The sequence below is a fragment of the Cupriavidus necator N-1 genome (assembly GCF_000219215.1).
Classification (GTDB): domain Bacteria; phylum Pseudomonadota; class Gammaproteobacteria; order Burkholderiales; family Burkholderiaceae; genus Cupriavidus; species Cupriavidus necator.
The window spans coordinates 3,775,404-3,833,074 of sequence record NC_015726.1; the positions used below are offsets into that span (position 1 = coordinate 3,775,404).

The 57,671-nt window shown below is 68.5% G+C and carries 45 protein-coding genes, 1 tRNA gene and 1 pseudogene (2 of these 47 cut by a window edge); 21 read left to right on the forward strand and 26 right to left on the reverse strand.

Annotation, left to right across the window (positions count from 1 at the left end):
* A protein-coding gene (locus CNE_RS17715; protein WP_013958417.1) for a TetR/AcrR family transcriptional regulator crosses the window boundary here: on the forward strand, positions 1-178 show its end. 455 nt of this gene lie to the left of the window's left edge; only the last 178 of its 633 coding nucleotides appear in the window; its start codon lies off the left edge, out of view; its stop codon occupies positions 176-178.
* On the opposite strand, the gene CNE_RS17720 is transcribed toward CNE_RS17715, so the two are convergent.
* Together CNE_RS17720 and CNE_RS17725 are read right to left on the reverse strand one after the other, a co-directional pair.
* Positions 179-1,132, reverse strand: coding sequence for a delta(1)-pyrroline-2-carboxylate reductase family protein (locus tag CNE_RS17720; protein ID WP_013958418.1), 954 nt, complete (start codon positions 1,130-1,132; stop codon positions 179-181). It lies immediately after the preceding gene.
* A 59-nt stretch (positions 1,133-1,191) separates the two neighbouring features.
* Positions 1,192-2,205: an aldo/keto reductase gene (locus CNE_RS17725; RefSeq protein WP_013958420.1), complete on the reverse strand. Its 1,014-nt coding sequence runs from the start codon at positions 2,203-2,205 to the stop codon at positions 1,192-1,194.
* Between the two features lie 100 nt (positions 2,206-2,305).
* Between CNE_RS17725 and CNE_RS17730 the strand changes: the two genes are divergently transcribed.
* Positions 2,306-3,229, forward strand: a complete 924-nt coding sequence (locus CNE_RS17730) for a LysR family transcriptional regulator (RefSeq protein WP_041228246.1) — start codon at positions 2,306-2,308, stop codon at positions 3,227-3,229.
* Here the strand turns inward: CNE_RS17730 and pbpC are convergent.
* The 4 genes from pbpC to CNE_RS17750 form a co-directional block, all read right to left on the reverse strand.
* Positions 3,219-5,444: a penicillin-binding protein 1C gene (gene pbpC, locus CNE_RS17735; protein ID WP_049800581.1), complete on the reverse strand. Its 2,226-nt coding sequence runs from the start codon at positions 5,442-5,444 to the stop codon at positions 3,219-3,221. The genes CNE_RS17730 and pbpC overlap by 11 nt on opposite strands.
* Positions 5,441-6,145: a lysoplasmalogenase gene (locus CNE_RS17740; protein WP_013958422.1), complete on the reverse strand. Its 705-nt coding sequence runs from the start codon at positions 6,143-6,145 to the stop codon at positions 5,441-5,443. Before CNE_RS17740 ends, pbpC begins: the two co-directional genes overlap by 4 nt.
* On the reverse strand, positions 6,142-12,213 hold the full coding sequence (locus CNE_RS17745; protein ID WP_013958423.1) for an alpha-2-macroglobulin family protein: 6,072 nt from the start codon (positions 12,211-12,213) through the stop codon (positions 6,142-6,144). The genes CNE_RS17740 and CNE_RS17745 overlap by 4 nt, the downstream gene beginning before the upstream one ends.
* 109 nt (positions 12,214-12,322) lie before the next feature.
* The gene (locus CNE_RS17750) at positions 12,323-12,808 is read right to left on the reverse strand and encodes an Lrp/AsnC family transcriptional regulator (protein ID WP_013958424.1); all 486 of its coding nucleotides are present in this window, start codon (positions 12,806-12,808) and stop codon (positions 12,323-12,325) included.
* Positions 12,809-12,977: 169 nt separating this feature from the next.
* On the opposite strand from CNE_RS17750, the gene phhA reads away from it, so the two are divergent.
* The 4 genes from phhA to CNE_RS17770 all read left to right on the forward strand — a co-directional run bounded on the left by phhA (position 12,978) and on the right by CNE_RS17770 (position 16,974).
* Positions 12,978-13,907, forward strand: a complete 930-nt coding sequence (phhA, locus tag CNE_RS17755) for a phenylalanine 4-monooxygenase (RefSeq protein ID WP_013958425.1) — start codon at positions 12,978-12,980, stop codon at positions 13,905-13,907.
* 149 nt (positions 13,908-14,056) lie between these two features.
* On the forward strand, positions 14,057-14,356 hold the full coding sequence (locus CNE_RS17760) for a 4a-hydroxytetrahydrobiopterin dehydratase (protein WP_041228247.1): 300 nt from the start codon (positions 14,057-14,059) through the stop codon (positions 14,354-14,356).
* Positions 14,357-14,512: 156 nt separating this feature from the next.
* Positions 14,513-15,217, forward strand: a complete 705-nt coding sequence (locus CNE_RS17765) for a response regulator transcription factor (protein WP_013958427.1) — start codon at positions 14,513-14,515, stop codon at positions 15,215-15,217.
* Positions 15,218-15,345: 128 nt separating this feature from the next.
* Positions 15,346-16,974, forward strand: coding sequence for a sensor histidine kinase N-terminal domain-containing protein (locus CNE_RS17770; protein ID WP_404997186.1), 1,629 nt, complete (start codon positions 15,346-15,348; stop codon positions 16,972-16,974).
* Positions 16,975-17,017: 43 nt separating this feature from the next.
* Here CNE_RS17770 and CNE_RS42890 read toward each other — a convergent pair whose 3' ends face one another.
* On the reverse strand, positions 17,018-17,533 hold the full coding sequence (locus CNE_RS42890) for an SET domain-containing protein (RefSeq protein ID WP_041228248.1): 516 nt from the start codon (positions 17,531-17,533) through the stop codon (positions 17,018-17,020).
* 1,178 nt (positions 17,534-18,711) lie between these two features.
* Between CNE_RS42890 and CNE_RS17780 the strand changes: the two genes are divergently transcribed.
* Positions 18,712-18,990 carry an HU family DNA-binding protein gene (locus CNE_RS17780; protein WP_012354324.1) on the forward strand — a complete coding sequence of 93 codons (279 nt, stop codon included), beginning with the start codon at positions 18,712-18,714 and terminating at the stop codon, positions 18,988-18,990.
* A 239-nt stretch (positions 18,991-19,229) separates the two neighbouring features.
* Complete coding sequence (locus tag CNE_RS17785) at positions 19,230-20,249, forward strand: DUF2272 domain-containing protein (protein ID WP_013958430.1); 1,020 nt, start codon at positions 19,230-19,232, stop codon at positions 20,247-20,249.
* A 74-nt stretch (positions 20,250-20,323) separates the two neighbouring features.
* Here CNE_RS17785 and dinB read toward each other — a convergent pair whose 3' ends face one another.
* From dinB to CNE_RS17800, 3 genes are all read right to left on the reverse strand, one after another.
* The gene (gene dinB / locus CNE_RS17790) at positions 20,324-21,403 is read right to left on the reverse strand and encodes a DNA polymerase IV (RefSeq protein ID WP_013958431.1); all 1,080 of its coding nucleotides are present in this window, start codon (positions 21,401-21,403) and stop codon (positions 20,324-20,326) included.
* Positions 21,404-21,456: 53 nt separating this feature from the next.
* Positions 21,457-22,362 carry an EamA family transporter RarD gene (gene rarD, locus CNE_RS17795; RefSeq protein WP_013958432.1) on the reverse strand — a complete coding sequence of 302 codons (906 nt, stop codon included), beginning with the start codon at positions 22,360-22,362 and terminating at the stop codon, positions 21,457-21,459.
* 151 nt (positions 22,363-22,513) lie between these two features.
* Complete coding sequence (locus tag CNE_RS17800; protein WP_013958433.1) at positions 22,514-23,650, reverse strand: TRAP transporter substrate-binding protein; 1,137 nt, start codon at positions 23,648-23,650, stop codon at positions 22,514-22,516.
* A 528-nt stretch (positions 23,651-24,178) separates the two neighbouring features.
* On the opposite strand from CNE_RS17800, the gene CNE_RS17805 reads away from it, so the two are divergent.
* Entirely contained in the window at positions 24,179-25,804 is a 1,626-nt protein-coding gene (locus CNE_RS17805; protein ID WP_238553022.1) for a carbohydrate porin, read from the forward strand.
* Here the strand turns inward: CNE_RS17805 and CNE_RS17810 are convergent.
* The 11 genes from CNE_RS17810 to def form a co-directional block, all read right to left on the reverse strand.
* Positions 25,788-26,522, reverse strand: coding sequence for an aquaporin (locus CNE_RS17810; RefSeq protein WP_013958435.1), 735 nt, complete (start codon positions 26,520-26,522; stop codon positions 25,788-25,790). The two genes, CNE_RS17805 and CNE_RS17810, sit on opposite strands and share 17 nt — an antisense overlap.
* Positions 26,523-26,809: 287 nt before the next feature.
* On the reverse strand, positions 26,810-27,430 hold the full coding sequence (locus tag CNE_RS17815) for a LysE family translocator (RefSeq protein ID WP_013958436.1): 621 nt from the start codon (positions 27,428-27,430) through the stop codon (positions 26,810-26,812).
* Positions 27,431-27,537: 107 nt separating this feature from the next.
* Positions 27,538-28,029 (reverse strand): hypothetical protein, encoded by a 492-nt coding sequence (locus tag CNE_RS17820; protein WP_013958437.1) that lies wholly within the window; start codon positions 28,027-28,029, stop codon positions 27,538-27,540.
* A 296-nt stretch (positions 28,030-28,325) separates the two neighbouring features.
* Positions 28,326-28,401, reverse strand: a tRNA-Phe gene (locus CNE_RS17825).
* 60 nt (positions 28,402-28,461) lie between these two features.
* Complete coding sequence (locus CNE_RS17830) at positions 28,462-29,172, reverse strand: response regulator (protein WP_013958438.1); 711 nt, start codon at positions 29,170-29,172, stop codon at positions 28,462-28,464.
* A gap of 52 nt (positions 29,173-29,224) precedes the next feature.
* Complete coding sequence (locus CNE_RS17835; protein WP_013958439.1) at positions 29,225-31,657, reverse strand: sensor histidine kinase; 2,433 nt, start codon at positions 31,655-31,657, stop codon at positions 29,225-29,227.
* A complete protein-coding gene (locus CNE_RS17840; RefSeq protein ID WP_013958440.1) occupies positions 31,654-32,556 on the reverse strand; it encodes a DUF4390 domain-containing protein in 903 nt (300 codons plus the stop codon). The genes CNE_RS17835 and CNE_RS17840 overlap by 4 nt, the downstream gene beginning before the upstream one ends.
* A 9-nt stretch (positions 32,557-32,565) precedes the next feature.
* Positions 32,566-33,987, reverse strand: coding sequence for a 16S rRNA (cytosine(967)-C(5))-methyltransferase RsmB (gene rsmB, locus CNE_RS17845; protein WP_013958441.1), 1,422 nt, complete (start codon positions 33,985-33,987; stop codon positions 32,566-32,568).
* Between the two features lie 133 nt (positions 33,988-34,120).
* On the reverse strand, positions 34,121-34,981 hold the full coding sequence (gene htpX / locus CNE_RS17850; RefSeq protein WP_013958442.1) for a zinc metalloprotease HtpX: 861 nt from the start codon (positions 34,979-34,981) through the stop codon (positions 34,121-34,123).
* A 188-nt stretch (positions 34,982-35,169) separates the two neighbouring features.
* A complete protein-coding gene (gene fmt / locus CNE_RS17855) occupies positions 35,170-36,183 on the reverse strand; it encodes a methionyl-tRNA formyltransferase (protein ID WP_013958443.1) in 1,014 nt (337 codons plus the stop codon).
* A gap of 152 nt (positions 36,184-36,335) precedes the next feature.
* Complete coding sequence (gene def, locus CNE_RS17860; RefSeq protein WP_013958444.1) at positions 36,336-36,842, reverse strand: peptide deformylase; 507 nt, start codon at positions 36,840-36,842, stop codon at positions 36,336-36,338.
* A 160-nt stretch (positions 36,843-37,002) separates the two neighbouring features.
* Between def and CNE_RS17865 the strand changes: the two genes are divergently transcribed.
* The 4 genes and pseudogenes from CNE_RS17865 to CNE_RS17880 all read left to right on the forward strand — a co-directional run bounded on the left by CNE_RS17865 (position 37,003) and on the right by CNE_RS17880 (position 42,363).
* The gene (locus CNE_RS17865; protein WP_041228249.1) at positions 37,003-38,184 is read left to right on the forward strand and encodes a LysM peptidoglycan-binding domain-containing protein; all 1,182 of its coding nucleotides are present in this window, start codon (positions 37,003-37,005) and stop codon (positions 38,182-38,184) included.
* 62 nt (positions 38,185-38,246) lie between these two features.
* Positions 38,247-39,070, forward strand: a pseudogene (locus tag CNE_RS43075) (DNA-processing protein DprA); the annotation flags it as partial.
* Between the two features lie 68 nt (positions 39,071-39,138).
* Complete coding sequence (locus CNE_RS17875; RefSeq protein WP_013958447.1) at positions 39,139-39,543, forward strand: thioredoxin domain-containing protein; 405 nt, start codon at positions 39,139-39,141, stop codon at positions 39,541-39,543.
* A 147-nt stretch (positions 39,544-39,690) separates the two neighbouring features.
* On the forward strand, positions 39,691-42,363 hold the full coding sequence (locus CNE_RS17880; RefSeq protein ID WP_041228250.1) for a DNA topoisomerase III: 2,673 nt from the start codon (positions 39,691-39,693) through the stop codon (positions 42,361-42,363).
* A 73-nt stretch (positions 42,364-42,436) separates the two neighbouring features.
* Here the strand turns inward: CNE_RS17880 and CNE_RS17885 are convergent, their stop codons facing one another.
* Positions 42,437-43,384, reverse strand: a complete 948-nt coding sequence (locus CNE_RS17885) for a LysR family transcriptional regulator (RefSeq protein WP_013958449.1) — start codon at positions 43,382-43,384, stop codon at positions 42,437-42,439.
* Between the two features lie 200 nt (positions 43,385-43,584).
* Here CNE_RS17885 and CNE_RS17890 point away from each other — a divergent pair, with 200 nt between their 5' ends.
* Positions 43,585-43,875: a hypothetical protein gene (locus tag CNE_RS17890; protein ID WP_013958450.1), complete on the forward strand. Its 291-nt coding sequence runs from the start codon at positions 43,585-43,587 to the stop codon at positions 43,873-43,875.
* 294 nt (positions 43,876-44,169) lie between these two features.
* Here the strand turns inward: CNE_RS17890 and CNE_RS17895 are convergent, their stop codons facing one another.
* From CNE_RS17895 to CNE_RS17905, 3 genes are all read right to left on the reverse strand, one after another.
* On the reverse strand, positions 44,170-44,619 hold the full coding sequence (locus CNE_RS17895) for a hypothetical protein (RefSeq protein WP_013958451.1): 450 nt from the start codon (positions 44,617-44,619) through the stop codon (positions 44,170-44,172).
* A 222-nt stretch (positions 44,620-44,841) separates the two neighbouring features.
* A complete protein-coding gene (locus CNE_RS17900) occupies positions 44,842-45,036 on the reverse strand; it encodes a YbdD/YjiX family protein (RefSeq protein WP_013958452.1) in 195 nt (64 codons plus the stop codon).
* A 23-nt stretch (positions 45,037-45,059) separates the two neighbouring features.
* The gene (locus CNE_RS17905) at positions 45,060-47,129 is read right to left on the reverse strand and encodes a carbon starvation CstA family protein (protein ID WP_013958453.1); all 2,070 of its coding nucleotides are present in this window, start codon (positions 47,127-47,129) and stop codon (positions 45,060-45,062) included.
* A 408-nt stretch (positions 47,130-47,537) separates the two neighbouring features.
* Here CNE_RS17905 and CNE_RS17910 point away from each other — a divergent pair, with 408 nt between their 5' ends.
* A complete protein-coding gene (locus tag CNE_RS17910) occupies positions 47,538-48,944 on the forward strand; it encodes a cache domain-containing protein (RefSeq protein ID WP_013958454.1) in 1,407 nt (468 codons plus the stop codon).
* On the forward strand, positions 48,941-49,615 hold the full coding sequence (locus CNE_RS17915) for a response regulator (RefSeq protein ID WP_013958455.1): 675 nt from the start codon (positions 48,941-48,943) through the stop codon (positions 49,613-49,615). Before CNE_RS17910 ends, CNE_RS17915 begins: the two co-directional genes overlap by 4 nt.
* Positions 49,616-49,675: 60 nt before the next feature.
* On the opposite strand, the gene CNE_RS17920 is transcribed toward CNE_RS17915, so the two are convergent.
* The gene (locus CNE_RS17920) at positions 49,676-51,532 is read right to left on the reverse strand and encodes a phosphoenolpyruvate carboxykinase (GTP) (RefSeq protein WP_013958457.1); all 1,857 of its coding nucleotides are present in this window, start codon (positions 51,530-51,532) and stop codon (positions 49,676-49,678) included.
* 461 nt (positions 51,533-51,993) lie between these two features.
* Here CNE_RS17920 and CNE_RS17925 point away from each other — a divergent pair, with 461 nt between their 5' ends.
* The 5 genes from CNE_RS17925 to CNE_RS17945 form a co-directional block, all read left to right on the forward strand.
* A complete protein-coding gene (locus CNE_RS17925; protein ID WP_013958458.1) occupies positions 51,994-53,019 on the forward strand; it encodes a D-2-hydroxyacid dehydrogenase family protein in 1,026 nt (341 codons plus the stop codon).
* 226 nt (positions 53,020-53,245) lie between these two features.
* Positions 53,246-54,418 carry an MFS transporter gene (locus CNE_RS17930; protein WP_041228251.1) on the forward strand — a complete coding sequence of 391 codons (1,173 nt, stop codon included), beginning with the start codon at positions 53,246-53,248 and terminating at the stop codon, positions 54,416-54,418.
* A 138-nt stretch (positions 54,419-54,556) separates the two neighbouring features.
* Positions 54,557-55,222: an MOSC domain-containing protein gene (locus tag CNE_RS17935; RefSeq protein ID WP_013958460.1), complete on the forward strand. Its 666-nt coding sequence runs from the start codon at positions 54,557-54,559 to the stop codon at positions 55,220-55,222.
* A 259-nt stretch (positions 55,223-55,481) separates the two neighbouring features.
* Positions 55,482-56,720: an efflux RND transporter periplasmic adaptor subunit gene (locus CNE_RS17940; protein ID WP_013958461.1), complete on the forward strand. Its 1,239-nt coding sequence runs from the start codon at positions 55,482-55,484 to the stop codon at positions 56,718-56,720.
* A 3-nt stretch (positions 56,721-56,723) separates the two neighbouring features.
* Positions 56,724-57,671, forward strand: the 5' portion of a protein-coding gene (locus tag CNE_RS17945) for an efflux RND transporter permease subunit (RefSeq protein ID WP_013958462.1). 2,250 nt of this gene lie beyond the right edge of the window; the window shows 948 of its 3,198 coding nt (coding positions 1-948); it begins with the start codon at positions 56,724-56,726; its stop codon lies beyond the right edge, outside the window.

Genomic DNA, 57,671 nt, shown 5'->3' on the forward strand with positions numbered 1-57,671 from the left:
GCTGTCCTCACCCGGGCGCCCGCTGCCCGCGCCGATGGCGCGCCTGATGGTGGCGACCATCCACGGCTGCTACTGCCACTGGTATGCCAGCGACCGCAGCGAACCGATCGCCGGCTTCCTGGCACCGGCGCGCGAGCTGTTCAGCGCCTGGCTGCGCGCCAGGGACGGCGGCGAGTAATCATCCGCGGCTGGCCAGCACGCAAGCGGCCAGGTCCCACAGCGCGTAGCCCACGCTCTTGAACACCAGCGGGCTGCCAGCCCGCGCACGGATGGCATCGGCCCGCAGGATCGCGGTCTCGAAAGGCTGCACGTCGGCCCAGTCGATGCCGGCCTGCAGCAGGTCGCCGGCCTCGTCCTCGATACCGAACAGGGTATCGGCCAGCAGCCGGCCGCTATCCGCGGCCACGTGGCATAGCGCCGGCGGCAGTTCGCACATGTCCGGCCGGAACGCACCGACTGCGGCAATGAAGTGATCGTCGCGCCAGAGGCCGCTGTCCAGGTCCGGCACCACCGGGCTGCGGCTGGACGTGACCGTGACCACCATCGATACACGCGGCAATACCGCCGCGGCCGACTCGGCCACCTGTGCTTCCACGCCCAGCGTGCGCGCGTGCGCAGCCAGCGCCTCGGCCTTGTCGCGCGTGCGCGAATGCAGCCACACCTTGCGCACGCCCAGCCCGGCCACGAAGGCCTCCAGGTGCGTCAATGCCTGCACCCCGGCACCGACGACCAGCAGCTCGCCGTCCGTGCGCGCGGCAAAACACTGCGCCGCCAGCAGCGACACGGCCGCGGTGCGCCGTCCCGTCACCGTGGGGCCGTCGAGCATGGCGATGCGCTGGCCGGTGTGCGCGTCGGCCACCACCACCTCGCCGAGGATATTGGGCAGCCCGCGCTGCGGGTTGCCGGGATGGACGGTGATGTTCTTGGTCATCACCAGGCTGCGGTTGCGCGCGGGCATCACCAGCAGCGTGCCTTCGCCACCTTGCGCATCGCCCACCGGCAGCGCAATGCGCGGCGGCGCCATGGCGGTGCCGTCGCGCAGCTCGGCCAGCATGTCGGCGATGGCCTGCGCCAGTTCGGGATACGGCAGGCGCGCCGCCGTGCTGGCGGCATCGAGGGGGACGAGGGACATGCTCTGGCTCCGGCAAGATGTTGCGAAGCGCCATTATTGCGCATGCCCGGCCATGCGCTTCAGCGCGCCAGCAACGCCATCACCTGTGCGGCATAGCGCGTACCCGCCGCTGCGCCGGCCGGGAATACGGCGTCGATGCCGGCCAGGTCCTGCGCATCCAGCCGCACTGCCAGCGCACCGAGGTTGTCGTCCAGGTTGGCGATGCGGCGCGTGCCGGGAATCGGCACCACCTGCGGCCCGCGCGCCAGCACCCAGGCCAGCGCCAGCTGCGCCGGCGTGCAGCCCTTGTCCGCGGCCAGCGCGCGCACTTTGTCGACCAGCGTCAGGTTGCGCGCGAAATTCTCGCCCATGAAGCGCGGGTTGGTACGGCGGAAGTCGTCCTCGTCGAAATCCTCCGGGCTGCGGATCGCACCGGTCAGGAAGCCGCGGCCCAGCGGGCTGTATGGCACGAAGCCGATGCCCAGGCGCTCGCAGGCCGCAAGGATGCCGTCCTCGTCCGCGTCGCGGGTCCACAGCGAATACTCGCTCTGCAGCGCCGTAATCGGGTGCACCTGGTGGGCGCGTTCAAGCGTGGCGGCACTGGCTTCGGACAATCCCAGCCAGCGTACCTTGCCGGCCTTCACCAGGTCCGCCATGGCCCCCACGGTCTCTTCGACCGGCACCGCCGGATCCACGCGATGCTGGTAGTACAGGTCGATATGGTCCGTGCCCAGCCGCTTCAGGCTAGCCTCGCAGCTGGCACGCACATAGTCGGGGCGGCCATTGACACCGCGCGTGGCCGGGTTGGCCGGGTCGCGCACCAGGCCGAACTTGGTCGCCAGCACGACCTGGCCACGCCGCCCGGCGATGGCGCGGCCCACCAGTGCCTCGTTGGTGTGCGGGCCGTAGATATCGGCGGTGTCGAGCAGGTTGATGCCGCGTTCCAGCGCGTGATGGATGGTGCGGATCGACTCGGCGTCGTCATGCGCGCCATAGAAGTCGCTCATGCCCATGCAGCCGAGGCCGAGCGGATAGACGCTGGGACCGGTCTTGCCCAGCTGGCGGAATGGAGTGGAAATGGCGTTCGCGGTCATCGAGGGCTCCTGTTGGCCGGTCGGGCACCGGCGGTGCATCGGATGGGGCAAGTATGGGCACTCGACCCGCGCGGAAACAGCGTGCTACGCTGCATGTATCATGAAGCCAGACTTCACAATCGATATCGATTCCCTGCCCGCGCTGGCCGCGTTCACGCGCGTGGCGCGGCTCGGCAGCTTTACCGCCGCCGCTGCTGCGCTGGCGGTCAGCCCCTCGGCGGTCTCGCAGACCATTCGCCAGCTGGAAGCGCGCGTGGGCGTGCGGCTGCTGCAGCGGACCACCCGCAGCGTCGGCCTGACCGAAGCCGGGGCCGCGTTGCTGGCGCGCGTGGAGCCGGCGCTGGCAGAAATCGGCGCCGCCACCGACGATATCCGCCAGCAGCGCGACATGCCAGCCGGCACGCTGCGGCTGACCACCCCGACCACCGCCGGCGCGCTGGTGCTGCGGCCGCTGCTGGCCGACTTCATGCGCGCCTGCCCCGCCATCACCGTCGACGTGATCACCGACGACCGTTTCGCCGACCTGGTGGCCGAAGGCTTTGACGCGGGGCTGCGCCTGGGCGAAGCCTTGCAGCGTGACATGGTCGCGATCCCCGTCACCGGCCCGCTGCGCATGGTGGTGGCCGCCTCGCCCGATTACTTTGCCCGCCATGGCACGCCGCGCCATCCGCGCGACCTGCACGCGCATGCCGGCCTGCAGTACCGCTTTGGCCCGCACGGCAGCGTCTATCGCTGGGAGTTCGTCGAGGACGGCCGCACCGTTACCGTGGCCACGCGCCCCGCGCTAATCGCCAACGACAAGACCCTGCTGCATCAGGCGGCGCTCGACGGCATGGGGCTGATCTACGAATTCCCGGTCCATATCCAGCCGGCGCTGGACAGCGGCCGGCTGGTCACTGTGCTCGACGCCTGGCTGCCGCCGTTCGACGGCTTCTACCTGTACTACCCGGGCCGCGTGTTGATGCCGCCCAAGCTGCGCATATTCGTCGATTTCCTGAAAGCGCGCGCCGGCCTCAGCGCCTAGCCGCAGGCACAGGCGCGCGCACTGATGCGCCGCGCACTTCGATGCCGATGCGGTCCACCACCTTGCCTGACGCATCGAGCAGCTCCACCTGGTGCCGCCCCGGCCACGGCAGCCATGCCACCTCGCCGCCGCGCCCCAGCGGCTTGCCGTCCATGCGCCAGCTGACCGTGCGCGCGGTCTGGCCGGCCACGCCCTCGGCATGGAACCAGACACGCTGCGCCGCGGGCGGCATGTCGGGGTCCAGCGCAAACACGGTGCCGTCGGCAGGATTGGCGATCACGGGTGCGGTCGGGCGCGCGGCGGGTGCGCTCACGCTGACGCGCCGGATCGCGGTGCCGGCCAGAAAGACTTCATCGCGCGCTGGCTCCAGCCCGTCGTCGAAGCTCAGCGCTACGCGCTGCACGCCGGCGGGCATAGCGGGCGCCTGGCTGGCGCGCGCGCGGTGCAGCGCTTCCATGACGTCGTGCCAGACCGGCGCTGCGCCCGATACGCCCGAGACCTCGTGCATGCTGGCGCCGCTGGCATTGCCGACCCACACGCCCACGGTGTAATGCTGCGACCAGCCGATGCACCAGTTGTCGCGCATGTCCTTGCTGGTGCCGGTCTTCACCGCGGTCCAGAAGCGTGTGGTGAGCGGGCTGTCCAGGCCGAAGGTGCGCGCTCGCGCATGGCGGTCCGACAGGATGTCGGCGATCACGTAGCTCGCGCCAGGTTGCATCACCGGCGTCAGCACTGCGGCCGCTGCCCCTTCCCGCAGCCGTGGCGGCGCGTAGCGCCCGCCATTGGCCAGTGCCCGGTACGCATTGGTCAGCGCCAGCAGCGACACGTCGGCGCTGCCCAGCGCCAGGCTGAACCCGTAGTAGTCGCCGGCCTCGGTCAGCGGCAGCCCCAGCGCCACCAGCCGCTTGTGGAAGCGGTGCGGGGTCACCATCACCAGCGTGCGCACCGCAGGCACGTTTAGCGACGCGGCCAGCGCCGCGCGCAGGCTGACCCAGCCGGCATAGCGGTGATCGTAGTTCTGCGGCACGTAGAGCCCGCCGCCGACCGGCAGGTTCACCGGCCGGTCGTCCAGCAGCGAGGCCGCCGTCAGCCGCTTCTCTTCCAGCGCCTGCTCATACAGCAAGGGCTTGAGCGTCGAGCCCGCCTGCCGCAGCGCCGCCGCGTGGTCCACCTGCGCGGCGCCTGACAGCGTGCCCGACGAGCCCACATAGGCCAGCACGTCGCCGCTGGCATTGTCGATCACCACCACCGCGCCGTCCTCGACATTGCGCCCGGCCAGTTCGCGCAGGTGCCGGTCCAGGCTGGTGGCAGCCGCGCGCTGCAGGCGGGCATCGAGCGTGGACGTAATACGCGCAGGCATGGGTACGCCCGCAGCCAGCTGCGAGCGCGCCTCGCTGACCAGGCGCCGTGCCAGGTGCGGTGCCAGCTGCGGCGACGCCGCCGACGGCGCGGCCGCCGCGGCGCGCTGCGCCACCGGCCCGGTACGCAGCAGCGCCAGTTGCGCAAAGCCTTCCAGGCCATCGCACTCGCGCGGCATGCGCATCTCGCGCAGGATGCCGCAGGCGCGGCTTGCCACCTGAGCGGCCTTGGCATTGGGCGCACGCACCAGCGCCACCGCCAGTGCCGATTCGCGCGCGTTGAGCCCTTCCGGGTACTTGCCGAACAGCACCTGCGACATCGCCGACAGGCCCACCAGCTCGCCGCGGAACGGCACCAGGTTCAGGTAGGCCTCCAGGATCTGGTCCTTGCTCCAGCTGCGCTCGAGCGCCGCCGCGCCCGCGGCCTGCCCCAGCTTCTGCGTGAAGCTGCGGCCCTGCCCCGGCACGCCCGGCCGGCGCAGGTCCTGATCGAGCAGGCCCGCCAGCTGCATGGTCAGCGTCGAGGCGCCGCGCGTGCGCGTGTTCCACAGGTTGGCCCAGGCCGCGGCCGCCACGCCCTGCCAGTCGACCCCGCTGTGGGCATAGAAGCGCCGGTCCTCCGACAGCACGATGGCAGTGCGCAACGCGGGCGAGGTATCGGCCAGCGCGACCCAGTCGCCGCGGCGCGCGCGGAAGTCGTCGCGCACGCGGCCTACGGTGTCGCCGTGGCGGTCCAGCACCAGCACGTCGGCACTGCGCCAGTCGGCACGGACCTGCTCGAAGGACTGCAGGGCTATGGCCGGTGCGGACCAGGCCAGCGCCGTCACCAGCACCATGCGAATACAGCGCTGCTTCATGCCTGCCTGCGTCCCGCCACGATGCCCGCCACCAGCAGCACCTGGGCCGCGGCGTAGGTCCACCAGATGCCAAGCTGGAAGGATTCGAACGGCACCAGGAAGCGCGCGATGCCGATCATCATGTCCGAGGCGGCAAAGCACAGCGCCCCCAGCGCCGCCAGCGGCGTGGGCAGGCGCGCCACCAGCGCGCTGCAGGCCATCGCCGCAAGCACGCCCACGTAAATCGCCACCGGCACCGTCAGCGGGCCCATATTGGGCCAGAAGCGGCCCAGCATGGTGCCCGCCACGCCCAGCATGGCGCCGCACGCAATCAGCCGGTGCGGGCGCGTGTCGCCCGCCAGCGGCACCAGCACGCGCAGGTAGGCCAGGTGCGCCAGCAGGAAGGCGCCAAGCCCGCCCATGAACGAAAACGTCAGCGTCGGCAGCGCCAGCAGGAGGTCGCCCAGGGCTGAGAACAGCAGCGCCGTGACCAGCCAGCGGCGCTCCACAAGCGGCCGGTGGAACCACGCGGCGCGTGCCAGCAGCACCGCCATCGCGGTCTTCCATGCGGGCTGCATGGCGATATGCCCGGTCAGCGGCGCGCCGTCAGGCAGCTCGATCGCCACCTGCACCAGCAGCGCGCCGTAGATGATGCCGGCCAGCGTGCCCGCGATCCACCACTCGCGCACGCGTGCCGGCATCATCATCGACAGCCAGCTCATGGGCGCGCCCCCACTGCCAGCCGCGCATTGGGCGCCACGCCGAACACGTCGGGCGCGTACATCGCTTCCACGCGCGTGGGCGGCAGCGCGAAGTCGCCGGCGTTGTTCAGCCGCACCGTGTATTCGACCGATACCGTGCCTTTGGGCAGGTAGCCGAAGTACTCGCGGTAGGCTTGCGGCGTGCGCTCGGTGTAGGCCGGCCAGGCCGCGCCCTTGCGCTGCTCGCCGCGCGTGGCGATCTGGGAGTCACGGCCCAGGCCGCTGCCGAGGATGGTGGCGCCGGCAGGCACCGGATCGCTGACCACCACCCAGGTCATGTCGGCCTGCGCATCGATCTCCAGCTTGACTCGGTAGACATCGCCGCGCGACCACTTGCCCTTCACCGCCTGCTCCTGCGGCGTCACGGTGCGCTTGATGCGGTAGCCCGCGGCCAGCGGCGCGGTCACCGGCACCGCCGCCAGCGCCCGCACCGTGGCCCACGGATGGCCGGCGCCGGCGTGCTCCACCTGCAGCGTGCCGCCGTCGGCGCCGGTAGGCCACGGCAGGTCGACACTGCCCTGGGCCACGCCGTCGGTGCGCTGCGCGCGTGCCCAGTCGAAACTGCGCGAGGCGTCGGCCGCATTGCTCAGGCTCGCTCGCGTGGTGCCCGCCACCGGCGTCTTCTCGAACGCCTGCGAGAAGCGCGTCACCGCCAGCATGCCCCAGGCATTGGCAGTGGTGGTGCCCCAGGCACCATGCACCTGCCGGCCCAGCAGCCCGGTGGCCAGTTGCGGCGCATCCTCCTTCCAGCCCGGCAGTTCCGACGCCAGCGCCAGCAGGCGCGCGGCATTGGTGTCGCCGCCGGCCATCATCCACCACCAGTTGTCGTTGCGCTCGGTGGAGAACGCCAGGCGCGTGCCCTGCACCGTCAGGCGCGAGCGCAGCAGCTGCTGCGCCTCGGCCAGGCGTTGCTCGCGCTGCGGGATGTCCTGCATGCGCGTGAGCAGCAAGGTCCAGTCCAGCAGCGCAGAGGTCGGCCACTGCGCCGGCAGGATCTGGATCGAGCCCAGCATGCGCGCCTGCGCATGGCCGGTGCGCGACAGCGCCTCGAGCGCGGCCAGCTTGCGCGCTTCCAGGTACTGCGTGCCGGCCACCGGCGCCCAGCTGTCGCGGCGGATGCGGCCTTCGACGAAGTCAGTCAGCCCGCGCTCCATCTGCGTGCGCTGCGCGTCGGGGATGCGCAGCGCCAGCCCGGCGCGCGCGGCCTCGTCGGTGACCGCCAGCAGGTAGGCGGTCAGCACTTCGCTGCCGAAGTCGCCGTCGGCGTTCAGCGGGAAGTACGAGGCCAGCCCGTTGGCATCGAGATAGGACGGCAGCTGCGTCATCAGCGCGTCCCACGCGGCGGTGTCGTTCAGGCCGATCGCTTTCGATGCGCGCTGCTCCAGGCAGGTGAACGGGTAGTTGCGGAACCACTCGCGCACGCCCGGCATGCCGCCCGCCAGCGACGACTGGAAGTTGACCTGCAGCCCGCCGCGCACCTTGCCCGCCGGATCCGCCAGGGCACCCGGCGGCGCCTTAATTGGCACCGACAGCGACGGCGACACCTGCGCCAGCGTGGCCTGCTGCACCGTCATCGGCACGGCCGGCACGATCTGCTGCGACACCTTGATGCGGTCGGCCGCGCCACCCGTGCCCTGCTCGCTCGCCTGCACTTCCCACGTCACCGTGCCGCTGCGCGAGTACGCCAGCAGCGCGGGCGCGGTCACGTCCCAGCCGATCTCGCGCGCTTCGCCGGCAGGGATCTGCACGGTCTGCACCGGCAGGCTGGTCTCGTTGCCGAGCAGCGCGCCGCGCGCGCTGGCCTGCACCGTCATCGCGCGCCTGGTGGTATTGCGCAGCGTGAACATGGCGCGGTAGCGGTCGTCCTCGCGCACCAGCAGCGGCAGGCCGGAAATCACCTGCAGGTCCTGCGTGGCGGCGATGGTGGCGCTGCCCGTGCCGAAGCGGCCGAGGCCGAGGTCCGCCACCGCGACGATGCGGAAGCTGGTCAGCGAATCGTTGAGCGGCACCTCGATGCTGGCGCGGCCCTCCGCGTCGAGCTGCACGCGCGGGTTCCATACCAGCAGCGTGTCGAACAGCTCGCGCGTGGGGCTCTTACCGCCGCCGCCGCCCGCCGGCACCGCCTTGCGCCCGTAGTGGCGGCGCCCGATGATTTCCATCTGCGCGGTCGACGTCTCCACGCCGTAGCCGCGCCGCTGCAGCATCGCATCGAGCAGGTCCCAGCTGGTGTTGGGCATCAGTTCCAGCAGCGCCTGGTCCACCGCGGCCAGCGCCACTTCGCCGTTGGCGGCAGGCTTGCCGTCTGGCAGCTTCACCTGGATCGCCACGCGCGCCTTGCCGCGCACCGGATAGCTGGCCTTGTCCGGCGTCACGGTAACGTCGAGCCGGTGGCCCGCATTGCCGACGCGGATCTCCGCCAGCCCCAGCCGGAAGGCCGGCTTGGACAGGTCTACCAGCGCGGTCGGCGCGGCGTATTCGCGGCCCTCGCTGCGGAACGCGCGCCACCACTCGCCCGGCTGGCGCCAGCCCCAGGTGAAGAACGAATACCAGGGCACCTCATGCAGGCGCCCACGCAAGGCCAGCACCGACACGTAGACGTTGGGCCCCCACTCCGGCTTCACCTGCACGCGCACGGTGGGATCGCTGCCGTGCAACTCGACCACCTGCGTCTGGTAGATGCCCTCGCGCTCCACCGCCACCAGCGCGGTGGCGTGGCGGAACGGCATGCGCACCTGGAACACCGCGGTCTCGCCCGGCGCGTAGGACTTCTTCTCCGGCAGCAGGTCGATGCGGTCATGGTTCTCGCCGCCGAACCAGAGCTCGCCCTGGCGCGTGACCCAGACCGTCGAGGCCGCTTGCGCGGTGCGCCCGTCCTTGTCGCGCGCGCTCGCCACCAGTTCGATCTGGCCGGCCTGCTCCAGCGCCACGTCGCAGCGCGCACGGCCCTGCGCATCGGTACGGGTCTCGCACACGGTGCCGAGGTCGCGCGTCTCGGAGCGGTTGTCATAGCGGTAGAAGCCGCCCACCACGCGCTTGCGCGCCGAGGTGGTGATGCGTGCCCGCGCGTTGATCTTGACCGGCGCATCCGCCACCGGCTTGCCGTTGACGTCCAGCACCACGCCGTGCACGGCCAGCTTCTGCTTGACCGAGACCCAGCCATCGGTGCGGATGCCGGCCACCACCGCCGCCGGCCACACCGGCACGGTCTGGCGCAGGGTCTGGATCTCGCCGTTGGGGTCGGCAAAGCCGGCTTCGAGCAGCAAGTCGCGCGGGGCTTCGGTCTTGGGCAGCTTGCGCAGCGTGACGGTGCCGTTGCCGTTCTTGTCGAGCGTCACCGGCAGCTTGTCGGCGACCAGCTTCTGGCCGTCGGCACTGGCATCGCTCTGCTCGCCCTCATCCATCTCCTCGTCGCCGCTGGCGCTTTCGCGCTGGGCGCGCGGCGGGTTGAACGAGAACTCGTCATAGCCGGGGAAGCTGACGTATTTGTCGCGCAGCAGCGCGGACACGCGCACGGGCAGCCCGGCCGCGCCGCCGCCGGAGAGGTAGTGGATCTCCACGCCGACCGGCAGTTCGGCGGGCGCGACCACGGGCCCCGCCTTGCCTGCCACCTGTAGCGTGCCGGCCAGCACCGGCAAGCGGAATGCCTCGACCCGGAAACTGCCGCTGGTGTAGCTGCGCGCGCCGTCATTGTCCTGCGCGCCTTCGCCCTTCTGCGTTTGCAGCTCCACGCTGTAGACCCCGAGCTTGGCCGCCGGCGGCACCTGGAAGGTGCTCTCCGCGCTGCGCCCGCCGGTCGCGGTCTGGCGCCATTGCAGCGGCAGCTCGTAGGTCTGGCCACTGCCTTCATGGCGGATCACCACGCGCGTGGGCAGCGGGCGGCTCGCCGGCGGCAGGGCAAAGCCCTGCGCGGTCTCGGCACGGATCAGGTGCTTCATCGACACGGTCTCGCCGGCGCGCAGCAGCGTGCGGTCGAAGATGGTGTGCGCGCGCACCGTGGGTGCGGTGCTGGTGTCGGTCGGCACATTGAAGCGCCAGGTCTCAATGCCGCGGTTCCAGTCCGACATCACGAAGGCCATGTCGGCCTTGCCGCGCGCCTGCGGGTGGCCGACGCCGATGCGGGCCGAGACGAAATAGCCCGACAACCCGTTCTGGTCGCAGGCGCCTTCGGGCGCGGCCGCCAGCCTGGCGAAGCGCACCACGCCGCTGGCATCGGTACGGCCTTCGCCCAGCAGGCGGCCGCTGCAATCGCGCACCGCCACGGCGGCATCGGCAACCGGCTTGCCGTCGTCCAGCGCGGTGACCCAGGCCAGCCCGCTGCGGCTGCCATCGTCTTCATTGCCGGCGCTGCGGCCCAGCTTGAAATGCACGCCCAGGTTGGTGACCAGCGCCGCGGTGCGCACGTACATCGGCGCGCGCTTGCCCAGCAGCGACTCGCCCAGCATCGGCGAGGCGATCTCCACCACATGGAAGCCCGGTTCCGGCAGCGGGATGCCCACCACCTCGAACGGCCGCGGCGCATCGCCCGAAGGCTTGGGCACGGCCAGCTTCTGCACGCCGGGGGCGCGCTCGAGCAAAGACACCGAGCGCGTCTCGATCGACACGGCATTGCGCGGGTTGTTGACGCGATACGGCGAGCGGCCCGCCAGCACGGCGTCGAGCTCGGCCCGGGTATAGCTGGCCTCATGCATGCGGCGCACTAGGCCAAACCATTGCATCACGGCCGTGTCGTCGTCCACGCGCAGCTTCATCACGGTGCCGGCCCCGGCCTGCACGCCACGCACGGCGAGGTCAGCCTCGACATTGCGCAGCGTCACCGGCAGCAGCGGCGGGTAGTCGGCCGGCGCCTTGCCGCGCGGCAGCTCGCCGAAGCGTTCCACCACGCCAAACGGCGCCGCGGCAAACTTGGCCAGCGGCGGCATCGATGCGGTGGCCACCTTGAGCGGGAACAGGTCAGCATTGGCCAGCGCGCGGCCGCTGTCGTCCTTCAGGTTGCGCGGCACTTCGATGGTGAACTGGGCCTTCTCCGCGAACGGCGCGGCAAAAGTCAGGGCGCTGACGCTGGCGTCCGGCGCCAGGTTGGGGTCGAACTGCGGCGCGCGCGGGCCGGACGGCGTCTTCAGCACCACGCTCTCGGCCAGCTTGCGCGGCACCGGCGAGGAGAAGGTGACCGACATCGGCCGCAGCGGCGTGCACGGCGACTGCGCGTGTTCACGCTCGCAGCTGAAGCTGGCGGTGAAGGGGTCGCGCACGGTGTAGTCAAAGCGGCGCTCATCGCGCGTGGCCACGCCGGAGGGGGTGGCAATGCCCGCTCCCAGCACCAGCTGCATCCGCGCCGCGGCCGGCAGCCGCTGCTGGCAGGCAAGCAGGTGCACGGCATCTGGCGCCTGCTTGGCGATGCGTTCCCAGTGGATGGCGTCGAGCACGGCATCGCGCTCCTTGCCAGCGAGCAGGCGCACCGGGATGCGCTCGCCCAGCCCCTGCGCCTGGCACCAGGCGTGTTCGCGCACCGAGGCCGCGGTGGCGGCGCCGTTGAAGCGCAGCGCAAAGACCTGGTCTTCCTCGATCTCGCCGCCCGCAGGCCGGCTGGACACGACCGTCGGGCCGCCGGTCTCGAACCTGTACTCCGGGCGGCCGGCATAGGCGGTGCCGGCCACGCTGCGCAGGCCGGTACGCATGCGCACGGTGCAGCGCACGCCCGGCGGCAGGTCGCTGGCAAAGTCGTAGACCCAGTTCTTCGCATCGATCCAGCGGGCCTGCCCGCCGGTGCCGGCACCAGTGCAGGAAACCGCCGCGGGCGCGGTGGCCTGGACGTCGCCCATCGGCACCATGGCCTCGTCGAAGCGGATCGCCACCTGCCTGACCTGCCCGACCGTGCCTTCGGGGGAGAAGCGGGTCACCTGCGCGGCCTGCGCGCCGCCGGCTGCCAGGATTCCAAGCGTGGCCACCAGGGCCAGGACTGCGCGCCACTCATGCGATTGCATTGGCAACCTGCCAAGACCCCGATCGGCTCGGGCGACGATTCCCTTCATCCTGCCATCCTCCGTTCCCGCCACGTTTGCGGCACCCGGCGAGGGTGACACGCACGCCACAGGAGCGCAAGACCGGCACGCAAACCTGCAACGCGCCGCAGGAAAAGTTTTAGCGCAGGTGCGACAGCGGCAAGGGCCCGTCGCATTTGATGGCGGTCAGCACGATATTCGAACGCACGCTTTCCACGCCCGGCACGCGCATCAGCCGCTTCATGGTGAATTCGGCCAGCGTGGGCAGGTCTGGCACGACCACGCGGATCAGGTAGTCAGCCTCGCCGGCCACCGAATAGCACTCCTGCACCTCTTCCAGCAACAGGATCTCTTCGCGGAAGCGTTCGATGATGGTGTCGGCATGGTGGGCCAGCTTGACACTGATAAAGACCATCACCCCCAGGCCCAGCGCCTGCGAGGACAGGTTGACGCGGTAGCCGGTGATGACGCCGTCGGCTTCCAGCCGCGCCAGCCGGCGCCCGACCTGGCTGGGCGACAGGTGCACGCGTTCGGCCAGTTGCTGGTGAGTGGTGCGGCCGTCGGCCTGCAGGACGGCCAGCAGCGCGAGGTCGAAGGGGTCCAGGGAGACGCCGGAGGCAGCCATACACAAATCCCGCACTCTTTATTTGAACGATGCACATTATATGCGCCACCACACCAAAACAAGCGGATTTTGCGGCCTTTCTGCGCGCTCGGCTGTCTAAACTACGCAGTAAATCCGCATTCATGCTGCCGCCGATGCAGCAAGCACGCATTACAAGGAGACGCGCACCATGTCCATCGCCACGGCCACCGAAGCCCCCGGCGCCTTCCAGGGCACCCTGACCGACAAGCTCAAGGAACAGTTCGACGCCGGCCTGCTGTCCGGCCAGGAACTGCGCCCGGACTTCACCATCGCCCAGCCGGTGCACCGCTACACCAGCACCGACCACGCCATCTGGCGCAAGCTATACGAGCGCCAGGCCGCGATGCTGCAGGGCCGTGTCAGCGATGAATTCCTGCAGGGCCTGGCCACGCTGGGCATGGACAAGGACCGCGTCCCCGATTTCGACCAGCTCAACGAAACGCTGATGCGCGCCACCGGCTGGCAAGTCGTGGCCGTGCCCGGCCTGGTGCCGGACCAGGTGTTCTTCGAGCACCTGGCCAACCGCCGCTTCCCGGCCAGCTGGTGGATGCGCAAGCCCGAGCAGCTGGACTACCTGCAGGAGCCGGACTGCTTCCACGACGTGTTCGGCCATGTGCCGCTCTTGATCAACCCGGTCTTTGCCGACTATATGGAGGCCTACGGCAAGGGTGGCCTGAAGGCGGCCGGGCTGGGCGCGCTGGACATGCTGTCGCGGCTGTACTGGTACACGGTGGAATTCGGCCTGATCCGCACCCCGCAGGGCCTGCGCATCTACGGCGCGGGCATCCTGTCGAGCCAGGGCGAGTCGATCTACAGCCTGGATTCGGCCAGCCCCAACCGGATCGGCTTCGATGTGCGCCGCATCATGCGCACGCGCTACCGCATCGACACCTTCCAGAAGACCTACTTCGTGATCGACAGTTTCGAACAGCTGTTCGACGCCACCCGCCCGGACTTTGCGCCGCTGTACGAAGAACTGCGCGCGCAGCCGACGCTTGGCGCGGGCGACGTAGCCCCGGGCGACCAGGTGCTCAATGTCGGCACCCGCGAAGGCTGGGCCGATACCGAAGACATCTGATCCGGCCCTCGCCGGCAAACCCGGCGCGCCCTGCCCCGCTTCCCGCTTTGTGAAACAATGCCGGCATGCCCGCCGCCACGGCGCGGGCGGGCCGGCTTTCCGCATTGATTTGCGGCCTTCGTTTTCGTTACGACCAGATCGAGCCCCCTATGACTCCGCTTTCCCCGCAAGCCCGTGCCACGCTGCTGGCAGACCTGCCCGGCTGGACCACCGTCCAGGACCGCGACGCGATCTTCAAGCGCTTCACCTTCCATGACTTCAATGCCGCCTTCGGCTTCATGACCCGCGTGGCGATCCAGGCCGAGAAGGCCGACCACCACCCGGAATGGTTCAACGTCTACAACCGGGTCGACATCACGCTGTCCACGCACGATGCCAACGGCCTGACCCAGCGCGACATCGACCTGGCCCACTTCATCGAGCGCGCCGCCGACGCGGTGACCGACTAAGCGCGGGCGCGGCGGCAGCCGGATCGGGCAGCTGTAGGCAATCCGTAAGGAACCGGGCGCCTGCGCCTAGTACAATCTGCGGCAGGCCCGCACCTTCCGTGTGCGCCAAGAGGCCTTCCCTCCAGCCATGCCCAACTTCCTGCCCGAGCTGCCGCCATGCGTATTCTGCTGATCGAGGACGACCGCCAGATTGCCAGCGGCGTCGAAGCCGGCCTGTCCCGTGCCGGCCACCAGGTGCGCGTCGTCCACGACGGCGTCTATGCCACCGAACATCTGCTGCGCGAGCAGCACGACCTGGTCATCCTGGACCTGGGCCTGCCCGGCATCGACGGCATGACCCTGCTGGCGCGCTACCGCGCCCGCAACCGCACCACCCCGGTCATCATCCTGACTGCGCGCGACGAGCTGGAAGACAAGCTCTCGGGGCTGAACGCCGGCGCCGACGACTACCTGATCAAACCCTTCGCCCTGCCCGAGCTGGAAGCCCGCGTGCGCGTGCTGCTGCGCCGCAGCCAGCAGGGCGAGGCCGCACCCGAGCGCGACGTGCGCCTGGGGCGCCTGCGGCTGTCGGGCAACGACCGCCGCATGTTTATCGACGCCCGCCCGCTGGAGCTGTCGCCGCGCGAGTTCGCGGTGCTGGAACTGCTGCTGCAGCGCCAGGGCCGCGTGGTCAGCAAGGCGCAGCTGCAGGACCACCTGGCCACCTTTGCCCACCCCGCCGGCGAAGGCGGCGATACTGTGGGCGACACCGCGATCGAGGTCTATGTGCACCGCGTGCGCAAGAAGCTCGAGGACAGCGATGTCGAGATCGTCACCGTGCGCGGCTTCGGCTACCTGCTGCAGATCCGCGCCGGACAATGAAACCGCTCCGGCCGCCGCGGTTATCCGACACGCGGCCCTGTCCTTCGGCCTAGCCGGCAATGTGGCCTCGCTCCCGCACCTCCTCCCGGATTTCCTGGCGCACGGCCTCCCGCATCGCAACGCGGAACGTGCCCCCATCTTCCGCCACGGCTGACGCCGCGGGCGCCACCCCTGCGCCCGCGGCGACGCGCCAGGCCTCCCGCCCCGGCTCCAACATCAGCCTGCGCGCGCACCTGCTGCGCGCACTGGCCACGCCGCTGTTTGCGCTGGTGCTGACCAGCGGCTCGCTGTCGTACTGGCTGGCGGCGCACTACACCACGCAGGTATTCGACCGCGCGCTGTATGGCGTGGCCAACAACATCGCCCAGCAGATCCGCATTGCCGGCCCGCGCCTGGAGCAGGACATCCCGATGATCGCGCAGACGCTGGTCGAGGCCGAGGGCACCGACCGCATCTACTGGCGCATCCACGGCCCCGACGGGCTGATCGGCGGCATGGACACCTGGCTGGGCTACGGCACCGGCCAGACCACGCTGCACGACGCGCGCCTGTTCTATGCCTGGTTCAGCGGCCGCCAGGTGCGCGCGGTGCGGCTGCCGGTGATGCTGCCCAGCGCCGCGGTGGACGAACTTGGCACCAGCGAGGCCGGCAAAGCCGCGCGCGGGCCCATCGTGGTGGAGGTGGCGGAGCTGCTGGACCGGCGCGAGACCGCCGCCAACGAGATCCTGCTGTCGGTGTCGGTGCCGCTGATCCTGCTGCTGCTGGTCGGCAGCCTGATCCTGTCGCACGTGCTCAAGGAAGAGCTGGTGCCGCTGCAGATCCTGGCCGACAAGCTCAACCGGCAGACTGCCCGCTCGCTCGCCGCGCTGGACGAGACCCAGGTGCCGGCCGAGGTGGCGCCGCTGATCCGCGGCCTCAATGCGCTGCTGGCGCGGCTGCGCGACGCGCTCGACGCGCAGCGCAAGTTCATTGCCGATGCGGCGCACCAGCTGCGCACGCCGCTGACCGCGGTCAAGCTGCATGCCGACCGGGCCCAGGAAGCCGATTCGCTGGAAGTCGCCCGGCATGCGCTGCGCGAGGTGCAGACCGCCGCCGACCGCGCGGTGCGGCTGTCCAACCAGCTGCTGTCGCTGGCGCGCGCCGAGCCCGGGCTGTCGCTGGAGCGTCTCGGTCCGGTGGAACACTTCGACCTGGCCGAGCTGGCCTTCGAGATCGGCGCCGAATGGGTGCCGCAGGCGCTGGCGCAACGCATCGACCTGGGCTTCGAGATCTTGCCCGGCCCCACCTTCACCGGCAGCGCGCCCGCGGTGGTGCGCGGCAACCGGCTGCTGATGCGCGAGGCCCTGTCCAACCTGATCGACAACGCGGTGAAGTACGTGCCCGCGGGCGGGCGCATCACGGTGCGCGCCGGCGGCGAGGCCATGGGTCACCGCGGCATGGCGGTGGTGATGGTGGAAGACAATGGCCCCGGCATCCCGCCGCAGCGGCGCGAGGAAGTCTTCAAGCGCTTCTTCCGCGGCGACCGCGCCCCCGAGCCGGGCGGCGGGCGGGCGGCCCACAGCGGCGGCGCCGGGCTGGGGCTGGCCATCGTCCATGAGATCGTGACGCTGCACCAGGGCACCATCCGCATCGAGGACGTGCCGCCGGTGCAGGGTGCGGCTGGCGATGCACCGGCGGCGGTCGGCGCGCCGGAACGGCGGCCGACCATGCGCTTCGTGATCCGGATCCCCTGCGAACCGCCAGGATCGGTGGCCTGAACCCGCTGCTGCGCTGGCGGCGGCGCGGGTCGAGACGCGCGCTTTACTTGTCCTTCTTCTTCTTTTCCTTCGGCGCCAGCATGGTGCCGCGGCATTGCGGGCTGCCGCAGCGGCACTCGAACTCTTTCTTCAGCTTGGCCGTATAGCGCGCGTCAATGACCAGGCCGTAGTCATAGAACAGTTCCTCGCCCTGGGCGATATCGCGCAGCGCGTGGATAAACACGCGGCCCTTCTTCTCGCGCGCCTCGCAGTTGGGTTCGCAGGCATGGTTGATCCAGCGCGCGCGGTTGCCGCCGTACTTGGCGTCGATCACGCTGCCGTCGTCCAGGCTGAAGTAGAAAGTGTGGTTGGGATCGCTGGGATCGTGCGGATGACGCTCCAGCGCCGTCTTCCACGAAATGTGCTCGCCCTTGTACTCGATCACGCGTTCGCCTTCGGCAATCGGGCCGATCGCATAGACGCCCTTGCCGTGCACGCCTGACTGGCGCACCTCGATCCGGTCGCTCGCCGTCTTCTTCCTGCCCTCGCCTGCTGCCTTGCGCTTTGCCTTGTCCGCCATTTGCCTTTCCGTGCTCGTCGCCTGTTGTGCCTGAGTGGCCCGCTGTGCCGGCCGTTCCGGCGCGATCGGGGATGATACCGGTGCAACCGTGACACGTATACGTAACGTCCTTTTTCCGGCGCCCTCACCGTATACGCCTTTGGGTGCAGCCGACAGGTATACGGCACCCCGTTTACACCCCAGCCGCGACGCGCGTTTACCTGCGCGTATGTGGATAACCCCGCCCGGAACTGTGGACAAGCACGCGGATTGGATGTGGGCTGCCTGGGGCTGGCATGGGGATGCCTCAGGCATAAGTCGGAGGGGGTTCGGCACCGGCCTCGCCCATCGGGCTGAGTCATCCACCTCGGCCAACATTGGATACGACCACTTCTCGTTTACGTAAACCTTTGAAGCGAAAGACGTTTACACGGTTTTCCACAGCGGGGGCGGGTGTTTACCTACTACTACTATTTGTATACATGAAAGAAAAAGGTAAACCGAAAGAACGAGCCAGGCACGTCAGCGAAAGAAGGAAGGCCCCGAAAGGTTTCATCCGAATGGCCGGGGCCGTAAACGTCGCGATAGCGAGAGACTTGGTGGTTTTGGGTTTGATCGGGGGCGTATACCTCGGGCGTATACGCCCAATCACACCAGCTTGCGCGTATACGCTGGCGACAGGATCTGGGGCCGGGCCGTAAACGATCCCCAAGGCGCCATGCATGCGCCGAATAGCCGCGCCGTTCGCCGCCAGGCCCATGATCCGAAAACATGCAACATAGTGCAGTTCGTGCATCCGAGGCTCCCAGAGCGCCTGCAAGCGCTTCTGGCCGACGCTGGCTCTCCAGCCCTGTCCAATACGCCTGAGCGTGCGCAGAGGGCTTCTGAGGCCCTCTGGCGACGGATGGGCAAGGGCACATGCCCTCAATCGCGTTGCACGAACCCCGGTGCCCTGCGCTGTCACCTTAGGGCGCTTTCGTCACCTTCCGCCACTTGCCATGGCTGCACCCGGCTGCGTCGATTTGCCGCGAAGCCCAGCCTGGCGCGGCCTCGCGGAAACTGCCAGGTAACAATCTGTTCCCGGTGCGCCTTGCCCGACACGGTATCATGTGGCCCGCGGCGTCTTTGCCGAAGCGGTGCCAGCCAGGCCGCCCGGCATGCGGACGCCTGTGTTTTATCAACTCGATACGGAGTGAAGCATGACGAAAACCGAACTGATCGACGCTATCGCAGCCGGGGTGGACGGTCTGACCAAGGCCAAGGCAGAACAGGCACTGAACGTGACCCTGTCGGCCATCATGGACGCAGTGGCCAAGGGCGACACGCTGAGCCTCATCGGCTTTGGCACGTTCAGCAAGGGCGAGCGTGGCGAGCGCATGGCGCGCAACCCGCGTACCGGCGAAGAAATCAAGGTCGAAGCAGCCAAGACCGTGAAGTTCAAGGCTGGCCAGAAGTTCAAGGACGCTGTCAACCAGTGAGCCTGACGGGCTGCACTGCAGGGCCCGAATTGTCAGACCCCGCCATGCCGCCGCCCGGTGCCCGAGGGCGCAGGCGAGCGCCAGGCGGGGGACGTTATCCACAGCGGTAAGCTGATCTTCTGCAGTATCCGCCGCATCGCTGAATCCGCCTTCGGGGCGATCGCGCGCGAAGTCTTCCAACAGGCGCCCAGCCGTGGCCTTGACAGGCCGGACCGGGTGCCGTGCCACATGGGGCCTCCATGCTCGCCCGTCCGCCGCGCCGCAGATCTCCACAGCGTTATGCACAGCGCTTTCCACAGCCGGTTCCACAGCTTTCTCCACAGGCTGCGGGCACCATGCGCGCGGCTTGCGTTGCCGTGGCGCTGGCATTGCTGACTGCCTGCACCACCGTCAGCGAGCCGGTGCGGCCGCAGGCGCGCGCCCTGCCCGACACCGAAAGGCCGGAGACGCGCCCGGGCGCCACGCCGCGTGAACGCATCGTCGAAATCGCCACGCAGGAATGGGCCCGCTGGGGCGGGCAGGTGGTGCGGCTGGGCCGGGACGACACGTCCTGCGTCACCTACAGCCCGGTGCCCGCACCGGAGCTGCCTGCGCCACTGCCAGGGATCCTGGAGGCCCAGCCAGCGTCCCCCGCAGAGGCAGCCGGGGCACCCGCTGCCGCCACCACCGACACCGAATCCAAAACCAACGGCAATCCGCCACCCGCCGCCAGCTGCCTGTCCTTTCCGGACGGCACCGGCATGGAAGCCACGCCCCTGGGCTGCTCGCTGGCGCGCCGCTACTGGGGCATCGTCGGTGAAGCGCCCAGTTGCCGGCAGGTGACGCGGGGGTCCTGGGCCTGGTCGGCGGTGTTTATCTCATGGGTGCTGCGCAAGGCGGGGCTGGACGAGCGCCAGTTCCTGACCGGGCAGTCGCACTCGATGTACGTGGTCGATGCCCGCGACGGCATCCTGCCCAGGCCGGCCTTCCATATCGAGCCCGTCCCCGCCATGCCCCGGCCCGGCGACATCATCTGCGCCGGGCGCGGGCGTGACCGCTATCTCGAGGACATCGCCGAAATAGGCTTCGGCACCACGCCCATGCACTGCGACATCGTGGTCGGCGTGGATCCGGCCACGCGCGTGGTGCGTGCCATCGGCGGCAATGTCCAGCAGTCGGTGTCGATGGAGGAGATCGAGCTGGGCGATTCGGGCCGGCTCGACGGCGTCACCAATTCGCATATGCCGTGGCTGCTGGTGATGCGCAACGACCTGCAATAGCTGGTTTATTGATGCCATTTATTAAGGCATCACGATTTCATGTGGTCTGATTATTCGCCGGAATAATCCTGCGCTCAGTCGAACAGTTCCAACTGCGACGTATCCCGGTCGCTGGTCCCTACCCCCACCCCCAGCAGCCGCACCGGCAAGCCCCGGCGCGCATGGCCCTCGGCCAGCAGGCGCGCGTAGACGGCGCGGTCCGGCGCGTGGCCGCGGCATTCCACCGTGGTCTGGCGGAAGTCAGAGAAGCGCAGCTTCACGGTCAGCTTGTCGATGGTGTCATGTGCCTGAGCCCGGTCAATGCGGGCTTCGAGCATGGCGACGAGCGGTTCCAGCTCGGCCATGCAGGCCTGCAGGTCGGGCAGGTCGTCGGCATAGGTCTCTTCCACGCTGATCGACTTGCGCTCGCGCTCGGGCGTGACCTCGCGCTCGTCGACGCCGCGGCACAGCTTGTAGAGCCGCGCCCCGAAGACACCGAACTCGCGGTGCAGCCGGTCCGGCGACCACGGCCGCAGGTCGCCGCAGGTCTCGGCACCCAGGCGCCGCAGCTTGGCCGCGGTGACCTTGCCCACGCCGTGGATGCGCTCCACCGGCAGCGCGGCGACAAAGCCATCGACCGCCGCCGGCTTGACCACGAACAACCCGTCGGGCTTGTTCCAGTCGCTGGCGATCTTGGCCACGAACTTGCTCGGCCCCACCCCGGCCGATACCGTCACGCCCACTTCATCGCGCACACGCTGGCGGATTTCCTCGGCGATGCGGGTGGCGCTGCCGGCGTGGCGGGTGCACAGGCTCACGTCCAGGTAGGCCTCGTCCAGCGACAGCGGTTCGACCAGCGCGGTGTATTCGCGATAGATCGCGAAGATCTGGCGCGAGACCTCGCGGTACTTGTCCATTGCCGGGCGCACGATCAGCAGGTCCGGGCAACGCTTGAGCGCCTGTGCCGATGGCATCGCCGAACGCACGCCAAAGGCGCGCGCTTCATAGTTGCAGGTGGCAATCACCCCGCGCCGGTCGGGCGAGCCGCCCACGGCCATCGGGCGGCCGCGCAGCGACGGCTCGTCGCGCATCTCGACCGAGGCATAGAAACAGTCGCAGTCGCAATGAATGATCTTGCGCTGGACCGCGGGCGTGGCATCAGGCGGGGCAGACATGGTGGCCAGGCACCGTATCGGTTATCCGTGCGATGAATGAAATCGTTTGATTTTCAGTTGGCTTCATTGATGGATTGGATGGCTGCGGGCTTCTGCCGCGTATTCATCCATAGCCCCTCGGCCGCATACAAGGCCAGCGACAGCCAGATCAGTGCGTAGCCGACCTGCTTCTGCACCGGGAACGGTTCGTTCCACAGCCATACGCCCAGCAGCAGCTGCAGCGTCGGCCCGGTGTACTGCAGCAGGCCCAGCAGTGACAGCGGAATGCGCCGCGCGCCGGCGGCAAAGAACAGCAGCGGCACCGCCGTCACCGGCCCGGCCAGCAGCAGCAGCCACTGCGTACCCGGCGCTGCGTGGGTGAAGCTGTCCTGGCCGGTGGCGAACAGCCAGGCCAGCGCCGCCGCGGCCAGCGGGAACAGCAAAAGCGTCTCCAGCGACAGCCCTTCCAGCGCACCCAGCGCACCGGTCTTGCGCAGCAGGCCATAGCCGCCGAAGCTGGCCGCCAGCCCCAGGGCGATCCACGGCAACTGGCCTGCCGCCACCGTCAGCCAGGCCACCCCGGCCGCGGCGACCGCGATCGCCAGCCATTGCACCAGGCGCAGCCGCTCGTGCAGGAACACCACGCCCAGCAGCACGCTGAACAGCGGGTTGATGAAGTAACCCAGGCTGGCATCGACCACGCGGTTAGCCGACACCGCCCAGATATAGAGGAACCAGTTGGCGCACAGCAGCGCCGCGCTGGCGGTGAACGAGAGCAGCAGGCGCCGGTCCTTGAGCACCCGGCCGAGCCACGCCCACTGGTGCCGCCACGTCAGGATCAGGCCCAGGAATACCAGCGACCACACCATCCGGTGCAGCAGGATCTCCAGCGGCGCAATACCGGGCAGCGATTTGATATAGAGCGGGAGCAGCCCCCAGATGACGTAGGCCAGGAGGGCGTAGAGAATGCCGAGTTGCATAGGGATTTCCGGTAGATGCCGGCGATTCTACCGGCGCCGCGCGATCCCCGCCCGGCGGGCGCCCGCGTGCCGTGGCTAACAAAAAACCCCATGCTCCCGAGGGAGCATGGGGTTTGCGGCAGGCCGCGGACGGCCCGGGGCCGTGTGCCGCTTACAGCTTGCGCGCGAAGCTGAACTGGGCGAAGCCCTGCTCGGCCACGTTGAACCAGGCGGCCTGGTTGTTGCGGAACACGCGCCAGTCGTCGTAGATCTTCTTGAACGACGGGTTCTTGGCGGTTTCGTCGGCGTAGGCTTCCTGGGTCGCCTTGAAGCACGCTTCCATGATCTCTTTGGAGAACGGGCGCAGCTTGACGCCGTTTTCCAGCAGGCGGGCCAGTGCCTGCGGGTTGACCGTGTCGTACTTGGCCATCATGTTGGTGTGCGCCTCGATGGTGGCGGTTTCCAGCGCGCGCTTGTACAGTGCCGGCAGCTTTGCGTACTCGGTGGCCGAGGCGTAGAACGACAGCTGCGCGCTGCCTTCCCACCAGCCCGGGTAGTAGTAGTACGGCGCCACCTTGTAGAAGCCCAGCTTCTCGTCATCGTACGGGCCCACCCACTCGGCCGCGTCGATGGTGCCTTTTTCCAGCGCGGGGTAGATGTCGCCGCCGGCGATCTGCTGCGGCACCACGCCCAGGCGCGACAGCACCACGCCGGCAAAGCCGGCGATGCGGTATTTCAGGCCCTGCAGGTCGGCCACGGTCTTGATTTCCTTGCGGAACCAGCCGCCCATCTGCGCATTGGTGTTGCCGCCCAGGAAGTTGACGACGTTGTATTCCTTGAAGAACTCGCGCATCAGCTTCATGCCGTTGCCCTGCAGCATCCAGGCGTTCTGCTGGCGTGCGGTCAGGCCGAACGGGACGGTGGTGTCAAAGCACAGCGTCGGGTTCTTGCCGAAGTAGTAGTAGCCGGCGGTGTGGCCGATCTGCACGGTGTTGTTCTGCACCGCGTCCAGCACCTGCAGGCCCGGCACGACTTCACCGGCGGCAAAGACCTTGATGTTGAACTTGCCTTCGGTCAGTTCCTTGACGCGGGTCGACAGCAGTTCGGCACCGCCGAAGATGGTGTCGAGCGACTTGGGGAAGCTCGAGGCCAGGCGCCATTCCACGGCCGGGTTGCTGCCGACCACGGCCGGCGCTGCCGGGCCGCTGGCGGCGGCGGGCGCTGCCTTCTCTTCACCCTTGCCGCACGCGGCCAGTGCCCCGGTGGCGGCCACGGCCGACGCTTTCAACAGAAAGGAACGACGTTCCATCTCCACTTCTCCTCTTATAGATATTGATTCGGATGCAGGCTCGCGGCTTGCATGATGCCGCGCGCCGGACCGTGACGCACCAGCCGCCGGGGTACGGCGGCCTGCGCAACGCTGTGCCTGTTGCGAACGGGCACGGCGGCGTGCCCCGCATGCCGGGCGCCGGACGCGGGCCACGGTAAAGGGCTGTCTTACCCGAAAGACAAGCCAGCCGATTATAGCGGTGGCTCTTTCGCCACGGGGTACCGTGCAAGTGCGGGTTTTCGCTAGTCAATCGCGCCATATCCGGGGGTTTTTCGCATTGTGAGACAGCGCACGGTGTGATGGATTTTGTAACCCGGCTTGCGGTCAAATGGGTCGGCTGATAAAAAACAGTCCCGCCTCCGGAGCCCTTGCCCGCTCCGGCCATTGTTGTTGCTTGCTGAATTGCTGTCCGAATTGCCGCCGGTCTCCCGTCTAATTCCCGCCACACCGCCTTGTCCCGGCCCTTCCGGGCGCGGTGGCCTGCCCCTGCGCCGCCTCGGTTTTGCCGTGCTGGCCGCGTGGGGCCTGGTCGCGTGCGCGCAGACCGGGGATGCGACCACCAGTGCCACCACGCCGCCACCCCGCATCGAACCGCACCCGGCGGTGACCGCGGGTCCGGCGCAAACCGCCCGGCCTGCCGCGCCGGCCACGGCAGGCGCGGAGGACCCGCTGGCGGCGCTGATCGCCGGCGACGCGGCACCCACGGCCAGCGTGACCGTGCCAGCGGCACCGGCACCAGGCATCACGGGCGAGCCGGCGGCCCAGCCTGCCGTGCAGCCTGACGGCAGCGCGCCGGCAACCCTGGCCCGTACCAGCCCGGCTGCCGACCCCGACTTCGTCGGCCCGCCCGAACCGCCACCCCAGCCGCCGCCACCACTGGTGCTGTTCCCGCCCCGGCTCGGCCAGTTCCAGGCCGAAGCGCCCGCCCAGCCGGCGGACAGCGCCACCGGTGACACACCGCCGGATGCCCCGCCGGTACTGCACTCGCAGCTGCCCGCCGAGGACCCCGCCGGGGATTCCGTGTGGCGCCTCGGTTACAGCGGCCGCGCCGCGGCCGAGGAACGCCCGGCCACCATGCGCGCCTGCCCCGGCGGCGCGCTCTCCACCGGCATCGGCAACGGCCTGGCCTGCCGCAGCGCCGGCGAGGTCAAGATCCGCGAATCGGTGCTGGACCTGGACGGCGGCGCGCAGGTGATGCTGATCGCGCAGGCGCGCGGCACCGACGCCACCACGGTCAATGGCCGCCCCCAGGCGATCGATCCGTATGCCCTGGTGCCGCAGTTCTATACCGCCGTCAGCGGCCTGGCGGTGCTGGACGGCGCCACCATGTGGGCCGGCCGGCGCGACAATGCGCCGTTCCTGCTGTCGTCCGGCCTGCTGCCGCCCAATTCCACGGCGATGCGCTTCGGCGTGGACAACGCCAAGGTGATCGGCGATATCGGCCTGAGCTACCAGTACACCGCGCGCGCGGACCAGAACGGCCAGAACCTGCCCAGCTACCACTCACTGCGCACCGCGCCCATCAACACCAACGAACAGGGTTCGATCCAGCTCGGCTTCACGCGGGTGGAGGCGCAGCCGCTGGTGCAAGATCCCGGCGGCGCATGGTGGGCGTCTGCGTTGCACGAGCAGAAAGGCGTGCTGTTCGGCACCAACCGGCTCGGGGTGCAGTTCGGATCGGGAGCGCGCAACGCCATGACCGGCTACACCGGCATGGGACCGGCGCTGTCGCGCACGCGCGTGGCCGAATCGATGGAATGGAAGGGTCGCTCAGGGCTGAGCGGCGCGGTGGAGCAAAGTCTGCAGTTTGACCGGTCGCCGGTCGGCACGCTGCAGTGGACCACCACGCGCTTGCGTCCTGCTTACGTAGCGAGCAACCAGTTCCGCCTGAATTTCGAGGTCTCGCACGACCAGATCTCGTCCGGCTTCGGCGTCGGCGGCCAGCGCACCGCGCTGACCGTGGCGCCCACGCTGACACTGGGCAAGTCGGCGGGCAATGCCAACCTGCGCGCCTTCTACACCTATAGCCGTGCCAGCGACGTCGACGGCATCGGCTACACCGCGCCGGCCGACGCGTGGGCCTCGCAGCCGAGCGGCTCGATCTTCGGCGTGCAGCTCAATCGGCGCTGGTAGGGGCGCTGGCGGGCGCAGCGCGCCAGTCGGCCTGTGCCGTGGCAGCAGTGGCGGCCGCACCGGGTTTGCGGCACAGCCAGTGGAACAGCAGCGTGGCAGTCAGCCCGCCGCCGATCTGGGCCAGCACGAAGCCCGGCACGTCCTGCGGCCGGATCCCGGTAAAGGTATCGGTCAGCGCGCAGGCGATGGTCAGCGCCGGGTTAGCAAACGAGGTCGACGACGTGAACCAGTAGCCCGCGGTGATATAGCCTGCCACCACGAACGGCACCAGCTGCGGCCGGCTGCGCAGCGTTCCGATGCCCACGCCGACCAGGCCGAAGGTGGCCACGCACTCGCTCCACCACATTGCCGCGCCGGTGCGGCTCTGCGCCGACCAGGCCAGCGCCGGCTCGCCGAACATCGCATGGGCGGCCAGCACGCCGCAGATTCCGCCCGTCACCTGCACCAGCACATAGCGCAGCGCATCGCGCGGCGGCAGCGCGCCCTGCAGCAGCGCCGACAGGCTGACCACCGGATTGAAATGCCCGCCCGAGACCGGGCCAAGCGACACCAGCAAGGCCACCAGCCCGGCACCGGTCGCCAGCGAATTGGCCAGCAGCGCCAGCGCGGTATCGCCGGCGGCGAGGCGCTCGGCACGGATGCCGGAGCCCACCACAATCGCCACCAGCAGCGCCGTGCCCAGGCCTTCGGCCACCAGGCGGCGTGCGAGCGTACTCATCGCTGCGCTCCGTTGACGGCGCGCAGCAGCGATAAAGCGGAGCAACGAACGGGATACGAGAGCGACCGCGAGATCGCGGCAAAGGCAGTAAGGAAAACGTGCAGCGGCAAGATGGACAACGTCGCCTGAGACGACGCCTCGAACGGTGGCGGTTCAGTAGCAAGCCCGCGCACACGCGGTGAGCGCGGACGCGACAGTGTTCCGCTCGCGCACGGAGCGCGTCAATGCGTGGCCGCTTTGTTGTGTGCAGACGCGCGGTATCGAATCGCCGCGCGGGCCGCGGGCCGTTACCGGTTGCTGGCCGCCAGCCGCAGGCCGAAGCCGACCAGCGCGATCCCGGCCAGTCGCGTTGCCAGCGTGCGCGCGAACGGCAGCGCCCGCAGCCGGCTGGCCACTGCGTTGCCCGCCAGCACCAGCGCCGCCTGGTAGGCGAGGCTGAGCACCGTGACGTGTGCCATCATCGCCGCCAGCGTGGCCGGCGACGCATCCGGGCGCAGGAACAGCGGGAAGAACGCGACAAAGAACAGCACCACCTTGGGGTTGGTCAGGCTCACCGTGAAGCCCTGGCGCAGGTATACGCGCGCTGACTTGCGCGGCTCGGGCACGCCGGCGTCCGCGGCAAAGCGTGTACGCAGCAGCTGCACGCCCATCCAGCACAGGTACGCGGCACCGAACCATTGCAAGCTGTGGAAAAGCAGCGGATTGGCCCGCATCACCGCCGCCAGTCCCGCCACCGCGGCGAGCATGTACCCGAGGTCGCCCAGCAGCGTGCCGCAGACCGCGCCCATGCCGGCCGCCACGCCATTGCGCGCGGTGGCGTTGAGAATGGCGATCGTGCCCGGGCCGGGGATCAGCTGGAACACCAGAATGGCGAGCACGAAGCTGGTGTAGTTCTGGATGTCGAGCATGGTGGCCTGGCAGTGTCGGATGCGAGCGCGGGATGCTTCGCTGCCGCCATGTTAGTGCAGCCTGGCCCATCGCGGCAAAGCGAATGGCTTCACGGGCGCAGCGCGCCTCAGCGCAGCAGGAACGCGATGTCCTCGACGCGGATCTGTGCCACCGGAATGCCCTTGCGGCGCTGGAACAGGATGTGCTGCTGCACGCGGCTGCGCTGCTCGGCAAATGCTGTGGGATCGATCGGCGTGCCCAGGCGCATGTAGTGCTGCGCCAGCAGCTTGTAGGCGCGGTGGCGCACCTGCATGGCCTCGGTCTCTGCACGCAGCCGCCGGATCTCTGCCGGGCTGCGGTCAATCGCCTGGTGCAGCTCCTCGACCGTGCGCGCATGCAGCTCGCGGTAGACGTCGCGCTCGGCCTCCATCTGGTGCAGCTCGTCGCGCAGCGCGCGGATCTTGTGCTGCAGCTTCAGCGTCTGCGAGACCGCCTGCTGCACCCGCCCCGCCGCCCCCAGCGCGTGGCTGGCCGCGGCCATGGTGCTCTTCCACAAGCCGCGCTCGTCGCCCGCAGTCTGCGGCGGCCAGCGGTTGTCCGTTCCGATCAACGTATCCATCAGACCCCCCAGTAAGAAAGTGATAGCCCTGGGCCGGATGTCCGCGTTATGGGTGCGGCTTGGCCGGCTCGGTCCACGCCGCCGGGCGGCAGCGCATCAGGGCATCGTAGAGATACATATATCGGCTGCCAAGTAGAAGATATTTACTTCTGGGTTGGCTGTTGCGCGTTGCTGGCGTTGAGTCGGGAAGTGTTTCGCCGTTGCGGCGACAGCACGGGGACGGGAATCCGGGCGCGTTTATGACACTGCACCCCAATGCAAAAAGCCCGGCTGCGGGAGCCGGGCTTTTCTTGTTCTGGTGGCCTGGGACGGAATCGAACCGCCGACACAAGGATTTTCAATCCTCTGCTCTACCGACTGAGCTACCGGGCCAAAGAAGCGAAACTATAACTGGACTTTTTTGGCCAGTCAAGCGTCATGTGCGTCACTGCCTCATTGCTCGGCCGGCTCGGGCTTGTTGCGGCCCAGTTCGACGCCGAGCTGCTTGAGCTTGCGGTACAGGTGGGTACGCTCCAGCCCGGTCTTCTCGGCCACGCGGGTCATGCTGCCGTGTTCGCGCAGCAGATGGTATTCGAAGTAGGCGCGCTCGAACAGGTCGCGCGCTTCGCGCAGCGGCATGTCGAAGGAGAACTGCATCTCGGCCTCGGGCACGCGCGCGGGGTTGCCGTTGGGGGCGGCCTCGGCGGTGGCCTCGGGCACGGCGTCGGCCAAACCGGGCTCGGCCGACGGCGCCGCGGCGGGCGCGGCGGTGGCGGCCGTGCTGCTGCGCGGGCGTTCGATGCCGCGGGCCAGGCCCTGCTCGACCGCGGACAGCAGCTTCTGCAGTGCGATCGGCTTCTCAAGGAAATTGAGCGCGCCGATCTTGGTCGCCTCGACCGCCGTGTCGATGGTGGCGTGGCCCGACATCATGATGACGGGCATCGTCAGCTGTCCCTGCGCGGACCATTCCTTGAGCAGGGTCACGCCATCGGTATCGGGCATCCAGATATCGAGCAGCACGAGGTCGGGCGTACCCGCCGCGCGGTATTCGCGCGCTTGCAGCGCGTTCTCCGCGAGTTCAACCACGTGGCCTTCGTCGCTGAGGATCTCCGAGAGCAGCTCCCGGATTCCCATTTCGTCATCGACTACGAGGATCGTTGCCATACTTCCCCTCTTAACCCCACCGCAGCGTTCCGGGACCGGACGCCATTGTTGACTATGTCAGTTTAACGAACAGGATCGAGATCTGTGCACCGACGATCTCCGCACCTTCCATGCGATTGCGCAACTCGATTCGCGCACCGTGTTCGTCAATGATCTTCTTTACCATCGCGAGCCCCAAGCCCGTGCCCTTGGCTTTCGTGGTCACATAGGGCTCGAACGCACGGCTCAGGATTCGTGGTGCAAAACCGGGACCATTGTCCGCAATGGTGAGCTTGACGGCCTGGCGGTTTTCGCCGGCAGAATCTTTGTATTCTACAGTCTCGGTGTGCAGAGTGATATGGGGCGCCGCCCTACCGGCCGCGACGTTCTCGGTGGCGGCATCCTGTGCGTTCTGCAGCAGGTTGTGGATGACCTGGCGCAACTGCGTCGGATCGCCCTTGATCTCGGGCAGCGCGGTGCCCAGCGTCGGATGGATCACCGGATGCTCGTGCACCGCGGGATCATCGATGCCGTACAGGTGCAGCACCTCCGCCACCAGGCTGTTGAGCTGCAGCGACTGCAGCACCGCGGGCGGCGTGCGCGCGTAGTCGCGGAAATCATCGACCATGCGCTTCATCGCGGACACCTGGTTGACGATGGTGGCGGCGCCACGCTTGAGCACATCGGCGTCGGTGCCCTCGAGCTTGGGCGAGAGCTTCATCTGCAGGCGCTCGGCCGAGAGCTGGATCGGCGTCAGCGGGTTCTTGATCTCGTGCGCAAGGCGCCGTGCCACCTCGCCCCAGGCCACCGAGCGTTGAGCGGAAATCACATCGGAGATATCGTCGAACACGATCACGTAGCCGGGCTCATCGCGCTCGCCGCCGGGCAGGCGTGCGCCGCGCACCAGCAGCGTAAGCGGCTGTTCTTCGCCCTGCGGCAGCTCGATCTGCTTCTGCCAGTGCTCGGCGCCGCCCAGCACCTCGCTGGTGTTCTGGTCCGAGAAGGCCTGGCGCACGATCTCGCCGAACGGCCCCATGCCAGGGATCTGCTCCACCGGCAGGCCCAGCACCGCGCCGAGCGGCTGGCGGAAGATGCGCTCCGCGCCGGGATTGGCGGTAATCAGCACAAAACGGCGGTCGAACACCAGCACGCCTGCGGTCAGGTTCTGCAGCACGCTTTCCAGGTAGGCCTTCGATTGCTCCAGCGCGGTGCGGTTCTCTTCCACCGCCAGCCGCGCCTCGGCCAGCTGGCGCGTCATCTGGTTGAACTGCTGCGTGAGCATGCCGAGCTCGTCGCGGCTCTTCAGTTCGCGCTTGGGCGAGAGGTCGCCTTCGGCCACTTCCTTGGTCCCCTGCAGCAGCATCAGCAGCGGCCGCGCCAGTTGCCCGCCCAGCAGCAGCGCCAGCATCACCGCGATGAAGACGGCCAGGAACAGCGTCAGCGTCAGCGTGCCGATATACATCTTGCGCAGGCCGGTGCGGCCCAGTGCCTTCTCCTGGTATTCCTGGTACGCGCGCTGGACCTCGTCGGCATTGCGCGCGAGCACCGCCGGCACCGGGTGCAGCACCTGCAGGTAACGCTCTTCGCGCACGGTCTCGCCGACCAGCCCGAAGCCGCTCGACGGCGATTCCTCCGGGCGGCGCTCCACGGACAGGCCGGAGCCGGCCCAGCGCGGCGACTTGGCCAGCGCGCGCGGGGCGCTGCCGCCTGCCGCGTCAGTCTGTGCGGTGGTAGGGCTTGTGCCCAGTGGAATGATCACGCGCAGCCGGTACAGGTGGCTGCTGTCGGCGCGCTCGGTGCTCGGGCTGCCGTCACCTGACGGGTCGGTGCCGCCCTCCACCGCCGCGTAGCCACCGGCCAGCCGTGCCTGTTCGGCCAGCACGCCGGAAGGCAGGTCCGGCACCAGCGACGCATAGTTGCTGGACGCCGTGGCCAGCACGCGGCCGCTGCCGGTGAAGATGGCGGCTTCCTGGACCCCATACTGCTCGCGCAGGCGGTTCAGCTGCAGCGAGGTGGCCACGCCGGAGGCGCCGGCGAGCTGCTCGGCCATCAGGCGTGCCTTGACCTGCAGGTCGGCGAGCGAGCTGTCGATGGTGGCGCGGCCCAGGTTCAGGCCGGCCTCGAGCGCAGTTTCCACGCGCACGTCGAACCAGGACTCGATGCTGCGCGAGACGAACTGCAGCGAGACCAGGTAGATCAGCACGCCGGGCAGCACGCCCACCACGCCGAAGAACACGGCGAGCTTGGTCATCAGCCGCGTGCCGAACTTGCCGCGGCGATAGCGCAGCCACAGCGTCAGCGCCAGCGCACCCACGATCAGCACCAGCAGGGCGCCGATCACCAGGTTCACCTTGAACAGCAGCGTGAAATAGCGATCGAAGAATTCGGTGTTGGCCGATGCCCCGGCCAGCAGGCCCACCAGCACCAGCGCCAGGAAGACGATGATCCCGGCCACGACGCGGTACAGCACGCGCCGGAACCGGCTGTCCCACAGCGAGTTGTTCATGGCTGGCTCGATGCGGGCTGCACCAGCAGTGCGGGCGACAGTCCATACGACACCGTCTGCATGGTCAGGCCGCGCGAGTCAATGGCAGCGGCCGGCGCCGACGCAGGCGCGGGTACGGCGGGCGATGCCGGCAGCGCCGGCGATGCGGGGCCTGGGGCCGGCGCGGGCGGCGGCGGTGCTGCGGGCGGCGGCGGTGGCGGCGGTGGCGGCGGTGGGTTCAGGTCCGTCGGCACCGTATAGACAAAGCGCCGCCAGTCGGAGGCCAGGTTCCATTCACGCGTGTTGACGGCGTTGATCTGGAACGGCTTGGGCAGTTGCGACAGGTCCAGCCGCATGCGCACTTCGGCGTGGTAGGTCTCGCCCGGCTTGACCGCATTGCGCTCGAACACGCGCCAGCCGCGCACGCGCTGGATGAACTGCAGCGCGCTCTTCAAGCGCGTGAATGGCAGCTGCAGGCCGCCGGTGGAGACACGGTACTGGCGCGTCAGCGGCTGGTACGACAGGCGCACGCTGCGGGTGGTGTTGACCGGCTTGTCGTCGAACCAGTACCAGCGCGAACGCGAGAGCTGGAAGTCGACCGCGAAATAGAGGGAGATGCCCTTGTGCAATGCGTCTTCCAGCACGGGTGGCAGGTCGAAGTCGAAGCTGGCGGCAAGCTCGAAGCCGCCATCCTGGAATTCGATGCGCGCGTCGGTGGCCTCGATGACCTGTGCGCGCGCAGCGGGCGGCAACCACAGTAGCGAGGCGAGCGCCAGCACCAGTGCAAGCCACCACCGCGCCAGCAGGCCACGCCTGCCCGCGCCGCCGGGGCGCAGACGCGGGCACGCCTGGTCCGCGGCAGTGTCCACGTTCGTGTTCAACATGACGCGGAAGTCTGACAGGCGCGGCGTGCTCAGCATCGGATCAGATCAGGCGCGTTTCTGGAAGCGGGCGTAGAAGAAGCCATCGTGATCCGACGGCAGGCTGGTGCCGGCCGTGGCGTCCTTTTCGCCATTGGCGCCGGCTGCTTGCGTGGTATGAGTGCCGGGCAGCAGCTGCCCCGGCGCCTGCAATCGTATCGCATCTGCCAGCTGGGCACCAAACCAGCGCGCCTGCTCCTCGCCTTCCGTTGGGAAAATAGAACAGGTGACATAGACCAGGATGCCGCCCGGTTTGAGCAGCGGCCACAGTTGCGAGACGATGCGGCGCTGCTCGGTGATGAGCTTGGCAATATCGGTCTCGCGGCGCAGCCAGCGGATATCGGGATGGCGCCGCACAATGCCCGAAGCGGAGCACGGCACGTCGGCCAGGATGCGGTCAAAGAGCTGGCCGTCCCACCAGTCGGCGGGCCGGCTGGCATCGCCGACCACGATCCTGGCCTGCTTGCCCAGGCGCGCCAGGTTCTCGCCGATGCGGGTGGTGCGCTGCGGGTCGCTTTCCACCGCGGTGACGTCGATATCGGCCAGTTCCAGCAGGTGCCCGGTCTTGCCGCCGGGCGCCGCGCAGGCATCCAGCACGCGCATGCCGTCGGCCACCTCGAGCAGCGGCGCGGCCAGCTGCGCGCCGGCATCCTGCACCGAGACCACGCCTTCGGTAAAGCCCGGCAACTGCGTCACCGGCACCGCGCGCACCAGGCGCACGGCCTGCGGGCCGACCACATGGCCAGCCAGGCCGGCGTTGGCAAGATCGGTCTGGTACTGCTGCACGGACACGCGCGCGGTGTTGACGCGCACCGTCATCGGCGGGCGCACGTTGGCGCTGGCGGCCAGGGCCATCCACTGGTCCGGGTAGGCCTCGCGCAGCATGCGCAGCCACCACGGCGGCAGGTTCCAGCGCGCCTGCTCGTCGCGGTTGACGTCGGCCAGCAGCGCCTTGCGTTCGCGCAGGAAACGGCGCAGCACCGCGTTGACCAGGCCGCGCGCATGCGCAGTCTTGGGTTCGGAGGCGGCGGCGCTGACCGCCTGGTCGACCACAGTGAAGGTGCTGTAGCCCGGGCGGCCGGCGTCCGCGTCCTGGCGCGTCTTGTCCGCGCTGTCGTGCTTGTCGCGCGGGCCCGGCGCGTGCTCCAGCAGTAGCGCCAGTGCCACGGCCAGCAGCGAATCGACCTGCGCGCCCGGCGGGCGCGTGACCAGCTTCGTCACCAGTGCGCGTGCCGTGCCGAACTGGCGCATGGTGCGATAGGCGATGTCCTGCAGCGCGCCGCGCGTGGCGGCATCGCGCACGCGGTCCAGGCGCAGCTGTGCGGCGGCGTCCTCGATCGCCTGGGGCAAGGCTGTGCCTTCGCTGACGGCGCGCACCGCGGTGGCGGCGCCAAGCATCTGGAAGGCAAGCGAATCGGGAGGCAGGCGCATATCGGTCAGGCAGCGGGTCAGGTGTTGGAATCGGGAAGCAGGCCGGCACGGGCACAAAAAAAAGCCCGCCGGTCCATGCGGAACAGCGGGCAGTTTACCCTGTGCGGGGGCCCTGCCCCGGATTTCCGGCCGCTCAGGCGGGATAGGTGCCGGTCTGGGCCATCTGCATCAGGCGCGCGATGCGCTCCTCGGTGGCCGGGTGGGTCGAGAACAGATTGGCGATGGCGCCGCCCGAGAGCGGGTTCATGATCATCATCTGCGCCGTGGCCGGGTGTTCTTCTGCCGCCTGGAACGGGATGCCCTGGGCGTAGCGGTGGATCTTGTCCAGTGCGCTGGCCAGCGCCTGCGGGTCGCCGCTGATCTCGGCGCCGCCGCGGTCGGCCTCGAACTCACGTGCGCGTGAGATCGCCATCTGGATCAGCGATGCCGCCAGCGGGGCCAGGATTGCCACGGCAATGCTGGCGATCGGGTTGCTGCGGTTGCCGTTCTCGTCGCGCCCGCCGAAGAACATTGCCATATTCGCCAGCGCCGAGATCGCACCGGCCATGGTGGCGGCGATGGTCGAGGTCAGGATGTCGCGGTGGCGCACGTGCGCCAGCTCATGCGCCATCACGCCGCGCAGTTCTCGCTCGGACAGCACCCGCAGGATGCCGGTGGTGGCCGCCACCGCGGCGTGCTCCGGGTTGCGGCCGGTGGCAAAGGCGTTGGGCGCGTCTTCGTTGATCAGGTACACGCGCGGCATCGGCAGGCCGGCGCGCTGCGCCAGTTCCTGCACCATGCCGTAGAACTGCGGCGCGCTGCCGGCGTCGACTTCCTGCGCGTTGTACATGCGCAGGACCATCTTGTCCGAGAACCAGTAGGAGAAGAAGTTCATGCCCAGCGCAAGTAGCAGCGCCATCATCATGCCGCTGCGCCCGCCGATCATGCCGCCGATGACGATGAACAGCGCCGTGATGGCCGCCATCAGCATGAAGGTCTTGACCCAGTTGAACATTGCGGTGATCTCCGTGTAATCGTGAGCCGCGTCCCGGGGGAAAAGCGGACGCGATGACCGTTAGATAGGGGGTGATACCCGAAAATTCAACGGCTGTTCAACGGTTTCAGGGGGAGCCGTGGCCGGTCGCGCCCGCCGGGCGGTTCCACCGGCACTTATGTTGCCATGTGCGGCAAAGGCCTGCCCGATCATGCCTGTGCGGCGCCGTTGCCGGGTACCGCGCAGCGCGTGCCCGGCGGCAGCGGCAGCCCTTGCAGGAACTGCTGCGCCGGCTGGCGGCGCCCGCCCGGCTTCTGCAGCTCGGTGACCTGCAGTGCGCTGCCCTCGCCGCAGGCGATGATGACGCCGGCGGCGTCGGCCGCCAGCACCGTGCCGGGCGGATGCGGCAGGCTGCTGGCGGCGGCCAGCGGCACGGCCTGCCAGCACTTGATCACGGTATCGCCGACCTGCACCGTCGCGCCCGGAAAGGGGTTGAACGCGCGCACCTGGTTGGCCAGCGCCGCGGCCGGGCGGCGCAGGTCCAGCGGCGCCTCGTCCTTGGCGATCTTCTCGGCGTAGGTGACGCCTTCGGCCGGCTGCGGCGTGGCGGCCAGCGCGCGGCCGGCGGCCAGTTCCTGCAGCGCTGCCACGGTCAAGCGCGCGCCCAGCGCGGCCAGGGTGTCGTGCAGCTTGCCGGTGGTGTCGTCCGGGCCGATCGGCACGGCCTCGCGCGTGAGCATGTCGCCGGTGTCCAGGCCTTCGTCCATCTGCATCAGCGTGATGCCGGTCTCGGCATCGCCCGCTTCGATGGCGCGGTGGATCGGCGCTGCGCCGCGCCAGCGCGGCAGCAGCGAGCCGTGGATATTCAGGCAGCCCAGGCGCGGCAGGGTCAGCACCTCGGCCGGCAGGATCAGGCCGTAGGCGGCCACCACCATCACGTCGGGGGCGGTGCCGGCGAGCGCGTCGATGGCCGCGGCGGCGTCTTCCGGGTACTTGCCCTGGCGGCGCAGCGAGCGCGGCTGCAGCACTGGCCCAAGGCCGCTGGCGGCGGCGAACTGCTTCACCGGGCTGGCCTGCAGCTGCAGGCCGCGGCCGGCGGGGCGGTCAGGCTGCGTCAGCACCGCCACGACGGGAAAACCGGCGGCGTGGATGGCTTCCAGCGCGACGCGCGCGAACTCGGGCGTGCCGGCAAAGGCGACACGCAGGGGTCTGGCTTGGGACATGGCAGGTTCCGTGGCCTGAAGCAGAACCGGCCGCTATCGCGGCCGGTGCTTTTGTTCTTCGGAAGTCATAAAGATAACAGACCCCGCGCGGGTGCCGCGCGTTGGCGCCGGGATTCCGGGCAGGCTGTTACATCTTTGTGGCAGGACGCCGCTTACATGCGGGTGCGCTCGCGCTTCTGCAGCCTGCTCTTGATGCGGTTGAGCTTGAGCGGCGACAGGTACTCGACAAAGACCTTGCCGCGCAGGTGATCGATCTCGTGCTGGATGCAGACCGCCAGCAGGTCGTCGGCTTCGAGCTCGAAGCTTTCGCCCTTCTCGTTGAGCGCGCGCACGCGCACCCGGTCGGGGCGCTCGACGCGGTCATAGACCTCGGGCACCGACAGGCAGCCCTCTTCCCACACCTTGCGGTTGTCGCTGGCCCAGATGATCTCCGGGTTGATAAAGACCTGGAGCTGGTCGCGCGTTTCCGAGACGTCGATCACCACCACCTGCTCGTGCACGTTGACCTGCGTGGCGGCCAGCCCGATGCCGGGCGCTTCGTACATGGTTTCAGCCATGTCCTTCACCAGCTGGCGGATACGGTCGTCCACCGCCGCAACGGGTTTGGCAACGGTGTGCAGGCGGGGATCAGGGTAGGTCAGGATATCGAGTTTTGCCATGATGCTCAGGCGCAACGCCGGCTGCTGCCGGCAACCGGACCGCGTTGCGGCGGCCGGTGTTTACATGCAGAATCGGGGCGCAAGTACAAAAATTCAAGGCGCGCCGCAACAGGCGCGCTCTCCCGGGTCAATCCGGCCGAACCACCGGCCGGTCAGGAAAATGCGCGATCTTACCAAAGAACACCAGGCGGCGTCGGGCCGCAGGCTGCACGCGTTCATCCCTAAGTTTGCTTGTGCGCTGTTGAGTGCCGCTGGCTTCACTGCCGCGGCCACGCTTCCGGCCCTGGCCGCGGACCTGACGGTCACGCCGGCACAGCAGGCCGAAGCCCAGCGCACGGCCCAACAGGGCATTCCCGTTTCAGAACTGTCTCCCAATGCGCCGTCGCAGTACACCGTGCGCATGGGTGACACGCTGTGGGGGATCTCGGGCCGCTTCCTGCGCCAGCCATGGCGCTGGCCTGAGCTATGGGGCATGAACCGGCAACAGATCCGCAACCCGCACCTGATCTATCCGGGACAGATCCTGTACCTGATCCAGCGCGACGGCCGTGCCTGGCTGTCGACCACGCCGGGCGGCAGCGGCACGGTGCGCCTGTCGCCGCAGATGCGCGGCGGCGCCGCCGATGGCGCCGCCATCCAGAGCATCGCGGCCGCCGATATCGAGCCCTTCCTGATCCGGCCGCTGGTGGTCGACCAGGACACGCTGGCCACCTCAGCGCGCATCGTCGCCGTGTCCGAGTCGCGCGTCATCCTTGGCCGCGACGACACCGGCTACGCGCGCGGCATCCCCGCCGACGCGCCGCAAGGCAGCGACTGGCAGGCCTACCGCCCGGTCACCCCGGTGCGCGACCCCGTCACCAATGCCGTGCTCGGCTACGAGGCCGAATACGAAGGCAACGTGCGCCTGGCGCGCGGCGCGCAGGGCCCGGACGCGGTCTCGACTATGCAGGTCACGCAGGCCAGGCAAGAGATGGGCGTGGGCACGCTGCTGATGCCGCAGCCCGCGCGCGAAGCGCTGCGCTACGTGCCGCACGCGCCCGATACGCAGTTCGACGGCCGCGTGGCCAAGGTCTATGGCGGGGTCGAGTTCGGCGGCGCCAGGCAGGTGGTGGTGCTCAACCTCGGCAGCCAGGCCGGGGTGGAGCCCGGGCATGTGCTGGCGCTGTCGCGCGCCGGCGAGACCGTGGCCGACAAGACCGACAGCAACCGCGCCATCCGCCTGCCCGACGAACGCTACGGCCTGGCCTTTGTCTTCCGCGTGTTCCCGGGGGTGTCGTATGCGCTGGTCACCGACGCCTCCAACGTGATCGCGGTCGGCGACCGGGCGACCTCGCCGCGCTGAGCCGGTCTTGGCGACATCGCAGGCGGCCCCGGCGGCCGCCGCTTCCCTTTGCCATGCCGGCGCTGCCGGCACTGGTCGAACGCACCCTCGCCTGGCTCGGCACGCCCGGCAACCATGTGGTCACGATCGGCGACGACACCTACCCTGCCCGCCTGTTCGACCTGCCCGACCCGCCGCCGCTGCTATATATCAAAGGCGATCCCGCGCTGCTGGCGCGTCCTTCGGTGGCCATCGTCGGCGCGCGCGGCGCCACCGAGCAGGGCAGGCGCGATGCGCAGGCCTTCGGGCGGGCGCTGTCCGAGTCGAGGCTGGCGGTGGTTTCGGGGCTGGCGCTGGGCGCGTCGATGCCGCCGCCCATGCCGGCGGACTGCAGGGCTGCGGCGGTACCGTCGCTGTTACGGGTACGGGGGCCGGCCGGGTCTATCCGGCCGAGAACCTGGCGCTGGCGTACCAAGTGGCCCCGCGCGGCGCGCTCGGGCTCGCTGATCACCGCACGGCTTGCGGCGAGCTGGCGCGCGAGGTATTTGCGGTCCCGGGCTCGATCCACGCGCCGCTGTCAGCAGGCTGCCACCTGCTGATCCGCCAGGGCGCCAAGCTTGTGGAGCGCGTGGAGGACGTGCTGAAAGAGATCAACCTGCTGCCGGCACCTGCCTGCCCGGCTGCCAGGCGCGTTTCCGCGTCCGTACCGGAGCAACCAGATCTTTCTGACTTTGCTGGCTACGCCGACCCCCTGCTGGCCGCTCTCGGCTACGATCCGGTTACGCTGGATGCGCTGTGCGAGCGCAGCGGCCAGCCGCCGGAAGCCGCCGCGGCGCGCCTGCTGGAACTGGAACTGGCCGGGCACGCCGAGCGTCTACCGGGAAACCTGTTCCGGCGGCTTGGGTGAGCCGCAGCGCAATACCGATACAATCGCCGGCAGCCCGCGTATCGCGGGCGCCTCATGTTTCCGATGCCATGACCGTTTACTTTCCAGAACGTGACGCCGGCGCCATTGCCGGGTGCCTGGCGGAGCGGCCGCAGGGCCGTCTGGTGGCCTGCCTGTGCGCGCAGTGGTGCGGCACGTGCCGGGACTACCTGGCGGCGCTGACGGCGCTGGCCGCGCGCCATCCGGAGGATTGCTTCGTCTGGATCGACATCGAGACGCATGCGGATGCGCTTGGCGATATCGATATTGAGAATTTCCCGACGCTGCTGGTGCAGCCTGCGTCGGGTGGCACGCCCCAGTTCTATGGCACCCTGCTGCCGCACATCGAGGTGCTGGAACGCATGCTGAGCCGCAGTGCGGCGATGCCGGCGAGTGCCGAAGACGTGCCGCAGGTGCTGGACTGGTTGCTTGCCGGGGGGAGCAGCGCCGCCTAGGCGGCGCCAAGGGCGGCGGCGGAGCTTGCTTGCACCGCCGTTGAAACCGCGCTTATTATTGGCGCCTCATAGCCCCCCGGCGTTCTGATTACTTCGTTTGTAGTGCAATTCGCGGGTTGCCGGATGCAGCTCGCAAGGACCCTTCCCATGTCAAAAGCCCTCATCATCGCGGAAAAACCGTCGGTCGCGGCGGATATCGCCCGTGCCCTCGGGGGGTTTACCAAGCACGACGAGTATTTCGAGAGCGACGACTACGTGCTGTCCTCTGCCGTCGGCCACCTGGTCGAGATCGCCGCGCCGGACGAATACGAGGTCAAGCGCGGCAAGTGGAGCTTCGCCAACCTGCCGGTGATCCCGCCGCATTTCGACCTGCGCCCGATCGCCAAGACCGAGTCGCGCCTGAAGGTGCTGAACCGGCTGATCAAGCGCAAGGACGTCACCGCCCTGATCAACGCCTGTGACGCGGGGCGCGAAGGCGAACTGATCTTCCGGCTGATCGCGCAACAGGCCAAGGCCAAGCAGCCGGTGCGCCGGCTGTGGCTGCAGTCGATGACGCAGCAGGCGATCCGCGATGGTTTCGCCAGCCTGCGCGAAGACGAAGACATGCTGCCGCTGGCCGACGCCGCGCGCTGCCGCTCCGAGGCCGACTGGCTGGTCGGCATCAACGGCACCCGCGCCATGACTGCCTTCAACAGCAAGGGCGGCGGCTTCTTCCTGACCACCGTGGGCCGCGTGCAGACGCCGACGCTGTCGATCGTGGTAGAGCGTGAAGAGAAGATCAAGCACTTCGTGCCGCGCGACTACTGGGAAGTGCGGGCCGAGTTCATCGCCGCCGCCGGCTTGTATGAAGGCCGCTGGTTCGACCCCAAGTTCAAGAAGAGCGAGTTCGATCCCGAGGCGCGCGAATCGCGCCTGTGGAGCGAGGCCGAGGCCAAGAGCATCGTCGCCGCCTGCCGCGACAAGACCGGCACGGTCACCGAGGAATCCAAGCCGTCGACGCAGCAGTCGCCGGCGCTCTTTGACCTGACCACGCTGCAGCGCGAGGCCAACTCGCGCTTCGGCTTCTCGGCCAAGAACACGCTGGGCCTGGCGCAGGCCCTGTATGAGAAGCACAAGGTCCTGACCTACCCGCGTACCGATGCGCGCGCGCTGCCCGAGGACTACCTGGACACGGTCAAGCAGACCATGGACATGCTGGCCGACAGCTCGCCCAACTACCTGCCGCACGCCAAGAAGATCCTGGCGCAGGGCTGGGTCAAGCCGAACAAGAAGATCTTCGACAACAGCAAGATCAGCGACCACTTCGCCATCATCCCGACGCTGCAGGCGCCCAAGAACCTGTCCGAGCCCGAGCAGAAGCTGTACGACCTGGTGGTGCGCCGCTTCCTGGCGGTGTTCTTCCCGGCGGCCGAGTTCCAGGTCACCACCCGCATCACCGAAGTCGCCGGCCACCACTTCAAGACCGAAGGCAAGGTGCTGGTCAACCCGGGCTGGCTGGTGATCTACGGCCGCGAGGCGCAGGGCGACAAGGACGCCGCCAACCTGGTGCCGGTGGCCAAGGACGAGAAGGTCAAGACCGACAAGGTCGAGAGCGTCGGCCTGACCACCAAGCCGCCCGCGCGCTACAACGAAGCCACGCTGCTGTCGGCAATGGAAGGCGCCGGCAAGCTGGTGGACGACGACGCGCTGCGCGAAGCTATGGCCGGCAAGGGCCTGGGCACGCCGGCGACGCGCGCGGCCATCATCGAAGGCCTGCTGACGGAAAAATACCTCGTGCGCGAAGGCCGCGAGCTGATCCCGACCGCCAAGGCATTCCAGCTTATGACGCTGTTGCGCGGCCTGGGCGTGCTGGAACTGACGCAGGCCGAGCTGACCGGCGAATGGGAGCACAAGCTCTCGCAGATCGAGCGCGGGCGCATGAAGCGCGACGAGTTCATGCTTGAGATCGCGCAGATGACGCAGCAGATCGTCAAGCGCGCCAAGGAATACGACAGCGACACCATCCCGGGCGACTACGCCACGCTGGACACGCCGTGCCCGCAATGCGGCGGGCAGGTCAAGGAGAACTACCGCCGCTTTGCCTGCACCGCGTGCGAGTTCTCGATCAGCAAGATCCCGGGCGGGCGCCAGTTCGAGATCGAAGAGGTCGAGGAGCTGCTGCTGAAGAAGGAAATCGGTCCGCTGCAGGGCTTCCGCAGCAAGATGGGCCGTCCGTTCGCCGCCATCCTCAAGCTGGGCAAGGACGACGAAGGCCATTACAAGATGGAATTCGACTTCGGCCAGAACGACGACGACAACGACGGCGAGCCGGTCGACTTCAGCGGCCAGGAGCCGGTGGGCACCTGTCCGAAGTGCGGCGGCTCGGTGTTCGAGCACGGCATGAAGTATGTCTGCGAGAACAGCACGACCAGCCCCAAGAGCTGCGACTTCACCACCGGCAAGATCATCCTGCAGCAGGAAATCAGCCGTGAGCAGATCGGCAAGCTGCTCACCGACGGCAAGACCGACCTGCTGACGGGGTTCAAGTCGTCGCGCACCGGCCGCAACTTCAAGGCCTTCCTGGTCAAGCAGCCGGACGGCAAGATCGGCTTCGAGTTCGAGGCGCGCGAGCCCAAGGCGGGCGCCAAGACGGCGGCGAAGACCACGGCCAAGGCGGCATCGAATGGCACGGCCGAGGCGGCGCCGGCAACCAAGACGGCAGCGAAGACCGCGGCCAAGACGCCAGCCACCAAGGCACCGGCCAAGAAGCCGGCGGCCAAGAAGGCTCCGGCCAAGACCGCCGCGGCAAAGAAGTCGCGCGCGGCAGCCGCCGGCGAGTAAGCGTCAGCGCGTCACGGCAAAACGCCCGGCATCGCCGGGCGTTTTGCTTTGGGTGGCTCGGCCAGGCAGGCGCTCAGGTGCGCACGGCTTGCGCGCCGTGGCTGGCGGATGGCGCCGGCTGCGCTTCCTTGCCCCGTACCTGCCCTTCTTCGAGCAGGAAGTCGATAAAGGCGCGCACCTTGGTCGGCAAGAACTTGCGGCTCGGATAGACCACGCTGACATCGCGCCGCGGCAGCTGGTATTGCGGCAGCACGTGCACCAGCTTGCCGGATTCGATATTGGGGCGCGCCAGGTAGGACGACAGCATGGCCACGCCCATGTCGGCCAGCGCCGCCTGGTGGGCCAGCTCGGCATTGCTGCACATCAGCCCGGGGCGGATCGGCACGGTCACCTCGCCTTCCGGGCCCAGCAGCGTCCATTCGTGCTCGGCGCTGGGCAGGCGCATGGCAATGCAGCGGTGGTGGCTGAGTTCATGGGCATGGCGGATCGGCGCATGCGCCGCCACGTAGCCCGGCGACGCGCACAGGATCACCTCGGCCGACAGCAGCGGGCGCGCCACCAGGTGCGAGCCCAGGCCCAGGTCGGACAGCATCACGGCGACGTCGCGGCCTTCTTCGACGATATCGACGTTGCGGTCCGACAGGATCACGTCGAACACCACGTCCGGGTACAGCCGCTGGAAGCGCGCCAGCAATTCCGGCAACAGGTGCAGGCCGAACATCACCGGGGTGACCAGCCGCAGCGTGCCGGACAGCGACTGGCTGCGCGCCGTGACTACGCTTTCGGCTTCTTCCACGTCTTCCAGGATCTGCTGGCAGCGCTGCAGGTAGGTTTCGCCTGCGTCGGTCAGCGACAGGCTGCGGGTGGTGCGGTTGAGCAGGCGCGTGCCCAGATGACTCTCCAGGTCGGCCACGTAGCGCGTCACCACTGCGTTGGACATTTCCAGCTGCTGCGCTGCACGCGCGAAGCTTCCCAGTTCCACCACCTTGGAAAACACACGCATCGATTGCAGGCGATCCATGACACAGTCTCCCGGTTCTGCGCTGAATTCTTACGTAATCAGCCTATTTTATTGTTCAAATCAAAACTAATCATTGTGGATCCTGATATTTATTGATATGAGGGAAATGCCTAATATCTAGCCATCGGATGCCGCAACGCAACATAGTCTTTCGTCTAAGTGACGACTCAGGCATCCACGCAATAGAGAAAGCCTGAATCATGAAAACCAACCGCTACGCCCTGATCGCTGTCGCCACCCTCGCCGCCGCCCTGTCGGCCGCACCGGCCTTTGCCAAGAACGGCAAGTTCGATGTGTTCACCGACGGCGCCAAGGTAGCCAAGTTCGATCCGTACACCGACAGTGCCCGCGCCGGCAAGTTCGACACGTTCTCCGAAGGCGCCCGCGCCGGCAAGTTCGACACCTACGCCGAAGGCGCCCGCGCCGGCAAGTTCGATCCCTACGCCGAAGGCGCCAAGTACGACATCACTACCGATCGCGCGCCGCTGTAAGGCCGCCTGGCTGCCTCAGGCTCGCCTCCCCGGGCGGCCTGGCAGCGCGATCCCAGGGCCGCTTCCTCCCCTTGTGCGGCCCCGCCTGCTTCAAACCTGGTCTCCACAGGTCCTTGGGGGAGCGCCTCGCAGCCTCTCCGCCTTTATTGGAGAAGAAGCCCGCACCGGTTCCGGTTGCGGGCTTCTTTGTTTCTGCATCCGGCGGGTTTGCAACCACTGGCGAACGATTATGCCAGACGCCGCAAATGAAAAACGGGCCATGACGGCCCGTTTTGCTGACCCACCTACGACTAGTTAGTCGTCGTAGTGGTGGTGATGCTTGTGCTTCTTGCGCTTGTAGTTGCTGTTGTAATAGCGGCGATCATTGTCGTACGAGTTGCTGCGCGAGACGTTGCCGCCCAGCGCCGCACCCGCGCCGCCGCCCAGGCCGGCGCCGATCAGGCCACCGGTGCGGCCGCCCATGGCGTTGCCAGCCGCGGTGCCGGCACCGCCGCCCAGCGCGCCGCCGATGATGGCACCGGTGCGCTCGCGGCGGTTGGAGGTCACTGCGCCACCGGCGCCGCCGCCCACTGCACCACCGATCACTGCGCCGGTGCTGCCGCCCAGCGCGCCGCCCACCGCGGCACCGGCGACGCCGCCGAGTGCGCCGCCCAGGGCGTTGTTCATGTCGCTCGCGACGGCCGGCAGCGCGCAGGCCGCCAGGGCGAGGGCAATGGTCAGGTTGCGAACGGGATGGCGAGTCATATCTTTTTTCCTCGAATTGCCATGATGTGTCGCAAGTGTAGAGAAGGAGCCGCACCCTTGCTGTAACCACCTGTAAAGCCCTGTAACCCACTACAGAAACGGTATCCGTGCATGACAAAAGCGCGGTAAACACGCAACACTTCAAAAAAGAAAGGCGATCATGTGATCGCCTGTCTGCTTGCTATGCCGCCGGCCCGCAGGACGGCGGCGTTCAGCGTGCGCTCAGCAGCACTTGCCCTGCCCGCCGCCGTAGCGTGCCTCCTGGCGCTCGCGGAAGAATGCCTCGTAGCTCATCGGCTCGCGGTCCGGGTGGGTGCTTTCCATGTGCGCGACATAGGTCTGGTAGTCGGGCAGCCCGACCATCAGCCGCAGCGACTGCCCAAGGTAGCGTCCCATGGTTCCGAGTTGTTCCAGCATGGCGGGCTCCTGTGATCCCTGGGTTACTGGGCCGAGGCGCCCGAAGGCAGCGGCTCGAACGGCGTTTCCTTGGCCGTCGGGCGGGCGGCGGCGCGTGCCTGCATCGCGGTCTTGAAACCGTAGAACACGATCGACAGCACCACCAGCATGAACAGCGCGCACAGGCCGGCGTCCAGGTAGTCGTTGAAGACGACGCGGTGCATCTGCTCCATCGACTTGGCCGGGGCCAGCACCTTGCCTTCGGCAATGGCGGCGCTGAACTTGGCGGCGTGGGTCAGGAAGCTGACCTTGGGGTCGGCGTGGAACAGCTTCTGCCAGCCAGCGGTCAGCGTGCAGATCAGCAGCCAGATGGTCGGGACCAGCGTGACCCAGGCGTACTGGCCGCGCTTCATCTTGACCAGCACGCAGGTGCCCAGCACCAGCGCCACCGCGGCCAGCATCTGGTTGGAGATGCCGAACAGCGGCCACAGCGTGTTGATGCCGCCCAGCGGATCGACCACGCCCTGGTACAGGAAGTAGCCCCAGGCCGCCACGCACAGCGCGGTGGCGGTCAGGTTGGCAACCAGCGAGTCGGTCTTGCGCATGGACGGGATAAAGCTGCCCAGCAGGTCCTGCAGCATGAAGCGGCCGGCGCGGGTGCCCGCGTCGACGGCGGTCAGGATGAACAGCGCCTCGAACAGGATGGCGAAGTGATACCAGAACGCCATCATGGCCTGGCCGCCCACCACCTGGTGCAGGATGTGGGCGATGCCCACCGCCAGCGTGGGCGCGCCGCCGGCGCGCGAGATGATGGTGTTCTCGCCGACATCCTTGGCGGTCTGCACCAGCACGTCCGGTGTGACCACGAAGCCCCAGGTCGAGACCGCCTGCGCCACCGCTTCCGGCGTGGTGCCGATCACGGCGGCCGGGCTGTTCATGGCGAAGTACACGCCCGGCTCGATCACCGAGGCGGCCACCAGCGCCATGATGGCGACGAAGGACTCGGCCAGCATCGCGCCGTAGCCGATAAAGCGCGCGTGCGATTCATTCTCCAGCAGCTTGGGCGTGGTGCCCGACGAGATCAGCGCGTGGAAGCCCGACACCGCGCCGCAGGCGATGGTGATGAACAGGAACGGGAACAGGTTGCCCGACCACACCGGCCCGCCGCCCTTGGCGAACTGCGTGAAGGCAGGCATCTTCAGCTCCGGCGCGACGATCAGGATGCCGATGGCCAGCGCGATGATGGTGCCGATCTTCAGGAAGGTCGACAGGTAGTCGCGCGGCGCCAGCAGCAGCCACACCGGCAGCACGGCGGCGATAAAGCCGTAGATGATCAGCATCCAGGTCAGCGCCTTGCCGTCGTAGGTGAACAGCGGCGCCAGCGTGGCGCTCTCGTGCACGTACTGGCCGCCGATGATGGCCAGCATCAGCAGCACGAAGCCGATCACCGATACCTCGCCGATGCGGCCCGGACGGATGTAGCGCGTGTAGATGCCCATGAACAGCGCGATCGGAATCGTCACCGCCACCGTGAAGGTGCCCCACGGCGAATCGGCCAGCGCCTTCACCACGATCAGCGCCAGCACCGCCAGGATGATGATCATGATCATGAAGCAGCCGAACAGCGCGATCATGCCCGGCACCGTGCCCATCTCGGACTTGACCAGGTCGCCCAGCGAGCGGCCGTCGCGGCGCGTGGAAATGAACAGCACCATGAAGTCCTGCACCGCGCCGGCAAACACCACGCCGGCCAGGATCCACAGCATGCCCGGCATATAGCCCATCTGCGCGGCCAGCACTGGGCCGACCAGCGGGCCGGCGCCGGCGATGGCGGCGAAGTGGTGGCCGAACAGCACCGCCTTGTTGGTCGGCACGTAGTCCAGGCCGTCGTTGTGGCGCCAGGCCGGCGTCATGCGTTTGGGATCGAGCTGCATCACCTTGTCGGCGATAAAGCGGCTGTAGTAACGGTAGGCGATCAGGTAGATGCAGAGCGCGGCAACCACGATCCACAGCGCGCTGACGGCCTCGCCGCGCGCCAGCGCGACGGTGCCGAAGGCAAACGCGCCGAGCGCGGCGACAGCCAGCCACACCAGGTGTTCTCCGATGCGATTCATAGTGAAGGTCTCCTCAGACCGGATTTCTTGGATAGCCTGCGGCGGCGAAGGACTGGTAACAGGCAACTGGCAGGATCGGCAGCGAGGTTGCGCCGAGGGCGGGCAGCGGGGGGCAATCCGGCGGTGAGGGTGTCTCCTGGGATAGCTGCTGCGCGCCCGGTTGTGTCGTCGTTTCCGGATCTCGTCTTGCAGGCAGGCGGTGCACCGTCCGGGTGTGGACAGTGCACCAGCTGCGTCCGCGCATGCGCCCTGCTGGGGCGGCGGCGCGTCCGGCGTGTAGTATTGACACCCGCCAAACCCCGCACAAGCGTGTAACTACGCAGCACTTCTGCGTAGTACTACGCAAATCGACGGTGGCATGCCGCCTGCGCGGCATCGGTGTTTACCCCCGGGTCCTCCCGCTCCTGTATGAAACTCCGCCAGAAGATCCTGTTGCTAGCCGTGGCGCCACTTGCGGTGGCCATGCTGGGCATCGCGCTTGCCGTGCGCTTCCAGGCCACGCAGCTGGCGCAGCATGAACGCGCGCTGGTCGAGGCCGCCTACCTGCAGAGCAAGGAAACCGAGCTGCGCCACTATGTAGAACTGGCGCAGAGCGCGATCGCGCCGCTGGTGCGTTCCGGGCGCAGCGACGCCGCCACCCGGCAGGCTGCGATGGAAGCACTTGCGCGCCTGGACTACGGCCCCGACGGCTACTTCTTCCTGTACGACCTGCAGGGCCGCAACCTGATGCACCCGCGCCAGCCCGAACTGGTCGGCCAGGACCTGTGGACGCTGCGCGACCCGCAGGGTGCGCTGACCATCCAGCAGCTGATCGCCGCGGCCAAGGGCGGTGGCGGCGCGGTGCGCTACCTGTGGAGAAAGCCCTCGTCGCAGCAGCTGGCGCCCAAGCTTGGGTATGTGGTGGCGGTGCCCGAATGGGGCTGGATGCTCGGCACCGGCATCTACCTGGATGACGTGGAAAGCACGCTGCGCCAGCTGGATGCGCGCGCCGAGACCGATATCCGCGCGACCATGGCCTGGATCGGCGTGATCGCCGGCATCAGCATCCTGCTGGTCGCCGCCAGCGGCCTGGCGCTGAACGTCAGCGAGCACCGCGAGGCCGACGCCAAGCTGCGCCAGCTGGCGCAGCGCGTGGTGCAGTCGCAGGAAGAAGAGCGCGCCCGGCTCTCGCGCGAGCTGCACGACGGCATCAGCCAGCTGCTGGTGTCGGTCAAGCTGGTGCTGGAAACCGCCACCAACCGCCTGCGCCTGGCCCCGGCCGAAGGCGCCGCGGTGGCGCCGGTGCTGGGCATGGCGCTGAACCGGCTCGATACCGTCTTCAATGAAGTGCGCCGCGTGGCGCGCAACCTGCGCCCCGCCCTGCTCGACGACCTGGGTCTGTACGCCGCACTGCAGCACCTGGCGCGCGAGATGCAGGGCGGCAGCGGGCTAGAGATTGCAGTGACCCAGAGCGGCACCCCGCGCGAACTCCCCGACGAGCAGGCCACGGCGCTGTTCCGCATCGCGCAGGAAGCCTTGACCAACGTCGAGCGCCATGCCGGCGCTCGCCGGGTCGCGGTGGCGCTGGCCTTTGATGCCGATGCCACGCGCCTCACCGTGCGCGACGACGGGCATGGCTTCGACGTGGCGCGCATGCAGGAGGACCCGCAGCGCGGCATCGGCCTGCGCAACTTGCGCGAGCGCATCGCCGCGCTGTGCGGGCAGTTCGACATCGTTTCGGGCATGGGCGGCACCCAGCTAGTCGCTTCACTGCCGCTGGCCAGGCCCGCGGCCATTGTGCACGATCCCGTTTCAGCAGGACCCTCGCCGTCATGACCCAGCTAGCCGACTCCGCCGAAGTGCCCGCCCGCGTATTGCTAATCGACGACCATGCGCTGGTGCGCGACGGCATGCGCATGCACCTGGCGCTGCAGCCCGGCCTGCGCGTGGTGGGCGAAGCCGACGACGGCGAAGCCGCGCTGGCGTGGCTGGACCGCGCCGGCGCCGCCGAGCTGCCCGACCTGGTCATCACCGATATCGGCATGCGCGGCATGGGCGGCATCGCCCTGGCCGCGGCGCTGCATGACCGCTATCCGGAACTGGCGGTGCTGATCGTGTCGATGCACGACAACCTGGAGTATGTGCGCCAGGCGGTGCGCGCCGGTGCGCGCGGCTATGTGCTCAAGGACGCGCCCGCCGACGAGTTGATGGCGGCGATCCAGTCCGTGCTGGCCGGACGGGTCTTCTACAGCGCCCGCATTGCACGCGGCATGGCCGAGCAGAGCCCCGCCGCAGGGCCGCTGGATGCGCTGACGCCGCGCGAGCGCGACATCCTGCGCGGTATCGGGCGGGGCCTGGCCAACAAGGAGATCGCGGCGCAGCTGGGGGTGTCGGTACGCACGGTGGAGACGCACCGGCTGAACCTGAAGCGCAAGCTTGGGATCGAGGGTCGGGCGGGCCTGGTGAAGTATGCGGTGGAGACGTTGGGGGACAGCGAGAGGGAATAAAAAAACGCCCGTCTCTGCGGAGACGGGCGTCTTTATCGCAAGCTGCGCGAACTGTGGCGATCAGCCGTCCAGCCGCTTGCCCAGCGCCGCGCGCACTTCGGCCAGCGCCTGCGGCAGCCGATGCCGCAGCTTGGTGAACAGCTCGTCATGCAGCGCCAGCTCCTGCTGCCACGCATCGCGATCGATCGAGGTCACCTGCGTGAACTGCGCCGGCGTGAAGTCCACGCCATTCCAGTTCAGGTCGTCGTAGCGCGGGGTGGTGCCGAACATGTGCTCGGCGCCCTGCCCCTTGCCTTCGACGCGGTCGATCATCCACGACAGTACGCGCATGTTCTCGCCAAAGCCCGGCCACACGAAGTTGCCGTCGGCGTCCTTGCGGAACCAGTTGACGCAGTAGATCTTCGGCAGCTTCGCGCCCGCGGCTTCCAGCTTCTGGCCGAGTTGGAGCCAGTGGCCGAAGTAATCGCTCATGTTGTAGCCGCAGAACGGCAGCATGGCGAACGGGTCGCGGCGCACCACGCCTTGCTGGCCGGCGGCTGCGGCGGTGGTTTCCGAACCCATGGTGGCGGCCATGTAGACGCCTTCGGTCCAGTTGCGGGCCTCGGTCACCAGCGGCACGGTCGTCGAGCGGCGGCCGCCGAAGATGAACGCATCAATGGGTACGCCGGCCGGGTTGTCCCAGTTCTCGTCGATCGACGGGCACTGCGACGCCGGCGCGGTGAAGCGGGCGTTCGGGTGCGCTGCCTTGGCGCCGGTGGCCTTGGCGATTTCCGGGGTCCAGTCTTTGCCCTGCCAGTCGACCAGGTGCGCGGGCGCTTCCTTGGTCATGCCTTCCCACCATACGTCGCCGTCGTCGGTCAGTGCCACGTTGGTGAAGATGACGTTTTCCTTGAGCGTCGCCATCGCGTTGAAGTTGGTCTTCTCGCTGGTGCCCGGGGCCACGCCGAAGTAGCCGGCTTCCGGGTTGATGGCGTACAGGCGGCCGTCCTGGCCCGGCTTGATCCAGGCGATGTCGTCGCCGATGGTGGTGACCTTCCAGCCCTCGAAGCCCTTGGGCGGGATCAGCATGGCGAAGTTGGTCTTGCCGCAGGCCGACGGGAAGGCCGCTGCCACGTGGTACTTCTTGCCCTCGGGCGAGGTCACGCCCAGGATCAGCATGTGCTCGGCAAGCCAGCCTTCATCGCGGCCCATGGTCGATGCAATGCGCAGCGCGAAGCACTTCTTGCCCAGCAGCGCGTTGCCGCCGTAGCCCGAGCCGAACGACCAGATCTCGCGCGTTTCCGGGAAATGGACGATGTACTTGGTCGGGTTGCACGGCCAGGCCACGTCCTGCTCGCCGGCGGCCAGCGGCTTGCCGACGGTGTGCACGCACGGCACGAACTCGCCGTTGGTGCCCAGGACGTCGTACACCGCGCGGCCCATGCGCGTCATGATGCGCATATTGACCGCCACGTACGGCGAATCGGACAGTTCCACGCCAATATGGGCGATCGGCGAGCCCAGCGGGCCCATCGAGAACGGCACCACGTACAGCGTGCGGCCGCGCATGCAGCCCTCGAACAGGCCGTTCAGCGTCTGGCGCATCTCGGCGGGTTCGGTCCAGTTGTTGGTGGGGCCGGCGTCTTCCTGCTTTTCGGAGCAGATAAAGGTGCGATCTTCCACCCGCGCCACGTCCGAGGGGTCCGACAGTGCCAGGAAGGAATTCTTGCGCTTGGCCGGGTTCAGCCGCTTCATGGTGCCAGCGGCGACCATCTGCTCGCACAGGCGGTCATATTCTTCCTGCGAGCCGTCGCACCAATAGATATGGTCGGGCTTGGTCAGGGCGGCGATTTCAGCGACCCAGGCCACCAGCTTGGGGTGCTTGACCCAGGCCGGCGCATTGACAGGCGCCGTACCTTGCATTGTGGGGTGGTTCATACTGCAGACTCCAGATTCGTAAAGGGAAGGAAGGGAAGGAATCCTTGCAAAGCCTGGCCAGCGGGCAGATGGGGCCGTCACACCCCCGGAGTGATGTCACACTCGGATCGACACATCCCGTTACAACTCCGCGGCGGCCCCGTTTATGCAAAAGGTCGCGGCGGTCCCTGCGGCTGCGCTACAGTTGCGCTTCGCGCGCGCAGGGGTGGCTGCGCGGGCTGGCCGGACTTTGTCCGGGTGCGATCGCGTGACGGGAGCAAGGCTCGACCGACAATCCGCGGCGGCACCGGAACGGGCAAGGATACCACTGGCGCACCCCCCTGTTTTTTGCTGTGCAACAATCGCTGCCACCGGCCGGCGTGGGGTTTTTCGATATTTCTCAACAATACTGTTGGCCGGCGCGCAGCTTGGTGGCCGCGCGCACCAACCGGCACAAGACCGTTAGACAACCAGAGTTGCCGATGAAGATTGCCGTACTCGACGATTACCAGGATGCCGTGCGCAAGCTGCCTTGCTTCAGCTTGCTGGAGGGGCACGACGTGAAGGTGTTCAACAACACCGTCAAGGGCGTGGGCCAGCTGGCCGCACGCCTGTCAGACGTCGAAGCCGTGGTGCTGATCCGCGAACGCACTCGCATCACCCGGCAACTGCTGGAAAAACTGCCCAAACTCAAGATCATCAGCCAGACCGGCCGGGTCGGCGCCGGCCCCGGCAGCCATATCGACCTGGACGCCTGCACCGACCGCGGCGTGGCCGTGCTCGAAGGCGTGGGTTCACCGGTGGCGCCGGCCGAGCTGACCTGGGCGCTGATCATGGCCGCCCAGCGCCGCATCCCCCAGTATGTCGCCAGCCTGAAGCACGGCGCCTGGCAGCAGTCGGGGCTGAAATCGACGACGATGCCGCCCAATTTCGGCCTGGGCCAGGTGCTGCGCGGCCAGACCCTGGGGATCTGGGGCTATGGCAAGATCGGCCGGCTGCTGGCTGGCTACGGCCGCGCCTTTGGCATGAAGGTGCTGGTCTGGGGCCGCGAGGCGTCGCTGGAAGGCGCCCGTGCCGACGGGCTGGGCGTGGCCGAGTCCAAGGAGCAGTTGTTTGCCGACAGCGATGTGCTGTCGCTGCAGCTGCGCCTGAACGACGACACCCGCGGCATCGTCAAGCAGACTGACCTGACGCGGATGAAGCCCACGGCACTGTTCGTCAACACCAGCCGTGCCGAACTGCTGGAAGAGAACGCGCTGGTCACCGCGCTGAACCGCGGCCGCCCGGGCATGGCGGCGATCGACGTGTTCGAGTCCGAGCCGATCCTGCAGGGCCACGCGCTGCTGCGCATGGAAAACTGCATCTGCACGCCGCACCTGGGCTATGTGGAGCGCGACAGCTACGAGCTGTACTTCCGCACCGCGTTCCAGAACATCCTGGACGTGCTGGCCGGCAACCATGACTGCATCGTCAACCCGAAGGCGCTGGCGCCGGTGCTGACGCGCTGAGTCACCAGCGGCCGGATTCCCTCCGGACAGCCCGCCCCGATATCACCCCTGTTCCGCCATGCGGGACAGGGGTGTTTCACATCTGGCCGGGCATTTCCTCCGGGAAACGCGATTTCCACGAAACCGCTACACTCCGGACTTCCCTTACCGCCCGGTCAGTCAGCCCGCGGCAGCCCAGACAACAACAAGGCGCCCTCCTGCGCCACCCCCTATTCCCAAGGCCGGCATGGACCCCAGGCTAGTGACGCTCTGCGTCGGCAATTTCGTCATTGGCACCGGTGCGATGATCGTTACCGGCATGTTGAACGACATTGCCGCCGATTTCGGGCTGGGCGCGGCCAGCGCCGGGCAGCTGATCTCGGTGTTTGCGCTGGCCACCTGCATTGGCGCACCGCTGTTCGCCACGCTGGGCTCGCGCATCGACCGACGGCTGCTGCTGGCCGGGTCGCTGCTGGTCTATGGGGTGATGCACCTGGCCGCCGCGTTCGCGCCCAGCTTTGCGGCGCTGATGGCGATCCGCTTCCTGACCGCGATCGGCGCGGCCATCTATACGCCCCAGACCGCCGCCACGCTGCCGCTGCTGGTCAACGCGCAGACGCGCGGGCGCGCCATCAGCTTCGTGTTTCTTGGCTGGAGCATCGCCAGCGTGGTGGGCGTACCGCTGGGCACGTGGATTTCCAGCACGCTGGGCTGGCGCGTCAGCATGGCGCTGGTCGGTGCCCTGGCGCTGCTGGTGTCGGCGGCGGTCTGGCGCGCGCTGCCGCGCGGGCTGATCGTGCCGCCGGCCGGGCGCGAGGCCTGGGGCGCGGTGCTGCGCCACAAGCCGATCATGCTGGTGGTGCTGACCACCATGATCTCGTCGGCGGGCATGTTCACCGTGTTTACCTATATCGCCCCGCTGATGCGCGATGTGTACGGCATCAGCGGCGGCGCGCTTAGCCTGATGTTCCTGGCCTACGGCGCCTGCGGCGTGTTCGGCAATGCCATGGCGGCGTCGCGCATGGACCGGGTCACGCCCAGCCGGATCGTGCAGGTCACGCTGCTGACCTCGATCACGGCCATGGTGCTGTGGCCGCTGGCCGGGCTGGGCAGCGTGGCGCTGGTGCTGCTGTTCATGCTGTGGGGCGTGGGCGGGTTTGCCACCAACAGCGCGCAGCAGGCGCGGCTGGTGCTGCTGGCGCCTGAGCGGGCATCGGTGTCGATCTCGCTGAATTCTTCGTCGATCTACCTGGGCCAGGCGGCCGGCGCCATGGCCGGGGCTGCCATCTATACGCTGGCCGGCGCCGATACGCTGCACTGGGGTGCGGCGGCGCTGATGCTGGTGGCGCTGGCGGTATCGCAGCGCGCCCGGGCGCTGGGCTGCCAGTGGCAGCGGCCGCAGGCGGCGCAGCAGGCGTGATGCCCGGCTGAACCCCGAGGCGGCTCCCCGCCGCCGGGTTCCTTGTGAGGGACCGCACCAAGCACTTGTCCACAGTGTTATCCGCCCCGTTATCCTCAGGCATATCCGCAGCTTATCCACAGCCCTTTCCACAACCGGATGAACAACCACGAAGCGGGGGCGCACGTGAGCGAATCCAGACCTCGGCCGGGCCTTGCGCGTGTGCTGGCGGTCAGCATGGCCAAGGCCATCCCGCTGGTGGTGGCCGGGGCGGGCACCGAGGCGGTGGTGCTGTCGGGCATTCGCAAGCACCCTGTCAGCACCCTGCTGCACCCGTTGCGGGTACAGGTGCTGCCGCTGGGCCTGGCCGGCGACGAACAGGGCGACCTGACCGTGCACGGCGGCCTGGACAAGGCGGTCTACGCCTATCCTTTCGAGCACTACCCGTGGTGGAATGCGCGCCGCCGCGCCTGCGGGCAGCCCGAGTCAGGCCCACCGTTGCCGTTTGGCGCCATGGGCGAGAACCTGACCCTGGAGGGGCTGCTTGAATCCCAACTCTGGATCGGCGACCTGGTGCGCGTGGGCACGGCCCTGCTGCGGGTGGAGTCGCCGCGCAAGCCCTGCTACAAGTTCAACGCCGCGCTGGGCTACCGCCACGCGGTGCGCGACATGATCCAGAGCGGCTACTCCGGGGTCTACCTGAGCGTGGTGCTGAAGGGAGAAGTGCGCGCCGGCGATGTTGTGGTTGTGCAGGCCGGGCCACGCGAACTGTCGGTGGACAGCGTTAATCAGTGGCGCCGCGATGGCCGGCGGCAGCTTTTCTGATAATGTTTGTCTAACCATACAAGCGCCCCGCTACACACATCTCCGGCTTCCCCTGTGGCCCGGACGGCGTTTGCCGGCGCCGGGCATTACCAGACCCTTGCAACCCTGTAACGGACTGTAATACGCGGCGCTGGCTCCGGCGGGCGAAGCGCGGTATCAGTAGAGTCTTTGCGCGACACGCACCGGCAACATCTGGACACAACCAGCCGGGCGATCACGGGGAGTGGCGCGAAGACGCGGTGCAGAGGGTCCACACAATATGAAATCTGACAGGATCGACCAGCCCAAGGGCTTCGTCGACAGCAACTGGAGGGCGGCCACCGGAACCGGGCGCGGCCGCGTGTCGCCGTGGGCGGTGGTGGCCGTGCTGCTGGTCATTGCCGGGCTGGGCTGGTTTGCGTGGCGTACCTGGTTCGCGCCCAAGCCGGCGCCCAAGGCGCCGGCAGCCGTGGTGGTGTCCACCGCGCGCGTGCAGCAGGGCGACGTGCCGCTGCAGGTCACGGCCAACGGCAATGTCACCGCGCTGTCCACCGTCGAGGTGCGCCCGCAGGTGTCCAGCACCGTGCGCACCGTCCATATCAAGGAAGGCCAGACGGTCAAGCCGGGCGACCTGCTGTTCTCGCTCGATACCCGCATGGACGAGGCCAACCTGGCCAAGGCGCAGGCCCAGTTGCTGCGCGACCAGGCTGACCTGGCCGATGCCCGCCGCACGCTCGCGCGCAGCCAGGAGCTGCTGCAGCGCAACTTCATCTCCAAGAGCGCGGTCGACACGGCCCAGGCCAAGGTGGATGGCTTTGCCGCCACCGTGCGCGCCGACCAGGCCGCCATCGACGCCAGCCGCGTGGCGGTCAGCTACGGCGCCATCCGCGCCACCATCAGCGGCCGCACCGGCGTGATCAACGCCTTCCCGGGTTCGCTGGTGCTGCCCAACAGCACCCAGCCGATGGTCATCATTGCCCAGGTGCAGCCTATCGCCGTCACTTTCAGCCTGCCCGAGCGGCAACTGGGCGCGCTGCGCGAGGCGCTGCACGCGGGCCCGGTGCAGGTCACCGCGCTGCCCAACGACGGCAGCAAGACGCCGGTGACCGGCAGGATCACCTTTGTGGATAACACCGTCGATCCGCAGTACGGCACCATCCGCGTCAAGGCGCAGTTCGACAATGAAGAGCAGCGGCTGTGGCCGGGCACCTATGCCAACGTCAACGCCGTGGTGCAGACCCTCAAGGGCGCGCTGTCGGTGCCGCCGCAGGCGGTGGTGACCGGCCCGGAAGGCCGCTTTGTCTATGTGGTCCAGCCCGACAGCAAGGTCGCGCGCGTGTCGGTGCAGGTGGTGACCACCACGGCCGCCGCCGCTGTGGTCGAGGGCGTGCAGCCCGGCGCCCGCGTGGTGGTGGAGGGCACGCAGAACCTGCGCCCCGGCGCGCTGGTGCGCGAAGCCCCGGCCGCCGGTGCCTCGGCCGCCGCCGCCCGCCCGGCCAGCGCCACCGCGGGGCACTGAGCCATGACGCTGTCTGAACTCTGCATCCGCCGTCCGGTGATGACGGTGCTGCTGTGCCTGGCCGTGGTGGTCACCGGCATCGTGCTGTACCCGACCATCCCCATCGCCGCGCTGCCCAGCTTCAATTCGCCGGTGATCCAGGTCACCGCGACCCTGCCCGGGGCCAGCCCCGAGACCATGGCGGCATCGGTCGCCACGCAGCTGGAAAAGCAGTTTGCGACGATCCCGGGCGTGTCGGTGATCAGCTCGTCGAACACGCTCGGCAACTCCAGCATCACCATTGAATTCAACAACGACCGCGATATCGACGACGCGGCCGTCGACGTGCAGGCGGCGCTGTTCCGCGCCCAGCGCTCGCTGCCGATCGAGATGACGGTGCCGCCGTCGTACCGCAAGGTCAACCCGGCCGATGCGCCGGTGCTGCTGCTGGCGATCAACTCGCCGGCGATGAGCCTGGCGGACCTGAACGCCTTCGGCGACAACCTGATCTCGCCCACGCTGGCCACGCTGCCGGGGGTGGCGCAGGTGCAGATCTTCGGGCAGAAGCGCTTTGCGGTGCGCGTGCGCGCGCACCCGGATGCGCTCGCCGCGCGCGGGCTGACGCTGGACGAGCTGGCCACGGCGCTGAACCGCGCCAACGCCAACACGCCGGTGGGCACGCTCGACAGCGCGCGCCAGACCCTGACCATCCAGGCCAACCGGCAGCTGACCAGCGCCGACGCCTTCCGCAACATCATCGTCGCCAGCCAGCCCAACGGCGCGCTGGTGCGGCTGTCCGACGTGGCCGAGATCGAGGACAGCGTCGAGACCATCAAGACTGGCAGCTGGCTCAACAACGAGCGCTCGATCGTGCTGGCGGTGCTGCGCCAGCCCGACGCCAACACCGTGGCGGTGGTCGATGCCATCAAGGCCGCCCTGCCCCGCCTGATCGCGCAGATGCCGGGCTCGGTC

Coding starts and splice junctions, on each gene's coding strand:
- CNE_RS17720 (WP_013958418.1), bottom strand. CDS start 1,132: ATGTCCCTCGTCCCCCTCGATGCCGCCAGCACGGCGGCGCGCCTGCCG.
- CNE_RS17725 (WP_013958420.1), bottom strand. CDS start 2,205: ATGACCGCGAACGCCATTTCCACTCCATTCCGCCAGCTGGGCAAGACC.
- CNE_RS17730 (WP_041228246.1), top strand. CDS start 2,306: ATGAAGCCAGACTTCACAATCGATATCGATTCCCTGCCCGCGCTGGCC.
- pbpC (WP_049800581.1), bottom strand. CDS start 5,444: ATGAAGCAGCGCTGTATTCGCATGGTGCTGGTGACGGCGCTGGCCTGG.
- CNE_RS17740 (WP_013958422.1), bottom strand. CDS start 6,145: ATGAGCTGGCTGTCGATGATGATGCCGGCACGCGTGCGCGAGTGGTGG.
- CNE_RS17745 (WP_013958423.1), bottom strand. CDS start 12,213: ATGAAGGGAATCGTCGCCCGAGCCGATCGGGGTCTTGGCAGGTTGCCA.
- CNE_RS17750 (WP_013958424.1), bottom strand. CDS start 12,808: ATGGCTGCCTCCGGCGTCTCCCTGGACCCCTTCGACCTCGCGCTGCTG.
- phhA (WP_013958425.1), top strand. CDS start 12,978: ATGTCCATCGCCACGGCCACCGAAGCCCCCGGCGCCTTCCAGGGCACC.
- CNE_RS17760 (WP_041228247.1), top strand. CDS start 14,057: ATGACTCCGCTTTCCCCGCAAGCCCGTGCCACGCTGCTGGCAGACCTG.
- CNE_RS17765 (WP_013958427.1), top strand. CDS start 14,513: ATGCGTATTCTGCTGATCGAGGACGACCGCCAGATTGCCAGCGGCGTC.
- CNE_RS42890 (WP_041228248.1), bottom strand. CDS start 17,533: ATGGCGGACAAGGCAAAGCGCAAGGCAGCAGGCGAGGGCAGGAAGAAG.
- CNE_RS17780 (WP_012354324.1), top strand. CDS start 18,712: ATGACGAAAACCGAACTGATCGACGCTATCGCAGCCGGGGTGGACGGT.
- CNE_RS17785 (WP_013958430.1), top strand. CDS start 19,230: ATGCTCGCCCGTCCGCCGCGCCGCAGATCTCCACAGCGTTATGCACAG.
- dinB (WP_013958431.1), bottom strand. CDS start 21,403: ATGTCTGCCCCGCCTGATGCCACGCCCGCGGTCCAGCGCAAGATCATT.
- rarD (WP_013958432.1), bottom strand. CDS start 22,362: ATGCAACTCGGCATTCTCTACGCCCTCCTGGCCTACGTCATCTGGGGG.
- CNE_RS17800 (WP_013958433.1), bottom strand. CDS start 23,650: ATGGAACGTCGTTCCTTTCTGTTGAAAGCGTCGGCCGTGGCCGCCACC.
- CNE_RS17810 (WP_013958435.1), bottom strand. CDS start 26,522: ATGAGTACGCTCGCACGCCGCCTGGTGGCCGAAGGCCTGGGCACGGCG.
- CNE_RS17815 (WP_013958436.1), bottom strand. CDS start 27,430: ATGCTCGACATCCAGAACTACACCAGCTTCGTGCTCGCCATTCTGGTG.
- CNE_RS17820 (WP_013958437.1), bottom strand. CDS start 28,029: ATGGATACGTTGATCGGAACGGACAACCGCTGGCCGCCGCAGACTGCG.
- CNE_RS17830 (WP_013958438.1), bottom strand. CDS start 29,172: ATGGCAACGATCCTCGTAGTCGATGACGAAATGGGAATCCGGGAGCTG.
- CNE_RS17835 (WP_013958439.1), bottom strand. CDS start 31,657: ATGAACAACTCGCTGTGGGACAGCCGGTTCCGGCGCGTGCTGTACCGC.
- CNE_RS17840 (WP_013958440.1), bottom strand. CDS start 32,556: ATGCTGAGCACGCCGCGCCTGTCAGACTTCCGCGTCATGTTGAACACG.
- rsmB (WP_013958441.1), bottom strand. CDS start 33,987: ATGCGCCTGCCTCCCGATTCGCTTGCCTTCCAGATGCTTGGCGCCGCC.
- htpX (WP_013958442.1), bottom strand. CDS start 34,981: ATGTTCAACTGGGTCAAGACCTTCATGCTGATGGCGGCCATCACGGCG.
- fmt (WP_013958443.1), bottom strand. CDS start 36,183: ATGTCCCAAGCCAGACCCCTGCGTGTCGCCTTTGCCGGCACGCCCGAG.
- def (WP_013958444.1), bottom strand. CDS start 36,842: ATGGCAAAACTCGATATCCTGACCTACCCTGATCCCCGCCTGCACACC.
- CNE_RS17865 (WP_041228249.1), top strand. CDS start 37,003: ATGCGCGATCTTACCAAAGAACACCAGGCGGCGTCGGGCCGCAGGCTG.
- CNE_RS17875 (WP_013958447.1), top strand. CDS start 39,139: ATGACCGTTTACTTTCCAGAACGTGACGCCGGCGCCATTGCCGGGTGC.
- CNE_RS17880 (WP_041228250.1), top strand. CDS start 39,691: ATGTCAAAAGCCCTCATCATCGCGGAAAAACCGTCGGTCGCGGCGGAT.
- CNE_RS17885 (WP_013958449.1), bottom strand. CDS start 43,384: ATGGATCGCCTGCAATCGATGCGTGTGTTTTCCAAGGTGGTGGAACTG.
- CNE_RS17890 (WP_013958450.1), top strand. CDS start 43,585: ATGAAAACCAACCGCTACGCCCTGATCGCTGTCGCCACCCTCGCCGCC.
- CNE_RS17895 (WP_013958451.1), bottom strand. CDS start 44,619: ATGACTCGCCATCCCGTTCGCAACCTGACCATTGCCCTCGCCCTGGCG.
- CNE_RS17900 (WP_013958452.1), bottom strand. CDS start 45,036: ATGCTGGAACAACTCGGAACCATGGGACGCTACCTTGGGCAGTCGCTG.
- CNE_RS17905 (WP_013958453.1), bottom strand. CDS start 47,129: ATGAATCGCATCGGAGAACACCTGGTGTGGCTGGCTGTCGCCGCGCTC.
- CNE_RS17910 (WP_013958454.1), top strand. CDS start 47,538: ATGAAACTCCGCCAGAAGATCCTGTTGCTAGCCGTGGCGCCACTTGCG.
- CNE_RS17915 (WP_013958455.1), top strand. CDS start 48,941: ATGACCCAGCTAGCCGACTCCGCCGAAGTGCCCGCCCGCGTATTGCTA.
- CNE_RS17920 (WP_013958457.1), bottom strand. CDS start 51,532: ATGAACCACCCCACAATGCAAGGTACGGCGCCTGTCAATGCGCCGGCC.
- CNE_RS17925 (WP_013958458.1), top strand. CDS start 51,994: ATGAAGATTGCCGTACTCGACGATTACCAGGATGCCGTGCGCAAGCTG.
- CNE_RS17930 (WP_041228251.1), top strand. CDS start 53,246: ATGGACCCCAGGCTAGTGACGCTCTGCGTCGGCAATTTCGTCATTGGC.
- CNE_RS17935 (WP_013958460.1), top strand. CDS start 54,557: ATGAACAACCACGAAGCGGGGGCGCACGTGAGCGAATCCAGACCTCGG.
- CNE_RS17940 (WP_013958461.1), top strand. CDS start 55,482: ATGAAATCTGACAGGATCGACCAGCCCAAGGGCTTCGTCGACAGCAAC.